This window comes from Azospirillum picis (assembly GCF_017876115.1).
Lineage (GTDB): Bacteria > Pseudomonadota > Alphaproteobacteria > Azospirillales > Azospirillaceae > Azospirillum > Azospirillum picis.
The window spans coordinates 1-55859 of the sequence record NZ_JAGINO010000025.1 but is presented as its reverse complement, the minus strand read 5'-3'; the positions used below and the strand labels follow the sequence as shown (position 1 = coordinate 55859).

General features: G+C 66.8%; 63 protein-coding genes (1 of these 63 running past the window's edge). 53 read left to right on the top strand and 10 right to left on the bottom strand.

Annotated elements, in window-relative coordinates:
* The 50 genes from J2850_RS26215 to J2850_RS25970 form a co-directional block, all read left to right on the top strand.
* Positions 1-1965, top strand: the 3' portion of a protein-coding gene (locus J2850_RS26215; protein WP_246513570.1) for a DNA cytosine methyltransferase. It extends 117 nt beyond the left edge of the window; 1965 of the gene's 2082 nt are visible here — the last part of the coding sequence; the start codon falls outside the window, past its left edge; it ends in the stop codon at positions 1963-1965.
* Positions 1962-2234 (top strand): hypothetical protein, encoded by a 273-nt coding sequence (locus J2850_RS26210; RefSeq protein WP_209988698.1) that lies wholly within the window; start codon positions 1962-1964, stop codon positions 2232-2234. The genes J2850_RS26215 and J2850_RS26210 overlap by 4 nt, the downstream gene beginning before the upstream one ends.
* The gene (locus J2850_RS26205) at positions 2231-3322 is read left to right on the top strand and encodes a phosphoadenosine phosphosulfate reductase domain-containing protein (RefSeq protein ID WP_209988696.1); all 1092 of its coding nucleotides are present in this window, start codon (positions 2231-2233) and stop codon (positions 3320-3322) included. Before J2850_RS26210 ends, J2850_RS26205 begins: the two co-directional genes overlap by 4 nt.
* 14 nt (positions 3323-3336) lie before the next feature.
* A complete protein-coding gene (locus tag J2850_RS26200) occupies positions 3337-4767 on the top strand; it encodes a DEAD/DEAH box helicase (RefSeq protein ID WP_209988691.1) in 1431 nt (476 codons plus the stop codon).
* A gap of 20 nt (positions 4768-4787) precedes the next feature.
* Positions 4788-5486 carry a hypothetical protein gene (locus tag J2850_RS26195; RefSeq protein WP_209988688.1) on the top strand — a complete coding sequence of 233 codons (699 nt, stop codon included), beginning with the start codon at positions 4788-4790 and terminating at the stop codon, positions 5484-5486.
* A gap of 1 nt (position 5487) precedes the next feature.
* The gene (locus tag J2850_RS26190) at positions 5488-6093 is read left to right on the top strand and encodes a hypothetical protein (protein WP_209988685.1); all 606 of its coding nucleotides are present in this window, start codon (positions 5488-5490) and stop codon (positions 6091-6093) included.
* Positions 6086-6388, top strand: coding sequence for a hypothetical protein (locus J2850_RS26185; RefSeq protein ID WP_209988682.1), 303 nt, complete (start codon positions 6086-6088; stop codon positions 6386-6388). Before J2850_RS26190 ends, J2850_RS26185 begins: the two co-directional genes overlap by 8 nt.
* The gene (locus tag J2850_RS26180) at positions 6381-6965 is read left to right on the top strand and encodes a DUF1643 domain-containing protein (RefSeq protein ID WP_209988680.1); all 585 of its coding nucleotides are present in this window, start codon (positions 6381-6383) and stop codon (positions 6963-6965) included. The genes J2850_RS26185 and J2850_RS26180 overlap by 8 nt, the downstream gene beginning before the upstream one ends.
* The gene (locus J2850_RS26175) at positions 6955-7170 is read left to right on the top strand and encodes a hypothetical protein (protein WP_209988677.1); all 216 of its coding nucleotides are present in this window, start codon (positions 6955-6957) and stop codon (positions 7168-7170) included. Before J2850_RS26180 ends, J2850_RS26175 begins: the two co-directional genes overlap by 11 nt.
* Entirely contained in the window at positions 7163-8125 is a 963-nt protein-coding gene (locus tag J2850_RS26170) for a radical SAM protein (RefSeq protein WP_209988672.1), read from the top strand. The genes J2850_RS26175 and J2850_RS26170 overlap by 8 nt, the downstream gene beginning before the upstream one ends.
* On the top strand, positions 8115-8912 hold the full coding sequence (locus tag J2850_RS26165) for a phage antirepressor (protein ID WP_209988669.1): 798 nt from the start codon (positions 8115-8117) through the stop codon (positions 8910-8912). The genes J2850_RS26170 and J2850_RS26165 overlap by 11 nt, the downstream gene beginning before the upstream one ends.
* Positions 8905-10191 carry a DNA methyltransferase gene (locus J2850_RS26160; protein ID WP_209988668.1) on the top strand — a complete coding sequence of 429 codons (1287 nt, stop codon included), beginning with the start codon at positions 8905-8907 and terminating at the stop codon, positions 10189-10191. The genes J2850_RS26165 and J2850_RS26160 overlap by 8 nt, the downstream gene beginning before the upstream one ends.
* Positions 10185-11066 (top strand): hypothetical protein, encoded by an 882-nt coding sequence (locus J2850_RS26155; protein ID WP_209988665.1) that lies wholly within the window; start codon positions 10185-10187, stop codon positions 11064-11066. Before J2850_RS26160 ends, J2850_RS26155 begins: the two co-directional genes overlap by 7 nt.
* Positions 11063-11569, top strand: coding sequence for a hypothetical protein (locus J2850_RS26150; protein WP_209988662.1), 507 nt, complete (start codon positions 11063-11065; stop codon positions 11567-11569). The genes J2850_RS26155 and J2850_RS26150 overlap by 4 nt, the downstream gene beginning before the upstream one ends.
* Positions 11566-11847 (top strand): DUF2312 domain-containing protein, encoded by a 282-nt coding sequence (locus tag J2850_RS26145; protein WP_246513568.1) that lies wholly within the window; start codon positions 11566-11568, stop codon positions 11845-11847. Before J2850_RS26150 ends, J2850_RS26145 begins: the two co-directional genes overlap by 4 nt.
* Position 11848: 1 nt before the next feature.
* Complete coding sequence (locus J2850_RS26140; RefSeq protein WP_209988659.1) at positions 11849-12127, top strand: helix-turn-helix domain-containing protein; 279 nt, start codon at positions 11849-11851, stop codon at positions 12125-12127.
* A 1-nt stretch (position 12128) separates the two neighbouring features.
* A complete protein-coding gene (locus J2850_RS26135) occupies positions 12129-13484 on the top strand; it encodes a hypothetical protein (protein WP_209988656.1) in 1356 nt (451 codons plus the stop codon).
* On the top strand, positions 13481-14101 hold the full coding sequence (locus J2850_RS26130; RefSeq protein ID WP_209988653.1) for a transcription termination/antitermination NusG family protein: 621 nt from the start codon (positions 13481-13483) through the stop codon (positions 14099-14101). Before J2850_RS26135 ends, J2850_RS26130 begins: the two co-directional genes overlap by 4 nt.
* 122 nt (positions 14102-14223) lie before the next feature.
* Positions 14224-14544 carry a hypothetical protein gene (locus J2850_RS26125; RefSeq protein ID WP_209988652.1) on the top strand — a complete coding sequence of 107 codons (321 nt, stop codon included), beginning with the start codon at positions 14224-14226 and terminating at the stop codon, positions 14542-14544.
* A gap of 94 nt (positions 14545-14638) precedes the next feature.
* Positions 14639-14824, top strand: a complete 186-nt coding sequence (locus tag J2850_RS26120; protein ID WP_209988649.1) for a hypothetical protein — start codon at positions 14639-14641, stop codon at positions 14822-14824.
* Positions 14824-15126, top strand: a complete 303-nt coding sequence (locus tag J2850_RS26115; protein WP_209988646.1) for an HNH endonuclease — start codon at positions 14824-14826, stop codon at positions 15124-15126. The genes J2850_RS26120 and J2850_RS26115 overlap by 1 nt, the downstream gene beginning before the upstream one ends.
* A 97-nt stretch (positions 15127-15223) precedes the next feature.
* A complete protein-coding gene (locus tag J2850_RS26110) occupies positions 15224-15745 on the top strand; it encodes a P27 family phage terminase small subunit (protein WP_209988643.1) in 522 nt (173 codons plus the stop codon).
* A 71-nt stretch (positions 15746-15816) separates the two neighbouring features.
* Positions 15817-17532, top strand: a complete 1716-nt coding sequence (locus J2850_RS26105; RefSeq protein WP_209988640.1) for a terminase large subunit — start codon at positions 15817-15819, stop codon at positions 17530-17532.
* Between the two features lie 50 nt (positions 17533-17582).
* The gene (locus tag J2850_RS26100) at positions 17583-17729 is read left to right on the top strand and encodes a hypothetical protein (protein ID WP_209988637.1); all 147 of its coding nucleotides are present in this window, start codon (positions 17583-17585) and stop codon (positions 17727-17729) included.
* 35 nt (positions 17730-17764) lie between these two features.
* Positions 17765-19132, top strand: a complete 1368-nt coding sequence (locus J2850_RS26095) for a phage portal protein (protein ID WP_209988634.1) — start codon at positions 17765-17767, stop codon at positions 19130-19132.
* A 52-nt stretch (positions 19133-19184) separates the two neighbouring features.
* Entirely contained in the window at positions 19185-20030 is an 846-nt protein-coding gene (locus tag J2850_RS26090; protein ID WP_209988631.1) for a S49 family peptidase, read from the top strand.
* Between the two features lie 40 nt (positions 20031-20070).
* On the top strand, positions 20071-21399 hold the full coding sequence (locus J2850_RS26085; RefSeq protein WP_209988627.1) for a phage major capsid protein: 1329 nt from the start codon (positions 20071-20073) through the stop codon (positions 21397-21399).
* Positions 21400-21457: 58 nt separating this feature from the next.
* On the top strand, positions 21458-21922 hold the full coding sequence (locus J2850_RS26080) for a hypothetical protein (RefSeq protein WP_209988624.1): 465 nt from the start codon (positions 21458-21460) through the stop codon (positions 21920-21922).
* A gap of 325 nt (positions 21923-22247) precedes the next feature.
* Entirely contained in the window at positions 22248-22472 is a 225-nt protein-coding gene (locus J2850_RS26075) for a hypothetical protein (RefSeq protein ID WP_209988622.1), read from the top strand.
* Between the two features lie 2 nt (positions 22473-22474).
* Positions 22475-23137, top strand: a complete 663-nt coding sequence (locus J2850_RS26070) for a hypothetical protein (RefSeq protein WP_209988619.1) — start codon at positions 22475-22477, stop codon at positions 23135-23137.
* The gene (locus J2850_RS26065) at positions 23137-23490 is read left to right on the top strand and encodes a hypothetical protein (RefSeq protein ID WP_209988616.1); all 354 of its coding nucleotides are present in this window, start codon (positions 23137-23139) and stop codon (positions 23488-23490) included. The genes J2850_RS26070 and J2850_RS26065 overlap by 1 nt, the downstream gene beginning before the upstream one ends.
* A 4-nt stretch (positions 23491-23494) precedes the next feature.
* Entirely contained in the window at positions 23495-23953 is a 459-nt protein-coding gene (locus J2850_RS26060) for a hypothetical protein (RefSeq protein WP_209988613.1), read from the top strand.
* Positions 23954-23958: 5 nt separating this feature from the next.
* Complete coding sequence (locus J2850_RS26055) at positions 23959-24159, top strand: hypothetical protein (protein WP_209988610.1); 201 nt, start codon at positions 23959-23961, stop codon at positions 24157-24159.
* 15 nt (positions 24160-24174) lie between these two features.
* Positions 24175-24399: an Acb2/Tad1 domain-containing protein gene (locus J2850_RS26050; RefSeq protein WP_209988607.1), complete on the top strand. Its 225-nt coding sequence runs from the start codon at positions 24175-24177 to the stop codon at positions 24397-24399.
* An 85-nt stretch (positions 24400-24484) separates the two neighbouring features.
* Positions 24485-25978: a phage tail tube protein gene (locus J2850_RS26045; protein ID WP_209988604.1), complete on the top strand. Its 1494-nt coding sequence runs from the start codon at positions 24485-24487 to the stop codon at positions 25976-25978.
* A 151-nt stretch (positions 25979-26129) separates the two neighbouring features.
* Complete coding sequence (locus J2850_RS26040; protein ID WP_209988602.1) at positions 26130-26534, top strand: hypothetical protein; 405 nt, start codon at positions 26130-26132, stop codon at positions 26532-26534.
* Positions 26535-26623: 89 nt separating this feature from the next.
* The gene (locus tag J2850_RS26035) at positions 26624-26914 is read left to right on the top strand and encodes a hypothetical protein (RefSeq protein WP_209988599.1); all 291 of its coding nucleotides are present in this window, start codon (positions 26624-26626) and stop codon (positions 26912-26914) included.
* A gap of 3 nt (positions 26915-26917) precedes the next feature.
* A complete protein-coding gene (locus J2850_RS26030) occupies positions 26918-27673 on the top strand; it encodes a hypothetical protein (protein WP_209988597.1) in 756 nt (251 codons plus the stop codon).
* A gap of 9 nt (positions 27674-27682) precedes the next feature.
* Positions 27683-35287 (top strand): transglycosylase SLT domain-containing protein, encoded by a 7605-nt coding sequence (locus J2850_RS32135; RefSeq protein ID WP_209988593.1) that lies wholly within the window; start codon positions 27683-27685, stop codon positions 35285-35287.
* Positions 35284-37101, top strand: a complete 1818-nt coding sequence (locus tag J2850_RS26020; RefSeq protein WP_209988591.1) for a hypothetical protein — start codon at positions 35284-35286, stop codon at positions 37099-37101. The genes J2850_RS32135 and J2850_RS26020 overlap by 4 nt, the downstream gene beginning before the upstream one ends.
* Positions 37098-37988 (top strand): hypothetical protein, encoded by an 891-nt coding sequence (locus tag J2850_RS26015; RefSeq protein ID WP_209988588.1) that lies wholly within the window; start codon positions 37098-37100, stop codon positions 37986-37988. Before J2850_RS26020 ends, J2850_RS26015 begins: the two co-directional genes overlap by 4 nt.
* Positions 37989-41246 carry a LamG-like jellyroll fold domain-containing protein gene (locus J2850_RS26010; protein ID WP_209988585.1) on the top strand — a complete coding sequence of 1086 codons (3258 nt, stop codon included), beginning with the start codon at positions 37989-37991 and terminating at the stop codon, positions 41244-41246.
* 83 nt (positions 41247-41329) lie between these two features.
* On the top strand, positions 41330-41686 hold the full coding sequence (locus J2850_RS26005) for a hypothetical protein (protein ID WP_209985259.1): 357 nt from the start codon (positions 41330-41332) through the stop codon (positions 41684-41686).
* Positions 41687-42329: 643 nt separating this feature from the next.
* Complete coding sequence (locus J2850_RS26000; RefSeq protein ID WP_209988582.1) at positions 42330-42908, top strand: hypothetical protein; 579 nt, start codon at positions 42330-42332, stop codon at positions 42906-42908.
* A complete protein-coding gene (locus J2850_RS25995) occupies positions 42908-43588 on the top strand; it encodes a DUF4376 domain-containing protein (RefSeq protein ID WP_209988581.1) in 681 nt (226 codons plus the stop codon). Before J2850_RS26000 ends, J2850_RS25995 begins: the two co-directional genes overlap by 1 nt.
* 3 nt (positions 43589-43591) lie before the next feature.
* Positions 43592-43837, top strand: a complete 246-nt coding sequence (locus J2850_RS25990; protein ID WP_209988578.1) for a hypothetical protein — start codon at positions 43592-43594, stop codon at positions 43835-43837.
* A gap of 72 nt (positions 43838-43909) precedes the next feature.
* Positions 43910-44494 (top strand): hypothetical protein, encoded by a 585-nt coding sequence (locus J2850_RS25985; RefSeq protein WP_209988575.1) that lies wholly within the window; start codon positions 43910-43912, stop codon positions 44492-44494.
* A gap of 5 nt (positions 44495-44499) precedes the next feature.
* Positions 44500-44673, top strand: coding sequence for a hypothetical protein (locus J2850_RS25980; protein WP_209988571.1), 174 nt, complete (start codon positions 44500-44502; stop codon positions 44671-44673).
* A 124-nt stretch (positions 44674-44797) separates the two neighbouring features.
* A complete protein-coding gene (locus tag J2850_RS25975; protein ID WP_209988568.1) occupies positions 44798-45385 on the top strand; it encodes a glycoside hydrolase family 108 protein in 588 nt (195 codons plus the stop codon).
* Positions 45386-45491: 106 nt separating this feature from the next.
* Positions 45492-46067 carry a hypothetical protein gene (locus J2850_RS25970; protein WP_209988564.1) on the top strand — a complete coding sequence of 192 codons (576 nt, stop codon included), beginning with the start codon at positions 45492-45494 and terminating at the stop codon, positions 46065-46067.
* 173 nt (positions 46068-46240) lie between these two features.
* Here the strand turns inward: J2850_RS25970 and J2850_RS25965 are convergent, their stop codons facing one another.
* Positions 46241-46480: a hypothetical protein gene (locus J2850_RS25965; RefSeq protein ID WP_209988562.1), complete on the bottom strand. Its 240-nt coding sequence runs from the start codon at positions 46478-46480 to the stop codon at positions 46241-46243.
* A gap of 108 nt (positions 46481-46588) precedes the next feature.
* Between J2850_RS25965 and J2850_RS25960 the strand changes: the two genes are divergently transcribed.
* Positions 46589-47137: a hypothetical protein gene (locus J2850_RS25960; RefSeq protein ID WP_209988558.1), complete on the top strand. Its 549-nt coding sequence runs from the start codon at positions 46589-46591 to the stop codon at positions 47135-47137.
* A 4-nt stretch (positions 47138-47141) separates the two neighbouring features.
* On the opposite strand, the gene J2850_RS25955 is transcribed toward J2850_RS25960, so the two are convergent.
* From J2850_RS25955 to J2850_RS25920, 8 genes are all read right to left on the bottom strand, one after another.
* On the bottom strand, positions 47142-47366 hold the full coding sequence (locus J2850_RS25955) for a hypothetical protein (RefSeq protein ID WP_209988555.1): 225 nt from the start codon (positions 47364-47366) through the stop codon (positions 47142-47144).
* Positions 47366-47869, bottom strand: coding sequence for a hypothetical protein (locus J2850_RS25950; RefSeq protein WP_209988552.1), 504 nt, complete (start codon positions 47867-47869; stop codon positions 47366-47368). Before J2850_RS25950 ends, J2850_RS25955 begins: the two co-directional genes overlap by 1 nt.
* Positions 47866-48180, bottom strand: coding sequence for a hypothetical protein (locus tag J2850_RS25945; RefSeq protein ID WP_209988549.1), 315 nt, complete (start codon positions 48178-48180; stop codon positions 47866-47868). Before J2850_RS25945 ends, J2850_RS25950 begins: the two co-directional genes overlap by 4 nt.
* Positions 48180-48971, bottom strand: coding sequence for a hypothetical protein (locus J2850_RS25940; protein ID WP_209988546.1), 792 nt, complete (start codon positions 48969-48971; stop codon positions 48180-48182). The genes J2850_RS25945 and J2850_RS25940 overlap by 1 nt, the downstream gene beginning before the upstream one ends.
* Positions 48972-49053: 82 nt before the next feature.
* Entirely contained in the window at positions 49054-49266 is a 213-nt protein-coding gene (locus J2850_RS25935) for a hypothetical protein (RefSeq protein WP_209988542.1), read from the bottom strand.
* 1092 nt (positions 49267-50358) lie between these two features.
* Positions 50359-50907 carry a hypothetical protein gene (locus J2850_RS32265; RefSeq protein ID WP_209988539.1) on the bottom strand — a complete coding sequence of 183 codons (549 nt, stop codon included), beginning with the start codon at positions 50905-50907 and terminating at the stop codon, positions 50359-50361.
* On the bottom strand, positions 50904-51443 hold the full coding sequence (locus J2850_RS25925) for a hypothetical protein (RefSeq protein ID WP_209988537.1): 540 nt from the start codon (positions 51441-51443) through the stop codon (positions 50904-50906). The genes J2850_RS32265 and J2850_RS25925 overlap by 4 nt, the downstream gene beginning before the upstream one ends.
* Positions 51444-51546: 103 nt before the next feature.
* Complete coding sequence (locus J2850_RS25920) at positions 51547-52377, bottom strand: transporter substrate-binding domain-containing protein (RefSeq protein ID WP_209988532.1); 831 nt, start codon at positions 52375-52377, stop codon at positions 51547-51549.
* A 61-nt stretch (positions 52378-52438) separates the two neighbouring features.
* Between J2850_RS25920 and J2850_RS25915 the strand changes: the two genes are divergently transcribed.
* Positions 52439-52750 (top strand): helix-turn-helix domain-containing protein, encoded by a 312-nt coding sequence (locus J2850_RS25915; RefSeq protein WP_211114028.1) that lies wholly within the window; start codon positions 52439-52441, stop codon positions 52748-52750.
* Between the two features lie 379 nt (positions 52751-53129).
* On the opposite strand, the gene J2850_RS25910 is transcribed toward J2850_RS25915, so the two are convergent.
* The gene (locus J2850_RS25910) at positions 53130-54437 is read right to left on the bottom strand and encodes a tyrosine-type recombinase/integrase (protein WP_209988529.1); all 1308 of its coding nucleotides are present in this window, start codon (positions 54435-54437) and stop codon (positions 53130-53132) included.
* Between the two features lie 603 nt (positions 54438-55040).
* Here J2850_RS25910 and J2850_RS25905 point away from each other — a divergent pair.
* On the top strand, positions 55041-55859 hold an 819-nt coding region (locus J2850_RS25905), incomplete at its 3' end, for an MCP four helix bundle domain-containing protein (protein ID WP_209988526.1).

Genomic DNA, 55859 nt, shown 5'->3' with positions numbered 1-55859 from the left:
TTCATCGGCGGCGTCGATGTCGATCCGACCGCCTTGGCCAGCTTGGAGAAGGTGGCGGGCGCCAAGGGCACGCTGCTCGACCTGTTCGATCGTCAGCAGTACGCCGCCTTCCATGGCCACGAGCCGCCGTCCGGCTGGCGCGAGGCGACCGGCGAGGACTTCCGCCGGGCTGCCGGCGGCGAGCGCCCGCATGTCGTCTTCATGTCGACGCCCTGCAAGGGCAACTCAGGCCTCATCAGCACGAAGACCAGCGAGGCGCCGAAGTACATCGCACTCAATGAGCTGGCCCTCCGCGCAGTCTTCCTGACCATGGAGGCTTGGGCGGACGATCCGCCCGAAATCCTGCTTTTCGAAAATGTCCCCAGGATTGCGACGCGCTCCCGCCGGCTGCTTGATCGCATCGGCGGCATGCTCCGGCACTATGGCTATGCCGTCGCCGAGACCGCCCACGACTGTGGGGAGATCGGCGGGCTGGCACAGAGCCGCAAGCGTTTCCTCCTGGTCGCGCGGCACATGGCAAAGGTGCCGCCCTTCCTCTACGAGCCGCCCAAGCGGAAGCTGCTTTCCGTCGGCGAGGTACTGGAACGGCTGCCGCTCCCGGGCGATCCGCTGGGCGGACCGATGCATCGCGTCCCGCGCCTCCAGTGGAAGACCTGGGTCCGGCTGGCCTTTGTCGAAGCTGGATCGGACTGGCGCAGCCTCAATCGGCTGAATGTCGCTGACGGCGTGCTGACCGATTACGGGATCATCCCGGAAGGTCGCTGGCAGGACGGCGTTTTGGGTGTGCTCCCCTGGGAGGTGCCGGCCGGTACCATCACTGGATCTGCAGAGGCGACCACCGGCCGATTCAGCGTGGCGGACCCGCGCGAGTTCGGCGCCCGCCACAACGGCATCCTCGGCGTAAACGCCTGGGATGAGGCCTCGGGCACCGTCACCGGCAATGCCCGCCCGATGACCGGCTCCTTCTCCGTCGCTGATCCCCGCATGCGGGAAGGTCACGCCGACTACCAGCAGTATGGCGTCCGTCGCTGGGGCGAGTCGACCGGCTCCGTCATCAACGTGAAGGCACCCGGTCAAGGTGGGTTCTCGGTCGCTGATCCTCGCTATGGTGAGAAGCCCCGATTCAACAACGTCTATCGGGTGGTGGACCTCCGGGAACCTGCCCCGACGGTCACGGCCGGGCAAGGCCCGACCTCTGGCGGCATGGCCGTGGCCGATCCGCGCGCACCGGCCGGCTCCCACGCGAGCAAGTACCGGGTCACCAGCTACGGCGAGGCGGCCGGCACGGTGATCGGCGCCTCCACCACAGGCCAGGGCGCTTTCGCGCTGGCGGACCCGCGCACCGGGTTCGGCCCGAACTCGCACCGGAACAAGATGAAGGTCTGCGGCTGGGATGACTCATCCCCGGTGGTGACCGGCTCCGACCGAGTGGGAAGTGGCGCCCTGTCCGTTGCCGACCCCCGCCCGGATGCATTCCGCGACGGCCGTGAGAGCTACGTCACCGGCGGTCACTTCGGTGTGCTGGGTTGGGGCGAAACCAGCGGCGCCGTGATCGGTCACCCGAAAAACAACAACGGGTGCTGGTCGGTCGCCGATCCCCGGCCGGCCATGGGTGACGAGGCGGAGGAGCTTCCTGCCGCAAACCAGCAACTCGTCGCCGTGATCCGCGCCATGGATGGGACGTGGCATCGCCCTTTCACGACGCTCGAATTGGCGGCCCTACAGTCCCTGGTGGACTTCGATCAGCCAGCCCTCGAGCTGGCCGGCAGTTCCGACAGCCTGTGGCGCGAGCACATCGGCAACATGGTTCCGCCCGATGCCGCCACGGCGATGATGGGCGTGATCGCCCGGACGCTGCTGCTTGCCTGGTCCGGAGAGAGCTTCGTCATGAGCTGCGACCCAGTCTGGGTTCAGCCGATCACAATTGCGCTGGCCGTCGACACCTCGTCGCAGGTGCTCGAATGACCCGCTACACCCACCCCAATCCCCTCCGCAGCGACAAGGAGGCCCGGCAGCACCACGGCGCCCAGGACCTCTCCGCCCTCGTCGCCCAAGCGCTGGCCGCCGGTGAGGCTACGGTCAAGCCGGTCACCGCCCAGGACCTGCGAGACAGCGCCGAGCGCAACGCCGCAGCGCTCTCGAAGAAGCGCCGCGCCGCAGCTCGTCGCGGAGCCGAAGTGCGCGCCGCCCAGAAGCGTGAGGCCGCCCGTCGGAAGGAGGCTGCCAAGTCATGAACACCACCGCCCCCATCGCCGTCGTCTCGATGTCCGGCGGCAAGGACAGCCTCGCTACGGCCTTGAAGGCAATCGACGAGTATGGGCACGACCGCTGCCGCTTCGTGACCGCCGATACCGGCCATGAGCACGAGCTGACCATCGCCCACCTGTCCGACTATCTCCCGCGCCGGCTGAACATCCAGATCGACGTCGTGAAGGCCGACTTCAGCGCCGACATTGCCCGGAAGCGGGTCTATGTGGCTGAGAAGTGGCCGGCGAAGCTGGTCAACGGGAAGCCCGGGAAGTGGGTGCGCCTTGGCTCCGTCGAAGAGGAGGCCGAGCCGCCGACCCCAGGTAACCCCTATCTCGGCGCCGTGATCGGTGGATGGGTCTGGTCCCCGGCTGTCCGCCCCATGTCGGCCGACGAAGCTGCTGAGGTGGTGGCTCGCGCCCTGAGCGTGCTTCATCCCACCGGCATCGCGTTCCTCGATCTGTGCCTGTGGAAAGGCCGCTTCCCCAGTCGCAAGGCGCAATTCTGCACCCAGATGCTGAAGCGGTTCCCGCTGGACCGCTACATGATCGATCTCGCCAGCCAGGGCCGCCGGTTGGAGAGTTGGCAGGGTGTCCGCCGGGACGAAAGCCACGCCCGCCGGAACGCGGCTGAACGAGAGATGACCCCCGAGGGGTGGGAGATCGTCCGGCCCATCGTCACCTGGACCGCACGGGAGGTGGTGGACTTCGTCCGCTCACACGGCGTCGACCTGAACCCCCTCTATTCCCAGGGCTGCGACCGCGTCGGCTGCATGCTCTGCATCAACGCCGGCAAGGACGAGATCGTCAATGCCGCCCGGCGCTGGCCGGAGCATATCGAGCGCATTCGCGAATGGGAGCGGCTGGTGGGCATGGCCTGCAAGCGGGGCTTCTCGACGCTTCTCCACCACGCCGATGGCGAAGGCGGCGATGCCGAGCACGCTTATCGCCATAGCAACATCGACTCCATGGTCGCTTGGTCCCGCACCACCCGCGGGGGGGCGTGTCTACGACCTGATGGCGCTGGCCGCGGACACGGAGGGCGCGGTCTGCAGCTCCTCCTACGGCCTCTGTGAGTGAGGGCGGCATCATGACCCACACCCCCTCATACGCCGACGTCCTGGCCCGAAAGCTGGTCTCCGCCCCCATGCGGGGCCTGGAAAGCGTTCCGGCCCTGTCCTCCAGTCTGTTTGGCTATCAGCGCGACGTGACCGAATTCCTCCTGCAGGCCGGCTGCGGCGCCGGCTTCCTGGATACCGGGCTGGGCAAGACGCGGATCGAGCTGGAATACGGGCGCGTCCTGGCCGAGCACACCGGCAAGCCCGTGCTGCTGTTCGCCCCATTGGCCGTCGGCCCCCAGCATGTCGCCGAGGCGCGGGACATGGGGCTGGACGACGTCCGCGAAGTCCGATCCCAGGACGATGTCCGGCCAGGCATCAACATCACCAACTACGAGCGCCTCCACCACTTCCAGCCCGAGGTTTTCGGCGCCCTGATCCTGGACGAATCGTCGATCCTCAAGAGCTTCAGCGGCGTCACCACGCGCAAGCTGATGGCCTTCGGATCGGCGATCCCCTTCCGGACCTGCTTCTCCGCCACGCCCGCCCCGAACGACCACACCGAGCTGGGGCAGCACGCGCAGTTCCTGGGGGTGATGGACTCGGTGGAGATGCTGACCCGCTGGTTCATCAACGACCAGAAGCATATGGGCCGGTACCGGCTCAAGCGCTTCGCGGTGGAGGATTACTGGTCCTGGGTTGGCACCTGGGCGCGTTGCATCTCCAAGCCGTCGGACCTGGGATACAGCGATGCCGGCTTCGAAATGCCGGAGCTGCTGACCTTCAACCACACCGTCCGCGCCGACCTGACCAAGGGGGCCGGCGAGGACCGAGAGGGCCAGCTTCAGCTCCTGCGCATGCCGGGCACCTCGGCGACCGAGCTGCACCGGGAGAAGCGCCACACGGTCGATGCGCGAGCCCGGCTGATCGCCGACGTCGTCATGGGCGAACCAGACGAGCCGTGGGTGATCTGGTGCGATACCGATTACGAGGAGGAGGCCCTCACCGCCCTCATCCCCGACGCGGTGGCGGTGCGCGGCACTATGCACCCCGACATGAAGAAGGAGCGCCTTCTCCAGTTCGGTCGGGGACAGGTCCTCCGCCTCGTCACTAAGCCGTCGATCGCCGGCTACGGCCTCAACTGGCAGCACTGCGCCCGCACAGCCTTCGTCGGCCGGTCCTACAGCTACGAGGACTATTACCAAGCGATCCGCCGTTTCTGGCGGTTCGGCCAGAAGCGCCCGGTCCACGTCCACACGGCGGAGGCTGATACCGAGTCCCACGCCGCCGCGGCGATCGCCCGCAAGGAAGCCGACCACATCGCCATGAAGCGCGAGATGGCGGCCGCCATGTCCCGCGTCGGCGAGCGCCGCGGCGTCAAGCTCAACTACGCCCCCACCATCGCGCCCGCCCTGCCGTCCTGGCTGGCCGGCTCCGCGCCCACCCACACCGCGGCGCGCTGAGCGCCAGGAGACCATCCCCCATGACCACCATCGACCTGACCAAGCTCGCCACCGACGCCGTCGCCAAGATCGCGGAAGGCGACACCATCCAGAACGCCATCGAAACCAACATCCGGAAGACGCTGGAGTCCGTGATCCGCGATGCGACGAGTGAGTACAGCCCGTTCGGCAAGCAGTTGAAGGAGGTGGTCGCCTCCACCCTGCAGATTGACGCCGGTGGTCTGGGCCTGCCCGGCTACAACGCCGCTGTGCTGGCCATCATCAAGGCCAAGCTGGAGAACATCGTGGACGAGCAACTCCGCGAGCAGTTGTCCAAGCACATGGACGCCCTGCTTGCGAATGCGCCAAAGGAAATCAGCATCACCAAGCTGGTGACCGACTTCAAGAAGTGGGTGCGTGAGGATCGGATCGAAGTGTCCGGGAACTGCACCGTGATCATTGAGAATTCCCACGGGTTTCATTGGGTCCACCTCGACGCGAAGTCCTATCAGGAAAAGTACCGGTGCCGGTTCCAGATTGGCATCAACTCAGACGGAAAAGTCTTCAGCTTGAACGATAGCAGCCGCGACATGAAGAACACCATCATGTCCAAGTCCCTATACGGTTTCCCCCGCGACCTGTTCCAGATGATGGCCGCCGGCACGAAGGTCGTGATCGACACCATGGACATCAACGACTCCATGGAAGCCTACGAGGACGACGAAGAGGAGGACATCTGAGATGACCTCCCTTAACACCCGTATCCCCGTCGAGTGGGCGCAGCAGCGGATCGAGATCGAGCGCCTGAACCGGCGCGTGATCGAGCTGCTGGAAGCCAACAACCGGGAGGTGGAGCGTCGCCGCTCTGCCGAGACCCGGCTCCGCGAAATCCAGGCGACTGAGGGCTGGTTGACCGGCGCCTTCTCGGCCATCCGTGCCGCCGCCTCCAAGGCACTGAGCAATCAGCCTCTGGTGGAGCCGCATGAGAAAGCTGCAGGAGAGGTCCTGGTCGCAGTCGGCCTCGCCCGGTCGCGGGCTCGGTCCGAAGCCCAGTCTGGCCGGTACATCGACCCGGAGAAGGTGCTCGGCCCCGCCTTCGACGCCGAGCCCCTGGTGTTCGGCTACACCAACTGGCGCGGAGAATACGCCATCCGTCGCGCGATCCCGAAGTTCGTCTACTTCGGCGCGTCCGATTATCACCCGGAGCGCCAGTGGCTGATGTTCGGGATCGACTGCGACAAGGGCGCCTATCGGGATTTCGCCGTAAAGGACATGATCCCGCTCCGCGCCCTGGAGCAGGCGGCGAGCGCGCCCTCCTGCCCGACGGCGGAGGTGAGCCATGGCTAACCTCCTCGCCCAGGCTGCCCGCCTTGCCTCCTTCCAGGCCCGCGTGACCGCCATCGAGTCCCTGTTCGTGGCCGGCCGGATCGGACCCGCTCTGCGCCGGGACCTGCTGATCAAAGCCCGGGACCTGACCGAAATCCCCAAGATCACAGCCCTTAGCCGGGAGAAGCCCGTCGGCTCCACCCGACTGGCCCAGATGACGGAGGAGGAATACCGGGAGCACCGCGCCGCCCAACGGCTCCGGCGGGAGCAGCGACGCGCCTCCTCTCAGGGCGGGGAGGCCGCGATCCATGGCTAACCCCCACGCCATCACCGCCTGGAACATCGAGGCCTCGGCCGCGATCTCCCCCAGCGGCTCCTACCGCTACTGGCTCCGCCGGGACCTTGGCATGCTCAACCTGGGCAAGCCGCCCGTCGTGTTCTGCATGCTGAACCCCAGCACGGCCGACGCGACGGAGGACGATCCCACCATCCGCCGGTGCGCCGACTTCGCCGAGCGCTGGTCTGCGCCCTGGTTTGGGGTGGTCAACCTGTTCGCCTACCGCTCGACGGATCCGGGCGTCTTGTTCGATTGCACGGCCTGCCCGGACCCGATCGGTCCCAGCAATCGGCCGGTGATCCACTACGCGGCGCAAGCGATGGCCGCGCAGGGTGGCCGGATGGTGTGCGGCTGGGGTTCGGCCGGCCAGAGCAAGGCCAGCAGCCGCAAGTACATTTCCCAGGTGGTGGAGGAGGTAGTCACGATCATCCGCGCCGCCGGCTTGGAGCCCCAGGCCCTGCGCCAGTCAGAGAAGACCAGCCAACCCTGGCACCCCCTCTATCTGCCGGCAACGCTCGTCCCACAGCCGTGGAAGGGGTTGCCGCATGTCCGCTGACCACCTGCCCGGACACACCGTCGTCGATTCGTATGGCGACCAGGTCCTGCTGTGCTACCGCCGCCCGCGCTCACACGCCCCGGGTCCATCGGGGGAGTTCGTGCGCCTCCTCTACACGCCCGCGGCTGCGCTGGCTCTGGCTGAAGAGCTGACCCGCGTCGCCCGCGCCCTTTCCCCCGAGGGATCGGAGGCGCCTCATGGCTAAAGCCCCCAAGTGGAGCAAGGGCCTCGCTGAATGGGTGGATGGGGATACCGCCTACCTCTCGATCGCCTTCACGTGGCTGCTCGACGAGGCCTATCGGCTCGCCATCTGGCACCGCGCCTGCGGTCGCCGGGTGGTGGCTGGCGGACCCGCGCTGTTTCAGGAAAAGGTGAGCCACATTCTGCACGGCGTGGCCGAAATCCCGGTGAAGCGAGTGACGGTCGACGGCCGGGAGGTGGTTCGGGGAGCCGATTTCCCGGACGCCGTCGCGCGCCACAACCCATTGGCGACCTTCGCGAGCCGGGGATGCCCGGTCGGCTGCTACTTCTGCATCGTGCCCAAGATGGAGGGGAGAAGCTTCACGCTCCTGCCTGATTTCACGCCGCGCCCGATCCTCTGCGACAACAACCTCTCGGGCCTGCCTGCGGACTATCAGGACTTCATCGTCGACCGGTACCGCAAAGCCGAGGTCCCGCTGCTTGATGCCAATAGCGGCTTCGAGCCGAAGACCTTCGACGCGGATGTCTATGCGCGCTGGCGAGACATCAACAAGGGGCCTTGGCGCTTCGCGTACGACGAGCAGGGCGAGCGCTCTGATGTCGAGCGGGTCATGCAGATGCTTCGCAGCCTGCCGGCCAAGCGGAAGCGCGTCTACGTCCTGATCGGCAACGAGCCAATGGCGGCCTGCCTTGAGCGCATCAAGGAGGTGATCGCCTGGGGCGGCGAGCCGCACGTCCAGCCGTACATCAAGCTCAATGCCATGGAGAAGGTACCACACGTTCGGTTCGACTGGACGCGGCAAGCGCTGACCGACATGGCGCGCTGGGCCAACCGCCGGATCTGGCGGAAGTGCCCCGACTTCTCCGACTACCGGCGCTCCGAAAAGGCCTCACGCAAGCCGTTCGCGGACGACATCCGGATCGGCGACCTGATGGGAGGTTACGCTCATGGTTGGTGAGCATCCCGTTCCCGCCCGCTTCGAGTTCAGCTTCGAGGACACCACCGTCCGGGTGCTGGAGATCAACGGCACGCCCTGGTGGGTGCTGGTCGACGTCTGTGTCGTGCTGGGCATCGCCAACCCCCGCGACGCCGCCGGCCGGCTCGACGACGACGAGAAGGGTGTCGGCATTACCGACACCCTTGGCGGCCCCCAGGAGGTGACGGTCATCAACGAGTCGGGCCTCTACAGCCTGACCCTTACCAGCCGGAAGCCGTCGGCCAAGCGGTTCAAGAAGTGGATCACCTCCGAGGTGCTTCCGGCCATCCGGAAGACCGGCGGCTACGGCACGTCCCAGGTCGACCTCAACGACCCGGCGCAGCTCCGCGCCCTGCTGCTGAACTACTCGGCCGAAGTCGAAACGACCAAGAAGGCGCTGGCCGCCGCCCAGGTGGAGGCCTCGGCCGCCACGAGCGCGTTGGACCGGATCGCCGGCACCGAGGGCCTCCTCTGCCTGACCGACGCCGCCAAGGTGCTGGGTCAGCAACCCAAGGCCTTCATCAGGTGGCTGACCGCCGGCCGCTACATCTACCGCCGCGTCGGATCGTCCCGGCTCCTGGCCTACCAGGACGCCATCCAGTCCGGCCTCATCGAGCACAAGCTCCGCACCTTCAAGAAAGCCGACGGCACCGAGGGCAGCTCTGACCAGCCCATGGTGACGACGAAGGGGATCGCCCGCTTCGCCCGCCTGCTCGGCGTCACCGCCGACTGGTCCGCCGTCAGCAAGGAGACCCTCACCCATGCCTGACCTGAAGCCCCGGCACCAGAAGGTGCTGGACGCCCTCCCGGCCGGCGATCCCGCATCGGGCGCCCGGCCGGCCGACATCGCCCTGCAGCTTGGTCTGAAATCCGGCAATGTCTCCCGCGCCCTGTTCGACCTCCTCGAGGCGGGCCTCGTCGTCTATGCCGGCATGGACGGACACCGGCGCTACACCAAGGCTCCGAATGCCTCGGTGGAACCCGTCGCCCGGCCCGAGCCCCAGGTTCGCGCCCCGTCCGCCCCAGAGGTGCCACCCCTCGTCCTCGATCAGGCCGCCGGCGAAGCCTGGAGCCTCTACAACGCCGACTGCGTCAGCTTCGCCCGCAATCTGCCGGACAACAGCGTCGACCTGGCCGTCTACAGCCCGCCGTTCTCGAACCTCTACGTCTACAGCGAATCGGTCGCTGACCACGGCAACTGCGCCACCGACGCCGAGTTCTTCGACCACTACCGCCACCTCGTCCGGGAGAAGTTCCGGGTCCTGCGCCCCGGCCGACTGACCGCCATCCACGTCAAGGACCTGGTCTACTACCAGAACAGCTCTGACGACGGTTCCGCCGGCCTCCGCGCCTTCTCCGACGGCTGCACCCGCGTCCACCAGGAGGAGGGTTTCACCTTCCACTGCCGGATCACGATCCACCGCGACCCGGTCCTCGAGCGCGCCAAGACCAACGCCCACGGCCTGCTGTGGAAGACCTTCCAGACCGACGCCAGCTTCTGCCGTGTCGGCATGCCCGAGTACCTGATGGTCTACCGGAAATGGGCCAAGCCGGGGGAGGAGGACCTCGTCCGCCCGGTCACCCACCCGAAGGCCTCGGTCCCGCTCGCCCGGTGGCAGGACCTTGCGTCTCCGGTCTGGCGGACCGCCGACATTGACCTGTGGCTGCCCTACGGCGATCCCCGCGCAACCCCGAATTCCCAGGTCTGGAACCTCCAGGAGCCCGGCCGAGGTGATGGTGACCTGTCTACGACCGACGTGCTGAACGTGGCTGTGGCCAAGGACGACCGGGCCGAGCGCCACCTCTGCCCCATGCCCCTGAACATCACCAAGCGCGCCCTGGAGCTCTACACCAACAAGGGCGACGTCGTGTGGTCCCCCTATGCCGGTATTGGCTCCGAGGGCGTCTCCGCACTGTCCATGGGGCGCAAGTTCATCGGGACCGAGTTGAATCCGACCTACTTCCGCCAAGGGGCCAAGTTCCTGGCCGAGGAGGAGAAGGTCAGCGCTTACGGGTCGCTGTTCGACCTGGTGGAGGCGTCATGGTGACCGCTCCCACCACCGAATGGACCCACGACGCCCTTGCTGACGATCTGGCGGGCCATGTCGGCTACAGAAACCGCCTGACCTTCACGGACATGCAGCTTGGCCCCTCTGGCTCTCCCCGGCCGGACGTCTACTGTCTGCCCACGACCTACAGCCGGTTCTGCCCGGTTGCCTTCGAGTGCAAGGTGTCCGTCTCCGACTTCCGCGCCGACGTCACGCACGGCAAGTGGCAGACCTACCTGCCGTTCGCGGCGGCCGTCGTCTTCGCGACCCCGGCCGGGCTGATCGGCAAGCAGGACATCCCGGCCGGCTGTGGCCTCATGGCCCGCGGCCCGAATGGCTGGCGCACCGTGAAGGCGCCAACCCTCCGTCCGGTCGAAAACCTTCCCCTCCAGGTCTGGCAGAAGCTGCTGTTCGACGGGATCGAGAGGGCCGAGCGCTTCCGCCGGTGCGAGCCGCGCAAGGCCGACGACTGGCGTCTTCGTGACCGTCTGGCGAAGGAGCTGGGCGCCGACGTTGCTGCCGTCTTCACCAACCGGGAAGCGATCGCCAAGGCCGCCAGCGAGATCGCCGCGGCGCTGGGGATGGACACCGACGGTTTCACCTTCAACCGCTCCGATGTGTGGCAGGTTCGAAACTTGGCCTATTACGCCAAGCAGACGGCCGAGGTCTGGCAGAAGCTGGCCGGCTTGCTGGGCATGGAGTCGCGCTGGCCGGGCTTCCGGGACATCAAGGAGGCGGAGGCCCGCCTGTCCCGTCTGGACGCCAGCACCGCCACGGAGAGCGCCCTCGACGCGCTGGACGACGTGCAACGCGCTATCGACTGCGCCCGCAAGAAGCTGGCCGGCGACAATGCCAAGTCGGAGGCGCTGGCATGAACCTCCGGATCCTGAAGAAGCTCTCGAAGCGCGCCGCCCCGCTGCTGGCCCACTTCGACATCGGCCCGGACGACCTCTTCCTGGCCGAAAAGAGCGAGAGCTACACGGGGCTCCTGATCCTCGACCGCACCTGCTGGGACCGCGGCCGTTCGGTCCATGACGATTGCATCAGGCAGTGCGAGCGCAAGAAGCCCGCGGCCGACGGCAACGGGTGGGTCTACATGACCCCGCCCTCTCACCCCCTCAAGGGCACGCCGATGGTCGGACGCATGTCCGGCTACGAGGAGCCCGAATGGGAGGAACGGACGGCCCTGGAGGAGTTGGCGGAGTGCATCCGCTGGTCCGACAAGCCGGCGACCATGACAGAGGCCGAATGGGCGCTGGCGCAGCGGATCACCCGCACCAAGCCCGTCACCCAGGACGAGATCGACGAGATGCTCAACGACATGGACGAGGCGATGGAGGGTGACCTCTCGCCGATGGAAGCGGAGCTGTCGCTATGACCGGCATGGGGCACAACTCCGGAAGCGCTGGCGTGGACGTCGGCGGCATCGCGGCGGATCGCCTGAAATCCTTCGTCGAGCGCATCGAGCGTCTCGAAGAGGAAAAGCGCGGTCTGCAGGAAGACATCAAGGAAGTCTATGCCGAGGCCAAGGGCACCGGCTTCGACACCAAGATCATCCGGCAGATCATCCGTCTGCGGAAGATGGACAAGGAAGACCGCCAGGAACAGAAAGCCATCCTGGAACTCTACAAGGAAGCCCTGGGGATGGTGGACTGACATGGCTATCGACGGCCCCACCAACCCGCTCACTGCCTGGTGTGAGCTGCGCCGCCTGCTGCACCGCCGCCGCCTGGAGATGGGCTTGCGACAGGAAGATGTCGCCCGCATGGGCGCCTTCGCCCTGCGCACCCTGGAGCGTTGGGAGAACGGCGACTCGGAGCCGCCCGGCTTCGCGCTGTTCCGGTGGTGTTCTGTCCTCGGCGTCGTCCTCACCCCCTCCGTCGTCACCAACACCGCGCCGGCCAGGGAGCCGGCGCCCATCACCGTGGGAGGCTGATATGGCCGAAACGACCCTCCCGGAGCCCCTGGTCCCAACCGAAGTGGACCTGACCGACTTCAAATTCATGCCCCTGGAGGTCGCCCGCCTGCTGGATAGCGAGATCATGGCGCTTGAGGACGCGGAAGCGTTCCGGGCCGGCGTCGCGTCATGGTGCAAGGGATGGCACCAAATCCCCGCCGCGAGCCTGCCGAATGACGACGGCGCGCTGTGCAAGATGCTGGGTTACGGCCGGGACCTGAAAACCTGGGCAAAGCTGCGTAGGGCCGGCGCGCTGCGTGGCTGGATACTCTGCGCTGATGGGCGCCTCTATCATCCCATTGTTGCCGCGAAGGCTCTGGAGGCGTGGCTGGAGAAACTGGCGCAGCGCTTGAGCAGCGGTGCGGGCAACGCCAAGCGTTGGGGCATCGAGTTCGACGCAAGCCAGATAAATGAACAGGTTGCGACCGCGCGGCGCTTCCTGACGGCACTCGATCCGCAGTCCAAGGCACTGACCAAACGGAAGCCGCCGGCAATCCCGACGGGAAACCAGCAGGCAGTCCCGCAGGATATCCCGCCAGAACTCCCGAGCGAAGTCCCGCAAGATGATGATCAGCAATCCCGTCAGGACTCCCGACGGGATGTCGGTCAGGAGTCCCGTCAGGATCGCAAGAGACAGGGACAGGGACAGAGACAGGGAGATCTTAGCCTTGCCTCAGGAGATAAATCTCCTTCGGCGGCGGCTAAGGCGCGCGAGGCCGCGCTTTGCCAGCCGGCCGGAATTTCTGTCGATGACTTGACTGATTCCGTCGACGCCGTGTTTTCCGCTGTTGCCAAGGCTGCGGAAAACTGGTTCGATGTGACCGAGCGCGACCGCCACGACGGCGACGAGGTGGTCATCCGAGGCTGGCTGGGACTGGCCGGAAACGCTGGATTGTCGGACGCAGACGCCGTCCAGGCCATCGCCGAGGCCATCGACCGCCAGTTCGAGCGGCTGTCCAAGCGACCCCGTGTCGGCATGCCGGTCTCCCTGGAGCTGATCGACAAGGACGTTCGGACCGCCATCACCGCCGCCCGGCGCAATCCGTCAAAAGTGGCGGATGAGGTCCGCGCTCCCGAACCCTACGCCTCCCGCTTCACCGCGACGCAGTGGACCACCTGGCTGAAACCCTGCTCGGTTGCCGTCGAGGATCGGGTCGCCACCATCACCGCGCCCACCCTCGTCATCGCTGACCGCCTGCGCCAGCACCACGACCAGGACCTGCGCGACTGCCTCGATGTGGACGCGGTCGAAGTCGTGGTCTCCGCCCGGCGCAAGAGGGCGTCCGCCGCCATCATCCCCCATCCAGCGACCGTCGTCGCGGAGGCCTCGAAATGAGCGAAGGCAAGGCCCCCGAGGTGGCGCGCGTCGATAGTGGCGACGCGCCTGCCGAAATCCCGACCTTCGGGGGGAAGGTCTGGTACATCGCGGTGGTGAAGCCACTGGCCCAGTACCGCGAGATGGCGAAGAAGGCCCTTCGTGCCCGTGGATACGCGGTGTTCCTGCCGATGTGCCGGGAGATCGTCATCCAGTCCGGCCAGCAGGAGATCGTCGAGCGGCCGATGTACGGGCGCTACCTGTTCGTCGGCGTCGACCCCGGCGGCGATAGCTGGGCGATTCGGTGGGTGCCGGGTATCCAGCACATGACGCTCGATGCTCGCCGCCGGCCGGTCACCATCGCGGTGTCTGTGCTGTCGGCTATCGCGGACCGCATGGGTCGGGATGGCGGCGTGATTAATCTGGTTCCGCCACCCAAGGCCGTCGGCTCTGGCTTCATTCCTGGGCAACTCGTCCGCATCACGGACGGCACCCTGACTGGCTGGGAGGGCCTCTTCCAGGCGGACCAAGGGGCGCGGTGTCGAGTGCTGTTGACCGTCGCCGGTCCTGAATCAGCGCTCACGATCCCGGCCACCAGCCTGGAGGCGGTACAACCAGTTGACGGGCGAAAACGATAGGGTTACAACGGTCGGACAGGTGGACCCGATTTCCGGGTCCACTGCGGACGCCGTGTAGCGATCCGCCTTGCGCCCGCCCGGCCCTCGCCGTGGCGGGTTTTCTGCGTTTGGAGAACCCGCCAATGGCCGATCCTGCCGCTCACGACCTCGTCCAGATGGCGAAGTCCCTCTCCCCCACCGCCCTCGGCGTCGCTGCCGGCATGGTCGCCCGCTGGTCCCGTGAGGCTCGCAACAGCGGCTGGAAGGCCCTGCTGCGCATGATCATCCTGGACCTGCCGACCATGGGCGCGCTGACCATCGCCGCCGGCTCGGTCGCCCAGCAGATGAACGCCGACACGCTGACGGCCACCGGCATCGGCACCTGCGCCGGCTACGCCGGGTCGGAGATCCTCAAGACGCTTCTGGCGTGGCGGGCCGGCAAGCTGCCCGGTGGGCAGGGCTGACCATGACGGCCGCGTTCTTTGCCGAGGGGCTGTGGTGGGCCGGGGCAGTCGTTGCTGCCCTGAGCCTCGCCGTTCTGATCGGAGGGGGTTGGCGATGATCGACCACGAATCCTATCCGCAGGCCAGCCCCGCCGTGGCGGACCTGATCGACTGCCCCGCCCAGCGGGAGGCTTACCGCCGCGCCACCGAGCTGATCGGGCCGGCCCTCGCGCTTGTCGGCGGCCGCATGTCGGCCGGTGCGGTGGATGGCATCGGCGTGCCGCAGGTGGCGGAGGGCTGATGCCGTCCCGTCCGCCGGTCTTCCGCGCTCCCGGCTGGCGGCCTGCGCCACGCAAGCGCCCACAGGTCCAGGACAGCTACTACGGCTCCGCCGAATGGAAGCGTCTCCGCGAGGCGTGCTGGAAGCGGGACGGCTACCGCTGCACGGCCGAGCACTGCACCACCCCCGACCGCGGGTTCGGTGGCCGGGTGATCGCAGACCACATCATCCCGCGCCGAGAGGGTGGCGAGGACGCCCTGACGAACCTGCGAACCCTTTGCCCCACCTGCGATAATCGCCGGCACGGCAAGCGTGGTGGGTAGGGGGATGTCAATCCCTACAGGGGCTTAGGGTGTCCACCGGTGGGTGGTCAAATTCACGCGCGTGCAAAACGAAAACAAAAGGGTTCGGAGGCTGAAAATGGCAGGACGCCCCCCCAAGCCGACGCACCTGAAGCTGGTCACCGGCACGGCGCAGAAATGTCGCACCAACAAGCGGGAACCGAAGCCCGAACGCTCGATCCCGTCGCCGCCGGCTCACCTGACCGACAAGGCCAAGACCACTTGGGGCGCTGTCTCGGTGATCCTGGACAAGATGGGCGTGCTGACCGAAGCCGACGGCATGGCAATGGTCGGGCTGTGCGAGGCCTACGCGGACCTGCTGGCCGCGCGCGAGTCGCTGTCCCGGCCCCTGACGATGGTGTCGGAGGGTGCCGACGGCGAGAAGGCCAGCACCATCATCTTTGCCGAGGCAGGCGAGCGGTATTACTGGACCATAGGCAAGGGCGGCCCCATGCGCCGCGCCCGCCCGGAGGTCGCCGACATCGCCGATGCTGACCGGCGGTTCGCCGCTTGGCTGGCGAAGTTCGGCCTCACGCCGGCGGATCGGACCCGCGTGGCCGGCCAGCTACCCGGCGACAGCAACCCGTTCGCGGACCTGTAATGCCCCGCGCGCCTCGTCAGCACCAGCCGGGCGTCCGTCGAACCCGCGGCGCGGCCAGTGGCGGCAAGACCTTGGGCCCTGTCGCGCACCCGCATGTGGAGCTGGCCGAGCGCTACGTCGACGATGTGCTGTCCGGGACGGTGCCTGCCTGCAAATGGGTCAGGCTGGCGTGCCAGCGGCACCGGAACGACCTACGCGCCGACAACGTCGCGGACTGGCCGTACCGCTTCGATCCGGTGAAGGCCGAGAAAGCGTGCAAGTTCATCGAGCTGATGCCCCATACCAAGGGCAAGTGGGCGCGTCCGGATCCGCTGAACCCGAAAGGCCACCTGATCCGGCTGGAGCCCTGGCAATGCTTCATCGTCTGCATGGTCTTCGGGTGGGTGCGCAAGGCCGACGGGTTCCGCCGGTTCCGGCAGGTCTATATCGAGGTGCCGCGCAAGAACGGGAAGTCGGCCCTGGTGGCGGCCATCGGCCTCTACATGCTGTGCGCCGACGGCGAACAGGGCGCCGAGGTCTACTCGGGCGCCACGACGGAAAAGCAGGCCTGGGAGGTGTTCGGCCCGGCCCGGCAGATGGCGAACGGCCGGCCGGACCTGAAGCGGCATTTCGGGGTGGAGGTGAACGCCTCGAACATCTCGATCCTGGGCAACAGCAGCAAGTTCGAGCCCGTCATCGGCAAGCCCGGCGACGGCGCCTCGCCCTCCTGTTCGATCACGGACGAGTATCACGAGCACGCCACGTCCGATCAGTACGACACCATGGTCACCGGCATGGGCGCCCGCGAGCAGCCGCTGGCGATCGTCATCACCACGGCAGGCGATAACATCGCCGGCCCCTGTTACGACATGCGCGACGTCGTGCGGAAGGTGCTGGAGAAGGTCGCGAACGACGACGAGCTGTTCGGGATCATCTACACCGTCGACGACGCCGACGACTGGACCGCCGCCGAGGCATTGCGGAAGGCCAACCCCAACATGGGGGTGTCGGTCAGCGAGGAATTCCTGCTGGCCCGCCAGCGGGAGGCGATCAACAACACCCGCAACCGCGGGCGCTTCCTGACGAAGCACCTGAACAAGTGGGTGAACGCCCGGTCGGCCTACTTCGACATGGCGGCCTGGGATCGGTGCGAGGTGCGTGGACTATCGCTGGACGACTTCGTTGGCCGGCGGGTGGCTCTGGGGCTCGACCTGTCGAGCAAGATCGATGTCGCAGCGCTGGAGGTTCTGGTCCTGCCGGAGAGTGAAGATGAGCCCTACCGGGTCTTCACCTTCCATTATCTGCCGGAGGAAACCGTCCTGCAGCCCGAGAACGAGCACTATCAGGCGTGGGACGCGGACGGCTGGCTGATCGTCACCGAGGGCAACATCATCGATTATGGGGTGATCGAGGAGGACATCCTCGACCTCTGCGCCCGGTTCCAGGTCGAGAACATTGCCTACGACCCGCACCAGGCGACGATGCTGGTAACGCGGCTACAGGCACGGAACGCTCCGGTGACGGAGTACCGGCCGTTGGTGTTGACCTTCAGCGAGCCGATGAAGGAATTGGACGCCCTGATCCGGGCCGGGAAATTGCAGCATGCCGGCGACCCCGGCATGAAGTGGATGATGTCCAACGTCGTGGCCCGGCCTGACAAGAAGGACAACGTCTACCCGACCAAGGAAAAGGACTCGAAGAAGATCGACGGGCCGGTGGCCCTCATCTCCGCCCTCGGCGTCTCGATGGCTCCAGCCAACGACGACGAGGACATTCCCGAGGATTTCGACGTCAAGGTTTGGGGGTAGGCATGGCCGACCAGAAACAACAGCCCGCGGCGCCCGTTCGGGATGCCGCGTTGGATCGGGTGCGCCTGCTTCTCGCCGCGAGCGGAGTCGGGCTGATCGGGTACGGGGCTTGGCTCCACTACCCGCCGGCCGGCTTCGTCACCTCCGGCGTCCTGCTGTTCGCTGTCGCCATGGTCGGCGCGTTGAGGGCGCGCTGATGGGCGGGTGGCTAACCGCCATTCTTGGCGGATCTGTGGGATCGCCGTCCGCCTCGGCTCCCTCGCTGCCCGGCACGACCAGCGGCTCTGCCGACCCGGCTGGCTGGCTGGTGGACTTGTTCGGCGGCATGGTCACGGCGACCGGCCTGCGGGTCGGTGTGCAGGACGCACTACGCCTGCCGGGCGTTGCCGCCTGCATCCAGGTGCTGTCCGAAGACCTCGCCAAGGTGCCGCTCGTCGTCTACCGGAAGCAGCACGGAGGCGAGAAGGTGGAGGCAACCGACCACCCGCTCTATCGGTTGCTGAACGGGCATCCAGCTCCTTGGCTGCCGGCGTTTCATTGGCGCCGTACGATGATCCACAACGCCATGGCACTGGGGAACCAGTTCAATCGGGTCCAACGCCGTGGCGGAGAGGTCGGCCGGATTTCCCCGCTCCAGCCCGGCCGGACACTGGTCCGCTGGACGACGGAGGGGGAGCCCTTCTACGACGTGATGGACGGTGCTCGCACCGTGACGGGGCTGCCCTTCCACGAGGTGCTCCACATCCCCTACCGAGCGAGCAACGACGGTGCCGATTACGGTGGGTTGTGGGGGAGATCGCCGCTGGAGATGCACCGGGAGTCGTTGGCGCTCGCCATTGCTGCCGAACGCTTCGCCGCGCGCTTCTTCGCCAACGGCGCCCGCCCGTCGGTGGTGGTCGAGATGTCGGGCAAGATGCCCAACGATCAGGTCGCGAACCGTGTCCGGGCCGGGCTGGAGAGGGCGATGGGTGGGCTGGACAACGCTTTCAAGATCGCCGTTCTCGAAATGGGCATGAAGCTCAAGGAGCTGACGGCCAAGAACAGCGACAGCCAATTGATCGAGGTGCGCAAGCAGGCCGCCCTGGAGCAGGCGACCATGTTCAACATGCCGCCGCACAAGATCGGTATCCTGGACCGGGCCACCTTCTCCAACATCGAGCACCAGGCCATCGAGTACGTGACCGGGCCGGTGACGGCGCTCGCTCGCGGCATCGAGGCGGCACTGGAGACCTCCTGCCTGTCCGAGGCCGAGCGGGAGGATTACGAGATCCGCCACGATCTCGACGACCTTCTGCGCGGCGACATCGCCAGCCGGTACCGGGCTTACGCCATCGGCCGGCAATGGGGCTGGTTGTCGGCTGACGACGTGCGTGGGTGGGAGGACATGAACCCGCTTCCGCACGGCCAGGGAAAGACCTACCTGACGCCGCTCAACATGGTGCCGGCCGGGACCGAGCAGCGGCCGGACGGCTCCGGAGCCGATGTGCTGTTCGCCCCGACGCGCTACGCGGCCGCCCACGATGCGCGCCAGCAGGCGCTGACCTCCTCCCTGGTCGGGCCGCACGGCGAAACCCTCTTCCTGCCGCCACCGTCGAACTGAGGAACCATCCATGACACTGGCTTATCTGGGCCTCGCGGCGGAGCCGTGGGCAATGACTAAGCACGCCCTGCGCGAACTCGCCCGCACCCCGGACCTCGCGCAGAAGCTGCCGATCGAGAACGACGCTGCGGCCCGCAACAAGGCGCTGATGCCCATCGCCGGCCCGGCCACCCGCAGCCTGGATGGCGGATCGGGGCGAGCGATGGTGGTCGATGGCGTCGCCTGCATCCCGGTCATCGGCCCGATCTTCCCGCGCGACAACTTCCTGACCCGCTACGGCTATGCGACCTCCATCACCGGGGTGCAGCGCGACCTGTTCGCCGCATTGGCGGCCGACGACGTGAATGCCTGCCTGCTCGTGATCGACAGTCCGGGCGGGGCGGTATCCGGGGTCAACGGGCTGGCAGACCAGCTTTTCGCCGCCCGCTCGGTCAAGCCGCTGGCAGCCCACGCCACCGGCACCGCGGCGAGCGGTGCCTACTGGCTCGGCTCACAGGCGGAGCGCTTCACCATCGAGCGCACCGGCATCGTCGGCTCGATTGGCGTGGTGGTCTGCATGCCCAAGCAGACGGAGGCAGATGTCGACGGGAACGTCTGGTTCGACATCGTCTCGACGAATGCCCCGAACAAGCGCCCCGATCCCAGCACAGACGACGGCATGGCCGAGATCGTGGCAACCCTGGACGCCCTGGAGGGGCAGTTCATCGCCGATGTCTCCCGCGGCCGCAACGTGGCTGCCGACAAGGTGACGTCCGACTTCGGGCGGGGCGGCACCAGGGTCGGCGCCGACGCCCAGGCGGCCGGCATGGTTGACGGGATTTCCTCCATCGACGCTGCGCTTACCCGGATGGCGCGGGTCGGCAAGAGCTTCCGCAAGGGCCAGCAGGCTGCGCGGTAACTGGGGCTCCGCCCCATCCTTCCTCACACGGAGCATCAACATGTTCGACATCCCCAGCCTGCGGCAGGAGCAGGCCCGCATCGAGGGTGAGCTGAAGGCGCTCAACCTCGGCGTCAACAGCTCGGACGAAGTCCTGGCGAAGGCCGAGAAGCTGACGGCCGATCTGGAGCGCGTCGCCCAGCACCTCGCGCTGGCCGAGCGCCAACAGAAGGCGCGCGGCGCCACCGCCACCGGCACGGAGGAATCCCTCGGCGGCGAGTCGGGCGGCAACTCGGCCGCGACCGTCCCGGCGCAGGTCGCCGAGAAAGAGGATCCCGGCATCAACTTCGCGCGCGCCGTTCGTGCCATCACCATCGGCGTCGACGCCAAGGACCATTCCGTCGCGACGAAATGGGCGGGCAAGACCTTCGGTGAGCGTCATCCGGTTGCGCAGGAGATCGGCGCGGCCATGCAGAGCAACGACATGACCGGCGGCGGCGTGTTCATCCCCGAACGCCTGTCGGAAGCGTTGATCCCGCTGCTGCTGCCGCGCACGGCGATGCGCCGCATTTCCACTGCAGTTCCGCTGGTCGGTGGCTCCGACAACGTCCCGACGGTCGAGAAGGGCATCAACGCCCATTACATCGGCGAGGGGCAGGACCTGCTGTCGGAGGAGCCCGAGTTCGGCCTGTTCTCCGCCAAGGAGCGCGAGATCGGCGCCCTGGTGCCGATCTCCAACAAGCTGCTGCGGCTCGCCTCCCGTCCGATCGACATGTACGTCCGCAACATGATCCTGGACGGCTTCGCGCAAACGGAGGACCTGTTCTTCTACCGCGGTCCCGGCACCGACGCGACGCCGAAGGGGCTCCGCTTCCAGGTCGATCCGAGGCACGTCATCGCGGCGCCGGCTGGCAGCACCGTTGCCGATATCGACAAGGCCGCGGCGCAGATGGTGCTGAAGCTATCGCTGGCCAACATCCCCATGATCCGTCCGGCGTGGCTGATGCATGACCGCGTGTTCCTCTGGCTCCAGAACCTGCGGGACGCCAATGGCAACAAGGTCTATCCGTCGCTCGATGCGCTCCAGCCGACCTGGAAGGGCTATCCGGTCGAGCGCTACAACCGCATCCCGGCCAACCTCGGCGCTGGGCACAATGAGACGGAAATCACGCTGGGCGACTTTTCCTTCTCCATGGTGATGGACAGCTACAAGGTGTCCATCGACATTAGCAAGGAGGCCAGCTACTCGGTCGGCGGGACGCAGAAGTCAGCGTTCTCTCTGAACCAGACGGTGATCCGCGCCATGTCGGCGCACGAATACGGCCTCAGCCGCAAGAATGCCTTCGTGGTGATGACGGGCATCACCTGGGGCGCCGACTATCTGGTCTGAAGACGGAGCGCCCCAAGGCGCCCTCTCCACTTCCACCCGATTCATCATGGAGACCCTGATGTTCTCTCTCGGCCGCGACATCGTGGCAGAGCTAGGGCCGTGCGCCTTTGCTCTGCCCGCCACTTCCGCCACTGCCGGCGGGGCTGGCGACGGCACCGCCGCCAACGGCGTCACCATCGACCTGACCGCGCTGCCTGGCGGCGTGCGAGCCGAATCGATCGCCTTCCTGATCGGCGCCAAGGCGACGCTCGCCGCCACCAAGACGCTGACGGTTGCCGCGCGCATCCTGACCAGCCCCGACGGCTCGGTCTGGACGGAAGCGGTGGCGTCCGCCTCCATCCTGGTGCTGACCGGCGGCGCGGGCGGCACCACCGAAGCTGGAACTGGCCGGATCGGCATCTCGCTCGAATACTGCAAGCAGTTCGTCCGGATGGAGGTGACGCCGGACCTGTCCGCCACCGCCACCGACACCGCCAGCCTGTTCGGTCTGGCTGTCTTCGGCGGTGCGGATCGGCTCCCATGATCACCGTCCGGTTCCGCCGGCACGCTCCCCCGTATGCTGCGGGGGAGGTGGCGGGCTTCCCGGAGAAGGAAGCAATCCGGCTTCGCAATGCTGGCGCCGTCGTTTTTCTCAACAGCGACGAGGGCCGGCCGCACATCGCAGAGGAAGAAGGGCAGAGCGACCCTGCCACGGAACCCACCGAGGCCGCAGACCCGGTGGCGGAGGTGGGTGGCCCGGTTTCAGACGCCGACCCTGCCACGGAACCCACCGAGGCCGCCCGCGCTTCTGGCCCCCATGGGAATAGGGCTCGGTCGGCCCGGGTCGCCCGATAACCACGGAGGGCTAGATGGTTGATCAGGGTTCGCAGATTGCTGCGGTGACCGGCTATTCCTACAGGGGGATTGTGGGAAATAGGCAGCGCTTCCAGCGTCGCCAAAGTGATGGCGGCCGGTTCGTAGCTCTTGTTCCATTGGGCGTCGGCTTCGCCGAAGCCGTTGAGGAACTCAGGGCGCCTCGCTGCTTTTATGTGGTGTACCCGGCCCGCTGGGTCGGCGAGCGGTGTGAGGGCTGAAGATGGCCATCACCACCGTCACCGCCCCGGCCGCCGACCGGCGACTCTGCTCCATCGCCGACCTGAAGGCAGAGCTTGGCATTGACGCGAACGACACTCTGTTTGATGTCTGGCTGTCGACTGAATGCCTGTCCGCCTCCGACCGGGTGGCCGAGGCCTGCGGCGTGGCCGCCGACGATGACGGCGAGGCGCCCGCGACCTTCGTGCAGGAGATCGCGGCCATCACCTTCGGCGCCGCCGATATCCCGAACGGGAATGTGCTGGAGCTTCCCTGGCGCTTCCCGGCCCGCGTGACGAGCGTCACCGTGGCTGGGCAGATGCTGGCCCCTGCGCTTTACCGGCCGCAGCCGAAGGCCGGGCTGATTTCCAGAGTGGACGCCTGTGGGCGGCCCGCTTGCTGGGCTCGTGCCGAGACCTCGGTGGCGGTGGTATCCGGGTGGGAGCCCGGCAAGGTGCCAACCGTTCTTCAGGATGCCGTTAAGCGGCTGGTGCGCCTGCGCTGGGAGGCCAAGGACCGGGACCAGTTGGTGAAGGCCGAAGAAACCGATGGCGTCGGGCGCACCGAATATTGGGTGGGCGGCACGTCGGCCAACGGCTCCGCACTGCCGGCCGACGTGCTGGCGTCGCTTCAGGCGGCCGGCTACGTCAACGTGGTGATCGCCTGATGGCCCGCTCCCGCGAAGCCCGCATGATCGACCGCCGCGGCGCCCTAGTGGTGTTGCGCCGGCCGTCCGGCACCATCCCCCCCACCTTCACCGACGTGGTCCTGAAGGCGTTCTGGCGGGAGACCGGCAGCGACACCCTGACCGGCTCCGCGGCGCAGAGGACCTTTTCCATCATCGTCGCCGCCGACGCCCTGGCGGAGACCGCCTTCCCGCCGGACGGCCCGGCAAAGGGCGATCACGTCATCATCAAGCCCACCATCGTGGGTGGCGCCTGGACCGGTGGTGGTCAGACCCTGACCGTCTCCTCCCCCGGCGAGCGCCCCAGCGGCTGGTGGATGGAAGCGAAGGGCTGAACCCATGGCGACAATCCAAGCCTTCGACGCAATCCGGAGCTTCATCGAGGCCGGCTGGCCGGATGCCGCCCCGCAGGCCTGCCCGCTGGCCTGGGACAACGAGCCGATCGCGCTGCCGCAGCCATTTGGTCCGACCGGCCTCGACGGTGCAGCCGTCATCAACGCATGGGGCAAGGTGCTGGTGGATGGCGACCTGTGGTCGCAGCAGTCCATTGGCAGCGGCGACCCGGCCGAAGAGCGCTGGGACGAGACCGGTACGCTGATGGTGTTCGCCTTTAGCCCCGTCGGCTCCGGCTCCCGGCTGAACCGCGAGCTGCTGACCGCCTTCGCCGAGATGTGCCGCGGGCAGGACATCGGCAGCGTCGAGTTTCAGGACACCCGTTTCGACCCCATCGGCGCCAAGGACGACACCGGCAACTGGTGGGGCATGCACATCGTCATCGACTGGATCAGGAAAGGATAGCCACCATGGCCGAATACACCGTCCTCACCCCCTTCAACACCCCGACCCGCCGGTTCGCCGCCGGCCAGAAGGTCGACGGCTCCGAACTGGAGGGTCCGCTGACCCTGGATGACCGCATCCGCCTCGGCCAGATCGCCGCGCCGAAGCCGGCGAAGGCCGCGAAGGCGGCGCCCGCCGCTGACCAGGCCGAGACGCCGGCCGGCTGACCAACGGAGACCGCAATGGACAACCAGCACAAGCACATCAAGGGCTACCGGGACCTGTCGGCCGAAGAGATCGCGCTGATGAACGAGGCGAAGGCCAAGGCTGAGGAGGTCGGCGCTCTGGTCGAGAAGATCGCCGCCACGCCCGGCATCGACGGCCGCTGGGTCTCCATCGGCAAGACGGACCTGCAGACGGGCTTCATGAGCCTGATCCGCGGCATTGCCCAGCCCACGACCTTCTGACCTTCAGCGCCTCCGCTGAAGACCACCCCGCCGCCGGCACCGCCCGAGCGGCTTTTTTCATGCCCGGCTGAAAGGAGCCGCCACCATGTCCAGTTCCAACCGTGTTCGCCTGACGGGCGTCGCCGAGACGACCTACGGCACCACCCCCACCACCCCGCGCATGCGCAAGCAGCGCGTCGCCTCGATCAGCCTGTCCAACAAGCCGGTGACCGTCGACTCCGACGAGATCCGCGACGATCGCATGAACAACGACTCGATCCTGGTCGGCCAGACCAACGACGGCTCCATCGGCATCGAATGGCACTACCCGGTCGACGGTTCGCTGCTGTCCAGCGAGATGGAGTCGGCCTTCTGCAACCCCTGGATCAACACCCCGTCGCGCGACAACGACGGCAGCGCCGGCAGCGTCATCCAGTCCGTCACCGCCGCCACCCAGGTGGTCGCCGTGGCGAGTGCCGCCGCCTTTGTCGCCGGCCATCTGGTCTACTTCAGCGGGTTCGGTGCCGCCGGCAACAAGGGCAAGCTGGCGAAGGTCACGGCCGGCAGCCCCACCGCCCCGGCCTTCGTCGGCGCCGGGCTGGTGGACGAGCCGAGCCCGGCCGCTGGTGCCCGCATGAAGGTGGTTGGCTTCGAAGGGGCGGCCGACGACATCAAGGCCGTGGCCGATGGCCTGACCTCTGAGACGGGCGGGCTGGACTTCACTACGCTCGGCCTGCGGATCGGCCAGTGGGTGAAGCCCGGCGACATCGGCGCGGGCAACCGTTTCGCCACCGCCGGCACCAACGGCTTTGCACGCGTCGTCGGCATCGCCGCCCGCAAGCTGACGCTGGACAACCTGCCGGGCGCCTGGGCGGCCGACACCGGAGCCGGGAAATCGATCCGGGTGTTTTTCGGCGATGTGCTGGTCAACGGGGTGGCCAAGCTGGGCTTGACCCTGGAGCGTGGCTTCATGGACCACACGCCGCCGACCTACATTGCCCAGACCAGCATGCGGGTGGGGAGTATCGAGTTCGGCGGCGGGGCCAAGGAGAAGGCCACAGGCTCCATCACCTTCGTCGGCATGAAGGCCGGCACCCCCGGCCCCACCACGCTGGACGCGCTGCCCGACGAGGCGCCGGACACCAATCTCTATCCGGTGATGGCGTTTTCGGCCAACTGCGGCCGCATCGGTGAGGGGGGCTTGGCCCTCGGTAAGCCCAACTGGGCCAAGAGTGTGAAGTTCACCGTCGGCAACAACCTGCGCGCCATCGACGCGGCGTCCGACGGTGACGATACCGCCCCGGCGCCGGTGGATGTGGTGGACGGCTCCTGTGATGTGTCGGTGGACTTGGACACCTATTTCGGCAACGCGGACCTGCTCGCCAAGGTGGGGGCGGCCACGCCGACCGCCATCAATACCCGCCTGCAGAAGGGCACCCAGGCGATGGTCTGGGAGGCGCCCCGCCTGATCCCGAAGGAAGGCGATCCGGCCGTCAGCGGCAAGAACCAGGACGTCATGCTGCCGGTCAAGCTGACCGGCTCGAAGGACAGCCTAACCGGGGCGCAGATCATCGTGAACCGGCTCGAGTTCGTCCGCTGACCCCCTGACGAGACCCCGACGACCACGGGAAAGAGGCTGCCGGCCCCGTCGGCGGCATGACGGCGCGCGCGAGCCGCGGGCGGGCGTTTGGTCGGCGCCCGCCCATCCATCGCGCACTTCCGACCAATCGACCAATCAAGGATTTACGACCATGGCGAACCTCGCCTCCCGCAAGCGCAGCTCCACCGCCTACACCGCCGGCGTCTGGAAGCGCCCCGATCCCGACATGGATCTGCAGATCCTCACCCTCGGCATGGGTGATGATTACCTCGACATGCAGGCTGCCAAACAGCGCAAGGCGGCCAAGGGCTTCGGCGGCGACACCGAGAAGCTGCCGGCCGCGATGAAGCGCAAGATCAACATCGAGTGCCTGATCGCCTGCTGCATCCGCGACGTCAAGTTCAAGGACGACGACGGCAACGATGTCTCGTTCGAGGAGTTCCTGGAGTTCCTCCGCGACCCTGAGTATCCGGACATCTCCAACGCGGCCTTCACCGCCGCCACCATGGCGACCGCCGATCGCGAGGCCGACGCGGAGGAAGCCGAGGGAAACTGACCGCGGCCCTTCGGGACCACCTCACCCGCAAGGCGGACAGCAACGACCTGCTGGCCGACCTTGCAGAGGATGATCCCGACGCGGCCGAGATGGTGGCCTCCCGCCTGGAGGACGAGGGCGAGGCGGTCGAGCCGCTGCCGTGGTGCCGGTGGGCGTGGCGTGCTTGGCACGCGCTCTCCGACGATCGGCAGTGGCGCAGCGGCGGCATGGGGCCAGCCACCCCCTGCGGCATCCCCTGGTCGGTGGCCCGCACCTATGCCGCCGACCATGGCCACGACCTCCACCTCCTGCTCCGCCTGCTGCGCGCCATGGACGGCGTCTATGCCGAGTGGTGGGCGGAGAAGGTGAAGGAGGGGCAGAGAAAGACCGAGACGGAGTGACCCATGGCCAAAGCGGCAGCATTCAACGCCCGGCTTCGGGTCTTCGCCGACCGGGCGTTGTCTCCGGAGGCGCAGTCCCGCCGGCTGGCGGAAATCGCCATCACCGAGCGGGACCGGCTCATAGCTGCCGGCCGGGCCACCCGTCGGTACCGTCGCTGGGTCGACGGGGTGGAGGGTGCGCCGGAGACGGCGGTCCGGCCGGCCGACGGCGGCCGGATCGTCTACCGGTTCTCGATCCTGGGCGCGGTCTGCACCTTCGCCCTCAGCTTCCTCATCAACCGCAGCCCGCCCCGGTCCTCCGCCCCGCTGAACCCGGCCACGGGCAAGACGGCGCATTACCGGGATGGCTTCTATTTCGGCATCAAGGACAGCTCGTCCGCCCACGCGGGCAAGGGTGACTCCGCAGGCCGGTTCGTCCCGGCGGCGCAGTTCAACGCCGCCGCGCTGTCCCCCACCGTCACCGAAATCATCATCGGCAACAACTTGCCCTACAGCCGCAAGGTGGACGTGCAGTTGATCGGCGGCGAGGCGCTGTCCTTCAGCGTGCCGCCCGGCCTGTTCGATGACGCCGTGAAGGCGATCCGCTCCCGCTGGGGTGACGTGGTCGAGGTGCGCCGGGTCTACACGATGGATTTCCCCAACCAGTACCGGCTGAAGCAGCGGCAGGTCTGGACCACCGGCAAGCGCAAGGGGCTCTCCCGCGGCCGGGTAGGCACGCGCGTCGAGTCCCCCGCCATCATCATCAAGCCCCGTCGCTGAGGTTCCGCCATGACCGATCAAGTCGAAAGCCTCGACGTAGGCTTCCAGGATGGCGTATCGGCCGGTGCCAAAAAGGCAACCGATGCAGTCACGGGCCTGGGCGACGCCTTCACCGCCACGGAGGCGAAGGCCGCCCGCGCCGGCAAGGGCACGAAGAAGGCGACCGACGAAGTCGCCGCCGGTGCCGCCGCCGCCGGCGAGGCCATCGACGCCTATGCCGGCCAGGTCGAGCGTGCCGACGCGCGGGTGAAGCGCCACAGCCAGACGGCCGAGCAGCTCGCCAACAAGTTCGACCGGACCAAGCGGGAGGCTGCCGCCGTCGCCAAGGCCATCGCGCCCTATCAGCGCGCCCTGGACGACTTGGAGGCGAGCAGCGCGGGCGCGGCGGAGAAGGAGGAGCTTCGCGCCACCATCACGGCCAAGATGGAGGCCGCCACCGGGAAAGCCCGCGCCGCAGTGGCGCGCTACTTCAAGGACGTGGAGGCTGGGGCTGCGGCAGCGACCGCGGCGGCCGGCGGCCTGTCGGCGGGCATGGCTGCCGCCACCGCCTCGGCCGGCACGTGGGCCGGCGCGCTGGGCAAGGTCTACGAGACGGCCGGCAGCGCGAGCGGTGGCCTGACCCAGGCCGCCCGTGCCTTGCAGGCGCTGAACGCTGATTTCCGGTCCGGCCACGCCAGCATGGCCGATTGGGCGGCCGGGGCGAAGGGGTTGGAGGCCAGCCTGCGCGGCGTGTCAGCGGCGCAGAAGGCCATCAACGACTCGGTCGGCCTGTCGCGCCAGACGGCGAACACCGCGGTGATCGGCCCGACGCGCTACGCCACCACCGGACGGGGATCGAGCGGGACCGGCTCCATCACCTTCGGGGATGACGGCTCGGCCCAGCGCCTGGACGACATCACGGCAGCTTTCGCCGAGGCCGACGCCAAGCTGGACGCCTACCGCGCCTCGCTCGGGCTGACCGATGCCGCCCAGCAGAAATACGACGCCGGGCTGGCGGAGCTGCAGGCGACCATCCGCCGGGCCGGCATGGAGGAGGCCGAGGCGACGCGGCTGTTGACCGCCTTCGCCGCCGCCCACGATCCCGCCATCAAGAAGGCGAAGGATCTCGCGGAGGCCGAGGCCGTCGCCGCCCGGAAGATGGCGCAGGAGGAACGGGACGCGCTCGCCCGCATGTCGGCCGATTGGGACGCGGCGGTGCGCGAGCGCGAAGCGGACGCGGCCATGATCATCGCCGCCGAGAAGGAGGCCGCCGCCGCAGTGAAGCAGGAGGAGACTGCCCTCCGCTCGCTGGTGGGCACCTTGGACCGCACCTTCGGGGCCGAAGAGAAGCTGGTCGCGGAGCAGCGGCTGCTGGACAAAGCCATGACCGATGGTGTGGGCGGGATCAAGCTGACGAAGGAGCAGCACGAGGCCCTGTCGCGCGCGCTGAAGGACCAGCACGAGATCGCCACCCGGAGCGCCACCAGCACCAAGCTGGCCGCCCACGAGTCGCTGAACTTGGGCTATCAGATCCAGGACTTTGCGGTGCAGGTGGGCAGCGGGCAAGGCTTTCTGACCCCTCTCCTGCAGCAGGCTCCCCAGGCTGTCGGAGCCGTGGGTGGTGTTGGCCGAGCGGTGGCGTTGCTGACCTCGCCCTTTGCCCTGGCGGCCGGCGGGGCGCTGACGGTCGTCGGAGGCTTGGCCCTGATCGGCTCGCGCGCCCTGGAGATCAACCGCCAAACGCGCGAGCTCACCAGCACCATGCGGACCTATGGCACTGAGGCGCAGACCACAGCGGCCGGGCTGCGCGAGGTCGCCAAGGCGCTGTACGAGGGCGGTGCGGATCGCGGCGACGCCTATGGCACCGCCCGCATGCTGGCCTCCACGCGCGGACTATCGGCGGCGATGGGCCGCGAGGCAGCGACGCTCGGCTCGGACATGGCTGCCGGGCTGGGCAAGTCCGTGGAGGATGCCTCTGCACAGGTCGTGACCCTCATGACCGAGGGCTATCCGGCCATCATGAAGCTGCAGGAGGCGATCGGCTTCCTGACGCCGACGGAGGTCGAGGCAATCCGCACGATGGCCGAGCACGGCAGGCAGGCCGATGCCCTGGCTGTGGCGCTGGGCGCCCTGCATCGCCGCTTCGACGGGCTGCGCAAGGACAGCATGACGCCGGCCGGCGAGGCGATGCACGAGCTGGGCGTCCAGTTCAACCGGATGGTGGACGCGGTGGCCTCGTCGTCGCTGGTCATCAGCGTGGAGATTGCGCTCTCCGACCGGTTCAAGCTGCTGGCAGATTTCTTCGAAGATCCCGGGATCGTCACGTTCGGCAAGCTGGCCGGTGCCGGTCTGGGCGCTATGAGCCTCACCCCGAACCGGATCGAGATCGCCGCGCCGACGCCCGCTGACGTTCAGGCTGACCTGCAGAAGAAGATCGAGGGCGCGAAGGCCCGGCTGCACGGGCTGGAAACTGACCGATTGGCCGACCCGGCTGCGACCGCCCTGGAGATCGACCGGGCGCGCAACGACATCGCCGAGCTGGAAAGGCGGCTGGACGGGATCAACAAACGGGCTGCCGCAGCTCAAACGGCGACGGCTGCCGCATCGGCCAATGTGCCGGCGCACCGAGCCGCGAACGACCTGTCGGCCGATGCCATCGCCTTCAATGCGCAGACCCAGAAGGCGACGGAATATGTGAAGGCGCAGACCCATGAGGTGGACCGCCTGTCAGAGTCCCTGCGCGGGAATGCGGTGGACCGCGCTCTTGCGACGGCCGCGATGCGTGCGCAGAGCGAAATTCGCGATCAGCACCTGGATGGGATCCCGGCAGAGAACCTCCTCCTGCTCCGACAGCGGGAGGCGATGCTGCAGCTTCAGGTGGCCGTCAACGACAACAACCGGGCATCGGCGGCCGAGGTGGCGGGCAATCATCTGTTGGCCCAAGCCTACGGCGCCTCGTCGGCGGCCGTCCGCGAGGCGCAGATCCAAGCGAAGGCCCTCGCCGAGGCGGCCCGCGGCACGATCGAGCCCTATGACGCCATCGTTGGTCGCCTGCGCGCCCTGGATGATGCTCAGCGGGAGGTGGCGACGGCGCAGTTCGACCAGACCCTCCGGCAGCAGACGGAGGACGCCGAGCGGCTGGCCGAAGCCTGGGGCAAGGGCGCCGGCGCGGCGCGGGAGGCGGCCCTCGCCGCCGAGGCGCTGGCAGAGGCGCGCAAGCGCGGGCTCGACCCCAGCCGGGATGCCGGCGAGATCGAGAACCTCAGCGCCGGCATCCTGGCGCGCGATGTGGCGCAGCGCTCGCAGCAGTTCGCGCAGATCGCCGCCGAGCAGCGGCAGGCGGTGGACCTCGCCAATGCCGAGTGGAGCATGCTCGGCCAGTCCAATGCCGAGCGCGCGCGGTCGGTGGCGATGCTCCAGGCCGCCAACGACCTGCGCGCGAAGGGCGCGGACATGACCGACGCCGGCACCCAGGCTTACATCCGGCAGGCCGGCGAGCTGGCGCGCGTGAACAGCGAGTTGCAGGAGGCGGCGCAGAACGCCGCCAATGTGGTGCAGCCGATCGGTACCGCCTTCGAGGACGTGCTTGTAGGCGCCTCGAAAGCTGGCGATGCGGTGAAGGCGCTGGGCGAGGACATGAAGCGCATCGCCGCCCGCCAGTTGGTCACGAAGCCCTTCGAGACTTGGCTGTCCGGCAGCCTGACCAAGCTGATGTCCGGGCCGATCCAGGTGGCGAACGACAACACGCCGAAACCGGCCAACGACCCCGGCGCGCTGGATCGCATCGTCAGCAGCGTGAACGGTGGACTCGGCTCGTCGCCGTCCAACGCCATGTGGGTGCAGGTCACCGGCGGCGCTGCGGCGCTGGACCTGGGTGCTGTGGCCAGCAGCGGCCCCTTGCCGGTGGCCATCAAGGACGGCGGTCAGGTCGTCGACATGCTCCGGTCGGAGGCCCGCGCGCAGGGCGTGCCGGAGGAGGTGGCGCTCGCCATCGGGAAGATCGAGAGCGGCTTCCGTCAGTATCGTGATGATGGGCGGGTACTGACCTCCAGTGCCGGGGCCATGGGCGTCATGCAGCTCATGCCCGACACGGCGAAGTGGCTTGGCGTCGACGCGACCGACACGCGCGAGAACGTCCGTGGCGGCATCAAGTATCTGGCGATGCTCGGCCGCCAGTTCGGCGGCGACTGGACGAGGGCGGCAGCCGCATACAATGCCGGCCCTGGCCGTGTGCAGGACTACCTGTCCAGCGGCCGGGCACTGCCGACGGAGACGGTGACCTACGTCGAGCGTTTCGGAAAGACCGTCCAGACGGTCAGCACCGATGTCGCGACCATGGGCACCCGCGTCGGGGGTGTGACCCAGGCGCAGGAGGATGCCCTCCAAGTCCAGCTTGACGCCGTCGCCGCCCAGAAGGTCGCCGCCGGCAGCGCGCAAGACCTCACCGCGGCGCAGTCGGCGCTGGTGGCCTCCGTGCTGGGCACCGCGACCGCCAACGACAACGCGGCCGACACCATCGCCGGCACCATCACCGTGCAGTCCCAGGCGATCAGCAGCATCGGCGCCAATGCCATCAGCGCCGCCGAGCAGATGGGCGACGCGGCCGACGGCGCCAAGGCCCTGGCGGATGCCTCGGACTCGGCGGGCGGCACGTTGATGGCCGGCGCGCAGGCCGTCTACAGCGGCTTCAGCACGGTCATCAGCGGCGTCTGGAATGCCGTGACCAGCCTGTTCAGCGCCGGCTCTTCGGCTGGCGGCGGTGCGATGGCGGGCAACCACCAAGTCGGCACAGCCGCCGGGGCGATTTCGAGCGGTCGCAGCCTCGTCAGTGCGGCCCAAAGCGCCTATCAGGTCGCCACCGGCACCAACGCGCTGGGAACCGCAGCCACCAACTTCGCGATGTCCGCCACCGGGCAGTCGCTCGGGCTGGCCACCAGTGCTGTCGGCGAGATGGGGCCGGTGATCCCCACGCTGACCGAGACTGGCACGGCTCTGACTGGTGCCGCCAGCACCATCGGCGGCGCCATGCCATACGGGATGATCGGCGGCTTGGGAGGCTCGCTGATCGGTAACGCGACCGGTAGCAAGACGCTAGGCGCAATCTCGGGCGCCGGGCTTGGGGCGGGCTCCGCCGCTCTGGGCTCCTACCTCGCCACCGGTGCCATGATGGGGCCATGGGGACTGGCCGCCGCGGCTGTCATTGGCGGCATCATGGCGGCCCTGGGCACTCAGAAGCCGACAGTTGGCCCGACAGTGTCGAGCGGCCTCATCCGGTCGGCCGACGGCAAGTCGGTCACCAGTGGCGGCTATCTGACCGACAACAAGGGCGATCCGGCGGAAGCACAGCGGCTCGGCGATACCTTGGCGACCGTCGTCAATGCTGCCCTGATCGGCGGCGGCACGCTGACCCGCGATCTCGGCATCGGCAGGACCGAGCGGAAAGGGCTCTACGCCTCCGGAAGCCTGCCGTACCGTGACTTCGGCGACGACGTTGCCGGCCTGATGCGCTACGTCCTGCTGGAGCAGGGCAGCCTGCAGGGTGCCGGCCCGGCCGTCACCAAGGCCATTCAACGCTCGACCGCCAAGGACTTCGAGGAGTCCGCCAAAGATCTCGCCCTCGGCGCGAACATTGATGCCGGCGTGACCGCGCTGAAGGAGCTGGACACATCCCTGGCCGGCATCACCCGCTCGGCCAAGGAGACGACCGCCGACGCACTGAAGCCAATGCTGGAGGAGCTGGCGCGCGCGAAGTCGCTGGACCTCGGCGGCGAATACGTGTCGCTCGCCAGGGGGCAACTGGAAGCCTACCTGCAGCAGCTCAAGAACCCGATCGACTGGACGCAGGGCGAGCAGGACATGGCCACCCTCGCCGGTCGCTTCGACGCGATCCGGGAAGCGGCGATGCAACTCGACCCGGCGCTCGTCACCACGGTCAACGCCATCGAGACCGAGACCCGCGCCAGGATCCAGCGCGATACCGCCACCTCCTACGACAAGCAGATCAATGAGGCGCAGGGCCGGGGCTACGTCGACCAGATCACGGACCTGACGAAGAAGCGGACGGTCGCGGAGCGCGAATTGGCGGCGGTGGGGCTGGACAGCAGCCGGGCAACAACACTTTTCAACTCGTCGCTGGATGGCGTCCTCAAGACGCTGACCATCAAGCAGCTCGCCGACGTCACCAAAACGTTCGGCGGGGCTATTGGCGATCTGGCCGACACGATGCGACAGGCCACTCAAGCGGCGAACTCGTCGTCCGGCTGGCTGACCATCGAGCAGGCGATCGACCCGACCCGGAAGGCGAAGGCATCCGATGTTCTGCGCCAAGCCGGGGTGGATGCCGGCACCACCTTCCTGAACAGCGACTTCCCGGCGGTCCTGCAGCGCTTCCTCGACACCGCCAATGCTGGGACGGCCACTGCAAACGACCTTCGTACCGCCTTCTACTTCGTGAATACGGAGATGGCGGCAGGCACAGTCTCGGCCGACCAGTTCAACAGCGTCGTCGGCACCATTGCCCAGACCTACAAGGACGGCCAGGAGAAGATCAAGACGGCCAACGACAACGCGAGGCAGTCCTGGGCCTCTGTGGTGTCGTCCTCCTTGCAGACGACGCAGTCGCTGGTGACGCAGTGGCAGAGCCTCTACGACACCCTGCACAACAAGCGCATGGCGAACATCGTCGGCGACTACAGCCCGCTCGGCCCCGAGGCCAAGCTGGCGGAGGCGGCGCAGCAGTTCCGCGACGCCCTGGCCGTGGCGAACGACAACGACCCGACGGACAAGGAGTCTTTGGCGGCGGCCGAGAAGCTGCCGGCGCTCGGTGATGCCTATCTGAAGGCAAACAACGACTTCTGGGCCAACGCCAACCCGAAGGCTTTCGAGGAGGTTCAGGCCGGCCTGGGAACCGTCGAGAGCGTGGCGAGCCGGCAGTTGTCGACTGCCCAACAGCAACTCTCCTACCTGTCCAGCCTCGATGCGACGCTGAAGAGCCTCGACAGCACCGTCGCCGACCAAGCGAAGATGGAGAAGATCCTCTCCACTCCTCGCAATTGGGGAGCGACGGAGTCTGTCACCGCCAACATGCAATTGGCCCTCAAGACAGGGTACGAAGGCGACTTCGGGGCCGGCGGGTGGCAGGCGTGGATCACCCAGCAGCCGGAGAGCACTAAGGCGATCGCCCGCCAAGTCCTAACTCAGATGGGACAGGCGTGGCGCATCAACGGGTTCGCATCGGGGACGCCTGCGGCACCGCCGGGCTGGGCCTGGGTCGGTGAGCAAGGCCCCGAACTCATGATGATGCGGGGCGGCGAACCCGTTGTTCCCAACGGCGCGGCGGTGGCCATGGCCAAGTCGTGGGAAGCCGCGTGGCAGCCGGCCAACGACCGGTGGTCCGGCAGCAACGTCATGACCTTCCAGGCCGCCCCGGCGGATGGCGGAAATGCTTTGCTGGCATCGCTGGTCGCCCAGAACGCCGCGCTCATCCGTGAGGTGAGCCAGCTCCGCCAGGAAGCGGCCCGCAACGCCCGCATCCTGGCGAAGCTCACGGAAGCCGGGATCGAGGAGAACGCCCGCGGGCACGGGCGCACCGCGTCGGCCTTGAACGTGCAGCGCGATAAGGAGAGAGCGGCATGATCCACCTCGTCGAAATCGGCTGCTACGTCGGCGGCCTGTCGACCAGCACGCACGCCGTTGGGGGCGGCGTGCGGTCCTTCCTGATGGCGTCGGGTCCGCGCGCGACGGCCGACATGACCCTGCGCGTGGAGGCGGCGGGCGATCCGTCGAAGTGGATGGAGGGGCTGGTGGTCGAGGCATCGTCCGCCGGCTTCACCCTCTCCGTAAAATCGTGGTCCGGGACCGGCGCCGTCTCGTCCTGGCGGCTCGCCGCCGGCCAACTGCGCTTCAGCACGGCGGAATACGGGGGAGCCGGCGCGCCCGGCCCCTACGAGCCCGTCATCGCGCCGGAGGGCTATGCGCGCGGCAAGGTCAGCCTGCACGGCGATGGCCGCAGCTTCGGTGCCGGTGATGTCGAGAAGGGGTTGATCAAGGTCATCAACAAGGGGGAACGCGACCACCTCCGGCGCTATGCATATTTCGGCCGCGTGGCGCGGGAGTTGGTGGTCGACGGCCCCGCCACGCCCTATGCCGAGGCTGTCGTCCTGCGCACCGGCACCGTGGAACAGCCGGTGGTGGGGGATGAGGACGTGCTGTTCCGGTGGCGGGGGCGGTTGGCGGATCTCGACAGCCGCTGGCAGGGCAGTACCTTCCCGGGTGGTACCGGCGCCGGCATGAGCACGGACGGTGCCGAGGGGCTGAAGGACTTGCCCCGCCCCCGGCTGCGCGGCTATCGGGCGCAGATCGAGCCGGTACCGACCAACGTCAGCGGGACCTTGCGGCAGATCTCCGACCGCCGGATCCATGGTGTGGCAGACGGACGCTGCCGTGGTGTTCCGAACCCGGTCGGTACCCGATACGCCAGCCTTGCGGCGCTGAAGGCGGCTACGCCGGCTGCCGGCACCTTCAACTGGTATGCGGGCGAAGCCGGTGACGGTGCCTGGTGCGTGACCACTGTCGGGTCGCAGGCCGGGGTGTTCACCCTGGCGGCGTGGGAGGGCGAGACAGCGGCCGACCGGACGCTGGCGCAGGTCTGGCGCCGCGTCCTGATCGAGGATTGCGGATACGCCGCCACGGAAATCGCGGACGCTGATGTGGCGGCCTTGGACGATACTTGCCCATGGGAGGCCGGGGTTTGGGCGGGCACGCAGGAAAAGACCAAGCGTGATGCCCTGAACGAGCTCGTCGACGGCGTCGCCGGCTACTACGACGACGACCTCGGCCGCTGGCGCATCCGATACGACGGCGCTGCCGGCGGCGATCCTGTCATCGTGTTTCGGCATTTCCTTGAAAATGACGATTATGCGATGGGCGGCGAGGTCCCGTATGTGGCGCTCGAACTGGTCGCGAGCGCCGACGATACCAAGGGTCTGCCGGTCTGCGCCGTCGACGTGCAGTTCGCGCCGCGTGACCGGGTGCTGAGCGACGGCGACATGGCGGGAGACGCCACCTCGACCACGGACTCGGTCGGTGGTGCCGATGCGCGCAAGCAGCTTGGCAGCGAGGCTCTGACGGCCACTTGGCCAGCCAGCGGCAAGGATGAAACCGTCATCGCCCTGTGGGGCGAGCGGCGCCTGCCGGTCAAAACCAGCCTGCGCTACCGCGAGCATGCCCTGACGCACGCCCAGCGGCTGCACGCCGTCCATTCCGTGCTGCGCGACCGATACGTCGCGACGGGCTTCCTCACCACCGAAACCGCCGTCGCTCGGCCGGGCGCGGTGGTCGGGCTGCAGTCCCGGCGGTACGGACTGGACGCCGGCCAAACCCTCCGCGTGAACGGTCGCACCCTGGAAGGCAAGACCCTGAAGCTCGACCTGCTGGAGACGCCCGAGTGACCACCAACACGACCCTCATCCGCGGCATCGTTGGCCTCGATAGCTGGACCTCCCAGTTCACCTTCGCCCCGGCCGTCGGCGCAAACTGGTCACCTGACCGCCCGGTGACCAACCTGGGGGGCATGCCGCTGTATCGGGTCGGCGAGACGCTCACCGGCTCCCAGGCGGACACGGTGTTCGTGGCAACCAGCCCGACTCCTCGTCCGGTCGGCTTGCTGGCCTTCATCGGCCACAACAGCGTGCATGACGACGACACCTTCGATGTCGAGTTCTTCGGTGACGAGGACTTGGAGGTGCCGGTCCACCAGATCATGGGCGAAGAGTTCTGGCCCACCGTCTATGACCGCGCCAGCTTGCCGATTGAGCACGAGAGCTTCTGGACCGGCAAATACACGCTGCGGCAGAAGCAACGCAAGCGCGTGCCGATCCGGCCGGTGTGGATCCCGCAGCCGGTGATGTGCAAGGGCATCAGGGTCACGGTCCACAAGTTCGACCCCACCACCGGGCCGTTCCGGTGCCGGATGTTCGAGATCGCGCTCGGCTATCAGTTCTCGATCAACCCCGAATTCGGCATGCAGTACGGCCTGCGGTTCCGCACCACCAGCGTGGAAGCAGTGTCCGGGCACAAAGAGTTCGATCGGCTGCCCGCGCCGCAGACGTGGAAGGGCACCCTGAAATACCTGCCGCAGGATGAAGCCCGGCAGCGAATGTATGACGCGCTCGAAGACAACGACCTGAATACGCCTTTCCTTTTCTTCCCGTTTCCGAGCCGGAAAATCGACTGGCTGCGCATGGTGTCTTTCGTGCGCAACACCGATCCCGGCCTCTATTCGATTGTCGCGGCTCGTCACGACGAGGTGCCGTTCGCCTATGAAGGAGTCCTCTAAATGGTGATGCTGAAGGGTCAGCCATACACGGCCGAGAACATGGGGTCGAACTTCGGCCACAAAGAAAAGACGAAGGCCGGCGCAGATGGCGTCACCCGCGACCGCTGGGAGAACATGTGGGTCGACGGCGTGGCCGAGCTGGACGACCGGGTAACCGACATCACGGAAGCCAACGAGCAAGCCCAGCAGGCACGGGACGAGAGCCAGGCGGCAGCCGGCGCGGCGGCTACCAGTGCCTCTGCCACAGCGACAGCGAAGGGCGCTGCACAACAAGCGCAGGCCGCCTCCGAGACGGCGCGCGACAAGGCCAAGGACTGGGCCGAGGGTGACGGCGAGCCGGGCGGCGCCGGCAGCAAGTCGGCGAAGGGCTGGGCCTACTACGGCCTTGCGCAGGCACAGACCCAGGTGGGCCTCGCACAGGCGCAGGTGAGCCTTGCGCAGGGATTTGCGGTTCAGGCGCAGCAGTGGATCGGCGCCGCCAGCTCCGTCATCATCCCGGCCCTGTCCAAGCAGGTTGTGGCCACGTGGTCGCTGGTGGACTGCTACATCTACGATACCAGGGCGGACACCGATGGCGGTGCCTGGATCGACCGCTGCGGCGCGACCTCTTGGGAAAATGAGCCGTTGAACACTGCGACCAGAGGGCCGCGCGCGAAGTTCCCGGTGGTGGCACTGCTAGTCCTTGAGACGGCCAAGTTGACCATCTATGACGCCTTGGACCTGGATGCCAGCGGCGCGCCGCGGCTCTGGATGGCGTTCCCCAGCGGCGGAATGTTTCCCGGTTTCGGTTCCGCCAAAGCGGTGACGGCTATGAATGGCCGCGTGTGGGTTTGTGACCGGAATGGCGGCACTGACGGCCGCCTCCTTGAAGTGGCGTTCTCGCTTGATGCGGCAAAGCTCTATGCGTCTGGCGGGGTGGCTGTCCATCAGCGCAACATTGCGCTGCGCTCGTCCGGGGCTTGGGGCGCTTGGGGGGGTATCGGCATTGTCTCCAATGTCGCAAACGCCGTCACCGCCCGCGTCCTCCCCGGCGCCCCTCTCGACGCTGCCGGGCTCGCTGTTCCGACTGTCGCGGTGGCGACGGCTGGTGGCGTGAGCGTTATCCGGCATGATGGGAATGTGTGGGACATCACCATCAGTTCTCCCGGCGCCTCTCGCGTGTCGTTCACCGATACCACCCTGCGCGCTGTCATGGCCGGCGATGCCAACGCCGTGCGCGTAGGGCCGATACCGTCTGCGGACGTTGGTGTGCTGGCGTGGCAAACGCACCTGTACTATCCCGGAAAGGCCGGCGGCGTGCTGCCCACCCTGTCCGCAAACGCTGGCGCGACCGACAAGTATATTGGCGGCGTGTCTGGTCTGTGCCTGTTGGCCGAAGACACCAACACGCCGGCCAACGGCATGGTCGCCTACCTGACCTCCACGTACTGCACGGGCTGGATGCCGGGGGCAACGGTCGGCGCGTGGCTCTGTGATGGGACGCCGGGCGCGATCACTGGCAGTGGTGAGCTTGTCGCCAATGGTGGGTTCGATACCGACACGGCTTGGACCAAAGGCACCGGCTGGGCGATTGGCGGGGGTGTAGCGGCCAAAACGCCCGGCGGAACGGCGGGCTTGGAGCAGGCCGGCAGCGTTTCCGCAGGACTTGTTGCGAACCAGACATATGCGGTGACCTACACGCTGTCCGGTGTATCTGCGGGCGCTGTGAACGTCTGGCTCGGCGGCAAGGTCGGCAACGCGCCCCGCACCGCAAGCGGGACATACACCGACTACATCACCACAACGAACACATCGGGCGTAGCGTTCACGCCGGACGCAGCCTTCGGCGGCTCCATCGACAATGTGTCGGTCAAGCTCGCCACCCCCGATCGCAGCTACAAGGGCAAGGGGCTGATCGTCAACGGGACGCTACAGCGCACTGCGGCCAATGGTGGCGATGTGGTGGCGTGGTCGGGGTTCTCGGCCAGCAATTACCTGGAGCAGCCCGCAGGGAATACGGATCTGGATTTCACGGGCGATTGCTGCGCCATCTTCTGGTTTCGCAACTCGAACACAGGAGCTTCTAACCGCTTTATCTTTGACAGGGCGGACACCGCAGGCGCGGGCGACCGATACCGGGCGTTCCTGACCACAACGGGCGCGCTCAGTTGGAACGTCCGGGATGGGGCTACCGACAGGTTTGCGACGACGCCATCGACTTATACCGACGGCAGTTGGCACATGGGCGTGCTAGTGCAGCGTGGCGGCGTGTCCGAGGTTTGGGTTGACGCCGCTACGCAAGTCACACTGGCAACTGGCACGGTAGGGGACCTGACCAACGCATCTGCGGTCCTGCGCATAGGTTGCTCGTACGGTGGGGGAAATGCTTGGGCCGGCGACTTGGCTATGCTGCGCCTGGGCGCCTACGCCCCCTCTGCTGCGCAAATCGCCAAGATATACGCCGACGAACGCCCCTTGTTTGACAGCGGCGCCAAGGCTTTCCTGGGCGGCACGTCATCGTCTGTGCAGTCTCTCAGCTATGACGATGCCACGGGCAAGCTTGGCGTGGGCACTGGCGACGGGGTGTCGGTGTTCGCCGGGCTGCGGCGGGTCGATTACAAAGACGCGGCTGGGGTGGCTGTCGGCGCCAACCTCGTCACCGATGGCGACCCCTTTACCAGCACTACCGGGTGGACCCCCTCGAACGGCGGCGCGCTGTCCGTCGTCAATGGGCGACTGCGCGTCACTGGAACCGGCGCAATCGACCCCGCTGCAACGCGGACATTCACCGGGCTGACGGTCGGCAAGTCGTACTTGGTCAGTGTGATCGGTAACAAGGGCTCGCGCGCCAATGCGCAGTCGGGGGTTGTCGCGTCCGTTGTCGGCACTGGCGTCTCGGTAGACAGCCAAGCGGCTGGGGACGTGGAGCTATTGCTGCGTTTTACCGCTACTGCCACTAGCCACTCTGTGGTCCTGCGATCTGGCTGGAACATCGCGTCCGGTGAATATGCGGAGTTCGGAAAGCTGGCAATCCGCGAGGCGGGCGCCATCAGCAACGATAACGTCAAGTCCGTCTGCCTGCGCGGCGACACGCTGCTTATCGGCACGTCGGCCGAGGCCGGCATCATCACGCCGCAGATCAACGGGCGCGAACAGATCGTTGCGCCACGTGGACAAGCCGTGGCTGTGCAACCAGTTGCAGCGAGCGGCGGCAACTTTGACTTCGCAATGCTGATGGCAATCGGCGGCGGCATCAACATCCCCTATCTCGGCGAGTAAAGGATCAGATAATGGCTACGAACACTTCCCCTGTTTTTGCGGGTGCGCCGCGGAGCTTCACGATTACGCTACCCCCTGGAGTAATGGCAAACACCGCCGGCAATACTCCAACGGGCGTGACCACGCTCGGGACCATCGGCGCGGCCGGTGGTCAGGGCGGGTGGTGTCGGATCACTCCGCTCGCCACAAATACGGCCGCCGTCGTTTGCGTCCTCAAACGCAAGGCCGGCGAAGCCGCGAACATCTGGCACCTGATCGCTGCTCAGTATGTCGGTGCAACCACGATCAACGCCACCACCGCCCCGGTTCCCCAAAGCATCGCCAGCATCGCTGGAATGGACTTCGAGGCGGGTGACGTGCTCGGCATCGGCTCGTGGGCCACGCTGACCGCCTCTTGTGAGGTGGACCTCGGCTGGTACGACCTGACCAAGCCCGCGTGAGGTGAGCCATGAGTATTCGTGATCCTCTCGGAAGAGGACGGAATTCGCGCCGACGCTTTGTCGGCAGCACCTTCTTTTGCAGTCCCTCGCTTTCGGGCGTAATTAGTTGCATCGTGCCCGCTGGCGTTGATAGCTGCGATATCATTGCCGCCGGCCCTGGCGGAACGGGCGGCTTCGATTATGGAGCGCCCAATGCAACCTACGGCGGCGGCGGCGCACTGGCAATCAGACGCAATAAGGCAGTGCAGCCCGGCCAAGCTATCCCTGGAACCGTGGGGTCCGGTGCAACCGGCAGCGCCACCACAGTAGACGGCATGGTCGCTGGGGCTGGCGGGCGCACGGACTCGGCCAGTGTGCCTGCACCCGGAGGAACAGCATCAGGGGGTGACGTAAACCTAAGCGGAGGGCTTGGATCATACCCCAGTGGAATACTGCCAAGCCCTGCATGGCCGACATCTAAAGTATTCTCTGGAGATCATGGCGGGCCATACATCCACCCGAACTTCAAAGGGCTGGGTATAACCTTGGGGGGTACTGTCGGCAACACTCCCGGTGGAGGCGGCTCTGGCACCACAAGCAACAACAATATTGCTGGAGGCAATGGCGGCATCTTCTTTTTCTGGTACGTTACGGAGGTGGTGTGATGGGTTTCCTCGGACAAGGGCTTCAGCGCACACGGCGCAATGCGCCCGGCACGCTACAATTCGCCGGCATGGACTACATCACGGCGGCAGGCGCATTTAACTGGCCTGTCCCTCCCGGTATCGACACCATCGACATTATAGCGGTTTCCGCAGGGGTCACCGTAACAGCCGGTGCCGCAACGTCTGGCTCCTCTGGAGCGGTATCCGTGAGGGTGGGCAAAGCGGTTACCCCCGCAGAGGTGATCCAAGGCTCCATCGGGGCCACGGTAACTGTGGACGGGATGACGCTTACGGACGCCAATGCAACATGGTGGGCGGCGGCATCCGCAGGCGTGGGAGGGGACTTGAACTTCCCCGGAATTCTGGCGGCGACCGGCGGCCCCTCCGACATCTATTCCCTAACCGGCAATGTCGTGGGTCCAAGTATTGACGGGAGTCCACGTCTGACCGGTAGCTTCAACTCCCGCACAAACTATCCGGGGACCTTTCCCGGCGGCGGAGCCTACCGGGAGGGCACCGGGCAACAGCTCGGAGGCGCTGCTGCTGTCTTTTTCATAATGTTCCGGAGTATCGGCTAATGGCTTACTGCAAGATCAACCTCGAAACCCTCGTCGTTATCGGCGGTCCGGAAGATCTGCCGGCGGCGCTCGTGGGCCTGCTTCCGGAGTCCTTGGTCGATCTCGGCTGGACCGACCCCACGCTAGAGCTTATCGGCTACGGATACTGGCCGGTGACGGAAGAGGCGGTCGCGCTCCCGTCGGCGCTCACCCATCAGATCGTCGCCGATCCTGATCGGGCGCCGCTGGTGGACACAGAGGCCAAGCTCGTCACTCTGCCGCGCAAGGTGGTGCCCCTGCCGGACGAGGTGCTGGCCGCCAATCTGGACGCACGCCGGGCGGCCAAAGTGGACGCGATCAACGCCGAGCGAGACCGGCGCTTGGCGCTTGGTGTCGAGCACGGTGGCAAGACCTTTGGGACCGACGTCCAGACCCGCACGGACCTTGGGGGTATGGCCACCACCGCGGCCCTTGTGCTGGCCGGCGCGCTGACGTGGCCCGACAGCTACGCCCAAGGCTGGATCGCCAGCGACAACAGCCGCTTGCCACTGCCGACGCCGCAGGACGGTGTTGCTCTGGCTGCTGCGGTGGCAGGGACGTACAGCGCGATTGTGCAGCATGCGCGAGACGTGAAAGATGCCGCCCTGGCGTCTGACGATCCAGAGAGTATCGACCATCTGTCCGGCTGGCCGGAGGGCTGACCCATGAAGCGCTACCTGCTGAACCTGTTGGTGGCGCTTGATCAACTGGGTAGCGCCATCGCCTTCGGTGATCCGGACGAAACCATATCGTCCCGGCTCGGCAAAGCCCGCCGCGGCGACTATGGCCCCCGCTGGCAGGCCGTGACAGCGCCCTTGCGCTGGGCCGTCGACGCTTTCTTCCGCGTGGTGTGCCGGCAGCCCGATCACTGCGCGACCCACATCGAAGAGGACGAAGGCGTTCGGCGCTGACGTCGCGACAACACTCCAAGCTTGATCGATCCGGCGCCCGCGAGGCGCCTTTCTCATATCTGGAGTTCCACCATGTTCGACCACATCCTGCCGGCGCTCGCCGGCTGGCTGGCCGCGCACGCCCTCGACCAGGCGGTCATCATCATCTTGGCAGCGCTCTGTCACCGCGAGCGCGGCGCCACCCATAGCTGGCTCGGCACCCAGGGCGCCCGCGCTCTCTTCTGGGCCACCCCCATGACCCTCTGCGTCTGGTACCTGCGCCAGGACGTGCCGTGGGAGGCCCTGGCGCGCGTGTGGCTGGCGTGGTTGCTGGGGATGGTCCTACTGCCCCACGGCGCGGGCCAGGGCCTCGCCGGCATCCCCTGGAAAGCACCGGAGAGCGCGACCGGCATGGACAGGATCGCCCGGCCCGAGCGGCTCGGGTACCTGTGGCTGGCCGGGCTCGGCCGCCTGCTGGCGGTAGCCTGGGCGTTGGAGCCGTGGGTGCCGCTCTCCGCCGGCTGGTCGGTGCTGGGCGGGTTGGCGATGCCGGCCGGCTACCTGCTCGGGCTGCTGCCCCCGGCACTGCCTTGGCGGCTGCGCACCGAACAGGAGTGGGGCGAGGTGCTGGCCGGCGGCGGGATCGGCGTTGTCGTCGTGCTCGGTCTGGCGGCCTGACCGCCATGACCGAAGCCCCATCCCCCGCCGAGCAAGAGGTGCAGCAGGCCCTGGATGCCTGCGGCGGCGATCGAGACGCCGCCATGCTCTTGCTCGGCCAGCTCCTGACCAACGCTCGCCGCGCCATGTGCGGCGGCTTCCTCCGTCTCGGCCAGCCCGATCTGAAGCCCGACCGCTGAAAAGAAAAAGGGCGCCAGCAGGCGCCCCGAGTCGAGGGAGGAATGTCCGAGGAATCCGTCAGACAGCCTCAGCATCCACCGCCCGCCTTTCCATTTCCTCTTCATCCCGATGGGAGAAACCCCCATGTCCACCACGCCCACCGGCGCGGCGATCCCGCGCGACCCCACCGAAGCCGTCATCGACAACATCCTCCGCCGGGAGGGCTGGCCGCGCTACACCGACAGGTCCAGCGACCGCGGCGGCCCGACGAAGGGCGGCATCACCCTTGAGACGCTGACGAGCTGGCGGAAGCGCCCGGTCACGGCGACCGACGTTGCCGCGCTGGACGAGGCCGAGGTGCGGGCCATCTACCGCGCCAACTACATCGAGAAGCCGGGCTTCGCCGGCATCGCCGACGACAAGCTGCGCGCCCTGGTGATCGACTCGGGCGTCAACCATGGCCCGGCCCGGGCGAGCACCTGGCTGCAGGATGCCGTCAACGACCTCGCCGGCCGGTCGATCCTGCAGATCGACGGCGCCGTCGGGCCGAAGACGCTCGCCGCGGTCAATGCCGGCGACGCGGCTGCGCTGTGGCGCTCCGTCTTCGCGAGCCGCATGCGGTTCTACGGGCAGATCATCACCGGCGACGCCCGCAAGCGCGGCCGGGTCGAGGATGACGCCCTCAATGCCGCCGGCTGGCTCAACCGGTTGGCTGAGTTCATGGAGGCATGAGTCCTCGGATGGGAGGGTTTTTGCGAGACCTTACCCAATCCAAATGAACTTGAGGACGCAGCCACCCGACTGCGATACACTCCATTTGCGAAGCGAGGGTTAAGCCATGTCTGAACAAGACGCAAATGAACCGGATTGGGCAGGCGTTCCCGAAGTAATTGCGAAAGAAATTTCTCGGCAAGGAGAGGTTAGAACCGCAGCTCTTATGACGATCTCGTTGGCAGCCGTTCAGCGGGCAATGACGTTCGCCAGCATCACGGCGACCGCCACTACTGCCACCGTTGGTGCCGGAATTGCCTCCGCGTCTGGATCCCCACTGTTCGCTGGCTTAACCGTACCTGCCTTCACCGCAGCGCTCTTTTTCTGGCTCAGTTGCATCTTGAGCGTGACGCAGGCTCGACCTATTCCTCTTCACGCTCCTGGCAAACATCCCCGATTGCTTTATAGCGATGCCGAATACATGGCTGGTCCGGCGCCTCGCTCATTCGGTTGGGATGCAGAGGCCTATCAGCACTCCATTGACTTCAATGAGGAGTGCCTCGCCCGAAATGGCCGTCACATGATGACGGCCATCCGACTAGCCGTGCTAGCTCCAGCCGCCGCCCTTATTTCTTGGGTGGCTGAGGTGGCGGGGGCGGGGGCATGGGTGGCCGGGGTGGGCCAGCACCTGGGTTTCCTCTAGTTATTGGCGGTGGTGGGGGAGGCTTAGAAAAGCGCATGGTTACTCCATCAGGCTAATGACGCACCTGATGGTAGTGAAGGGATGCTGAGGTGTCGACCCCAGCTTCTCCTGCATCAAGGCCGCCCCTCACCGGGCGGCCTTCCTTTTGCCGACTCCGAGACCGGCTGACTAGCTCAGTCGGACAACAGCGCATCCCGTGCGTCCCGCCCATCGTCGGTGAGCCGCCTAACACCCGGACAATGCCCTGGCATCATAAGCCCCAGGTCCTGACACTCGCCGATCAGCCATCCCGGAATATCGGCAGCGTCGGGGTAGACGTCACCCTCTGCATCCGCCGTCAGAAGACAGAGGATCTGATCCTGCGACAAGGTCTCCTGCACATGGACGCGGGCGCTGAACTGCGGCTTGGGCATGCTGGCCTCCCTACGACACGCCAGCATGCTCTCGCTCCATCCACCTGACAATCCACCCGCCCGCGCCATCCCGGCCGCGGGCTTTTTCATGCCCGAAAGGAGGCCCCCATGCTCCCACTGCTCATCGCTGCCGCCGCCCCGCTCGCTGAGTTAGCCGGCGAGGAAATCGCCAAGCTGATCGCCGGCGACGACCCGGCCACCACCGCGAAGGGCGCAGCCGTCGCCCAGGCGCTGGTCACCGCAGCCGGCACCGTTGCCGGGGTGTCCATCACCCGCCCGGAGGACATCGCGCCGCTCGCCGCCTCCATCGCTGCCGATCCCGCCACGCTGGCCGAGTTCCGCAAGGCCGTCGGCGACCAGATGCTCGCCCTCCTGACCCTCGACAACGGCGACCGCGCGTCGGCCAGGTCGCAGACGGTAGAGCTGGCCAAGGCCGGCAGCCGGATCGGCTGGGGAGCGCCGCTGGTTTCCCTGGTGGTGCTGATCACCTTCGGCGTCGTGCTGTACCGGGTGCTGTCGGTGCCGGCCGGGCAGGCGGACCCGAACGCCTCGCTGATGCTGGGGGCGCTGACCACGATGGCCACCGCCGTGGTGTCCTATTGGGTCGGGTCAAGCGCCGGCAGTGCGGCCAAGGACAAGCTGCTGCGGGGGAAGTGACCGCCTAGGCCCGCGCCAAGCGCTCGCGCTCCGCCAGCAGTAACCGCTCGATCACCTCGCGGTCCGACCGCTCCGCCGTCGCTTGCCGGATCGCCGCCAGAGCCGCCACCGCCTCGCCCGATAGGTCGATTACCTTGCGCGTCCCGCCGGCCTCGCGCAGGCGCGCCAGAGCCTCCCGATTGCGGTCGGCGGCCGTCGTCCCTTCCGGGTGCTTGCGAGGGCGCGCCATTACCCGGCTACCCGCTCGATCCACGCCCAGGCGACGCACCGCTCGAAATCCCCCAGCCACCCAACAGCATCCGGGAAGATTGGTTCGGTCGGATGCTCCACCACAGCCACCCACGGTGTGCGGGGCATCACCGGCGGCGCCACACCTGGCGCGGCCTGCAGCAGGGTGTCCCACAGCTTATCGGCGCCGCGCGACCGGCGGGCCACGGCGAAGGTCACGAGCGGGATCGGCTCCGGTGCTGCCGGCGGTACCGTCAGGATATCCGGCCCGTACACGGTCACGATCAAACCACCGGCCAGAGTGAAGACGTGGCTGGTGAAATCCTGCAACTCGGGCACCGGGAGCGGCACCGGTGGCGCTTTGAGCGGGTCATCAGGCAGCAGCGCCCGATCCAGCCATGCGGCGAGCAACGACACCACCTCTTCGCTAACCTCCGATCGCGGCGAGCGGCGGCTGTGACCGGTGGTCAGTGTGACGTGGTCGAGATAGGTGGCGGCAGTCATCGGCGCTCCATCAGCCGGGAAATGGGCGGCAACAGGGCGCGCACAGCATCGAGGTGGCGGCACGGGATGTGCCAATGGGTAGCGGTATGGCTCCAGATGCAGCGGCGCGGGTCATAGGGCAGCTTGTAAGGCGTAGCGCCGTCCAGCGGCGCCAGGAGCCTGTCCACAGCGGCATTGGGCGGTTGCACCACGATGACGATCCGCCGACCACCGTCGAAGCACCAGGGATAGGTCGCGGTGGGCAGCGGCTCGAAGGCGAGGGCGTCACGCCCCCGCGCATCGTCGTGGCGCGGATCGAGCCCGCGCCCCATTACAGACCCCGAGCCCGCAGATCGCGGATACTGGCGGCGATGTCGGGGGCATGTTGATCCAGCAGGGCTAGGGAAGCAGGGCCGGTCCAGCCGTCGTATGGGTCATAGCCCTCCCCGCCTTCGAGCTGCCCGCGGACATAAGTGGCGCGCATGCGGTCGCGCTCGGCGGCCAGGTCGGCCGGGATGGTTTTCACCACCGCCGCATATTCGGCGATCAGATCCAGCCCGGCGGCGTCTGCGGCGGCCTTGGCCTCGGTCACCCCAGCGTTGCGGGCACGCAGTGCGTCGGCCTGCGCCGGGGTCAGCTCGATCAGCTCACCCCCCTGCGTGGTCTGCCCGAAGGCCACGCCGCCGACGATGTCGCTGCGGCACAGGCCGGACAGGGTGTCGGTGGTGAAGAAGTAGTAGATGCCGGCACGGCGATCCTCGGCCGGATAGGCGATTCCGATGGTAGCCGGCTGGCTATCCGCGACATTGACAGCAAGACGGGCGCCGGGTTGAGCCCAGGCGGAGGTTAATTGGGCGGAGCGGGTGGCGTCCTGGGCGGTCGCGATGTCAGCGGCAAGACGGTCGGCGGTGGCGGTGTCGAGGAGGAGGATGGCGCGGTCTGTCCCGGAGCGGATGAGGTGGGAGGCGCCATTGGCGCGCAGCTCAGCGCTGAAGTGCCCAGCGTCCTCAATCTCGCAGAAGGTCACGCGCCGGTCTGCGATGACGGCGATGAATCGGTCGCCGAGGGTTTCGACGGAAAATGGGGTGCCCTTGACGGTGGCGTAGGTGCCGATCTGCGTCATGATGGTTTCCTGCCCGCTGAAGCCCGAGGCGCGGCGTCAGCGCCTGCTGACCCGAGTTTTGTACCAATACACAAAACGCAGATCAAGCCTTTTTGTTTAGCCAGGGCCATGGCCCCTCATACATAACGCCTTCAATCGACAGGGCGCCACCGATCTCGATCGCCTCCAGGCGCAAGCCGGCGGCCATCTCCCGCTCGCTGGCCAGGGCGATCGCGCGCTCCGGTCCCGGCGCACGCACCTTCAGGACGACTGAGGGCACCTCGGCAGCGCCCGCATAACCCTTGACCCCGTACATCCGCATCACGGTACCGCCCTATGGCTCTGCATCCGGGCATCGTAGCCGACCAAGATGTGGCGTCCACAGGCCCCGCAGCGTGAGCAGCGCCAGGGTAGCGCGGCCGGGTGCTGACCCCAGGTGCGCGGACGCAGGATCAGTGTTGCCGGGTCGACCTCGGCATACCGCCAGCAGATTTTACACAGCAGGGCGATGGCCACATCGTGCCGGCAGAAATCTCCGACGCAGTCGAATCGCTTTGTGCCCACGCCTGTTCTCGTTTCGTTCTCATACAGGGAAGCGGAAACGGGTGGCGGGGTCAATCCGCCATTTGTGGCGGAAGGCGTTAGCAACGCACCCAGCCCGCTCGCGGAGAAGAGTCGCGGATCGCTGCTCCACGGGTGGCTGATGAGCGTCGCGAGACTGCATACTCCTGAATGGCGATCCGGCCGCGCTCACACCTTTGAGAGGATATCAAAATGCGTGTTGCACAAATTACGTCCGCTGAAGTGCCGCAGAGCACGAAATGCGACGGGATATCATCGATGCGCGCAAGCTTAACCGCCGTCGCCGCCAAGCACCAACTGCGGCCGGTGATATCTGACGACTGGTACGCGCTGAAAAATCTGAACGCCAGGCACAGAGACGCTTGGTTTGAGTTACTTCCCAAGCCGGCAGAAGCGCCGTGCTTTTGGGTCGGACTCGTCACCGCTGCCGGGCAGGTGGTGGCCGTCCAGGCTTCCATCCTGCTGGACTGCCGAACTCGGACCTACGCCGCACGCCTGACCGATCTGACGGCCTTCTACGACGCCGGCACCGCACCGGCCGATGCCTATTGCTTCGCCGCTTCTCCGGAGGCTCGCGAAACCTGCGGCGCGGTGGCGATGATGTCCAGCGGGTGGGTGCATCCCGACTGGCGCGGCGGCAACCGCGACCTATTCCACCTGTCGGGCCGCTTCAACCGCTTGGAGGCGATTGATCGCTGGCAGCCCGATCATCTAGCGGCCCTGGTCGAAACCAATGTCTCGCGCATCTGGACGGAGCGGGCAGTCGGGGAGCGCCACCTCGATCGCCACCCGACCATCATGTTCCACCAGCCCGGCGCCGGCCGACTCACGCTGCATCTGATGCGGTTTCAACCGGCCGCAGTGATCGCGGACCTGCAACGTCGTGCATCTTCACAGCCGACAGGATCGCTCGATGCTGACCCTGTCGCCAGCCGACCAGCGCATGGCTGAACGAGAATGGGCGGCCGATCCCGGTCACCGACACCTCGTTGACCACTGCTTCCCCGCTCTCAATGGCTTCAGCGTATTCCCGTGCGATGGCGGCGCTGAAGTCGCAATGGGGATCCTCCACCTCCGGCTTGCCCAGCACCATCCGGCCCCAGGCTTCGCCCAGCGTGTCCAGCGCTGGGCGACCGATGAACCGGAAAAGCAGCGGACCGCCGTTCTGTTCGGACGAGAGAAAGCTACAGCGAGGCAGCAGCCCGGAGTCCTTGAGATAGCGGACAAGGTCCGGGCTGCCGTGTGGGTAGCGCCGGGCCTCACCAACTATGGCCTGCTGCCAGTCCAGCGCCTGTCGCACTGTGCGGCGCTGGACGACCACCTCGCAAGCCGGCGGCTGGATCACCGCCGGCCGGAACTGGAGGATCTTGGTCACGCGGCCCTCCCGACAAACGGCTGCAGCATCGAGGCGTAGACGATGCGGGCTTGGTCGGTGGTGATCCCGGCGGCGGCGGCGGAAGCTTCAAGGAGCTTGTCCCCCGGCACCGCTGGCACGGCGAGCATGGCAGGCGCTTCGGCACCGAACGCCGTGACCATGTCCTGCAGGTCGGCCTGTCGAGAGCCGACCTGCTCCCCATATCTGCGCAAGAAGTCGCGCGCCTCCTCCAGGATCGTCAAGCGCGTGAGATGGATGCCATCCGGAGCGTCACCCTCGAACTCGCGGAACAGCTTGACCTCCAGTTCTATCAACGCCGCGGCCTCTGCGGCGTCCGTGATCGGGAGAGCTGCGGTCAAAGCGGCGTCCAGGTCGGCGTGCAACTGGTCGATCTTCGCCGTACTAACGGAGTCGTAGGGCCGGCCCACATAGGCGGCGTGCAGCTCATCGCTCTGCTGCACATACACAGCAATGGCGGCCCTGATGTCAGGCTTGCGCTCGGTATCGCGTGGCGTATGGTCGGACACGATCAACATGGCTTCTCCAAAGGCGTGTGGATCAAATGCACCAGAGCGGTGGGCCGCTCTGGTGCCGGGCGCCCAGCCTTTGGCGAGGCTGGGCGCCCTCCCCGTCCGGTGGCTACCGGGCGGAAACGTCAAACCCAAACCAGCGGCGGGATAGATCGGCGGTCACCCCATCCTCCGCTGCCGCGTCGATAGCGTGTGAAAAGCGCGCCGAAAGCTCTTCGCCCTTCCTGGTGGCGACACCTATGCCGGATCCCAGCACGCCGCCCGTAAGCGTCGGCCCAGCGGCTGTGATATCAGCGCCTGCTTTCACCATCGCCTCAACGACCGTGCGGGCGCCGAGCAGCGCATCGACCCGGCCGGCAGCAAGGTCCAGGGCGGCGTGGTCCAACGTGTCGTAGGTCCGCACCTCGACGCCAGGCCAAGTCTCAGACATGAGGCGAGCGTGGATGGTCGATGTCTGGACCGCCACCGTCTTGCCTTCCAACGCCTTTCTGATGCTGCCGAGCGCATCGGTTGCAGCCCGTGACGGCGCCGACAGGTCGATCCCACCCAGAGACGGCAATAACGATGGCAGGGGCGTGCCGGCCCTCACCGCAAATGTCGCGGGATCGGCAGCGTAGGGCGCCGAGAAGTCGACTGCCTGCGCCCGGTCGGCCGTCACCGTCACACCGGCCATCACCGCGTCATAGCGCCCCTGCTGCAGGCCCGGCAGGATCCCGTCCCAATCGACTGCGACGAACTCGCAGGACGCTTCCATGCGCCGGCACAGCTCGCGCCCAAGGTCAATCTCGAAGCCCACAAGCGCGCCATCGGAGGCGATACTGTTCCACGGGGCGAAGGCCCCCTCAGTAGCGATGACGAGCTTGGCGGGCTGGGCAGGGCTGGCGACTGCCGACAGGATCGCGCTGGCAACGCTGGCGGCAAGGACGAGGCGTCTCAACATCGGCTTCCCCACGTTCGCTAATCAGTGGATGTATTAGCTGTTTAGCTAATACGAAGTGTGCTTGACGGTCAACCCCTACGGTGGGAGTTTTAGCCAAACAGCTAAGTTAGAGGGTGCGGTGATTATCGAGCTTCAGGGGGAACAGCTTCGCGCGGCACGAGCGCTGCTGCGCTGGTCGCAGCGGCGGCTGTCCGACGAAACATCACAGCTCCACCCGGTGTCAGCCGACACGATCAAACGTTGGGAGGGCATAGACGGCGCCATCAACGCAACCAGCGCTGGAATTGCCGCCGTGATCCGCACTCTGCAGGCGCAGGGGGTCGAGTTGCTGAATGACGGTGCGCCTGGGGCGCGGATTCGTCGCGACAAGTAGGGAAAACCTGACAAAAACCGGACACACGTAGGCACTCCAATTGCTACACATCGGCGTCGGCCGACAGTGGGCGGCGTCCAGCCCTCGCGTACGAGGGGGATGGATAATGGTTGGTGCGCCGGGTCCAGACCGGTGTGCTCGCGAGCCGGGGGAACTCCCACTCCCCCGGCCCCACTCTTACGAGAGAGGCCGAACTCGCGAACACACCATAGCGCGATCAAAAACGTCCTCAAAGAGGGTATTTTATTTTCTGCCAGTAACAGTTGCATATTCGCTTATGCAAAATGCAAAGCGATCCGCGAAATCCGCTTAAATATCCATCGCTTTGTGACAATCCGTGCGACCGCTTGACGCACTCCAGAAGGAATTGCTTGGAGGTTCAAGCTTTCTGCAGTTGCACCACATTATCCGGCGTCGGCGACACCATGGATCTGACCTTCGCCCCCCACCGATCCAGCGCATCACGCTTCTCTGCCTCATAGGCATAGCGGTCATACAGCTTCGTCACGCCGCCCTCGGCGTGGTTCTCGATCTTCGAGATGACCAGGCGCGGCACGCCCAGCCGGGCCATTCCGGTGGCGGCGGTCCGTCGCAGATCATGGATCGTCCATGTGTCCATCGGTTGCACCTCGTCCGGATCGTCGCCGCGCTTCTTCGCCGCGGTCTGCAGTTCCTTCAGAACCTGTGCGTCCAGGCGGGCTTTTGCGCTGGTGAATCCGTTGATGGGCTTGCCCTCCACCTTGGGCTTTGCCTTCGGCTCGCTCTCCTTTGCCTTCGCCTCGCGACCGGGGAACACATAATCGCCGATGCGCGGTAGCGCGATCAGCACCTCCAGCGCCAAGCTTGACAGCGGCACCTCATGGGCGCGATCACCCTTGGTCACCTCGCGCGGGATCGTCCATAGGCCTTTATCCAAGTCCAGATCCTGCCACCGCATCGCGGCAGTTTCGCTGCGGCGCTGGGCGGTCAACATGCAGATCCGAACGAACCCACCGAAGGCGCCTTTCACCGCGCCGGATGCCCGCCAGATGATCCGCAGCTCTTCGTCGGTCAGCACGCGCTGGCGCTCTGTCTCGTTCCCCGGCGGCTTCACCCGGTCACAGGGCGAGGCCTGGATGATGTCGCGCTCGATCGCCCAGTTGAACAGCTTGCGGGCGGCTGCGAGCGTGCGGTTCGCCATCACTGGCCGGCCACTGTCTACGATGGCATCCAACAGCTCGATTACGTCACGACGGGTGATTGACTGCACCGGTCGCTTCCCCCACGGCTTGATGAGTTCCACCATGATAGTTCGCTCAACCGCCTTCGCCGTGGTCGGACGGTTCTTGACCTTGACGTGCCGGCTGATGAACGACTCGGCCACTTGCTGGAAGGTGTCCGCCTCTTGCGCTGGCTCCGCCTGCTTTTCGGCCGCCGGATCAGTGCCGGCAGCGATCAGCTTGAAAACCTCGCGGGCCGCCTTGTGGGCGTCCGAAAGCTGCAGTGCTGGGTAGAGCCCCAGCTTCAACCGCCGCTGAGCGCCCTGAAAGCGGTAGCGCACGAACCATGTCTTGACGCCCGGCCCTTGCGCGCTGTCAGGCGCGATGCGGAGCCCGAGCCCAGGCATGTTCAAATCCCACAGCTCCAGGCGCTCGCCTTCTGCTCGTGCCGTCTTGATGCGTCTGTCGGTTAGTTTCTCGCTAGGCATGGGAGTCCTCGTTCAATTGTGCCCCAGACCAGGGGTGGCTACGTGGGGCACACAGGGGGCACAGAGAGCAGTGTGCTTCCGGTATATGTTGGGTTATGGCAGGTATTATCAAAAACCAGATACCCCATACCTATCAAGGCTTTAATGTGATGTCTGGTTATGGTAAGTATCACCAGCGTATATGACTTTTAATCATGTGGCCGTGGGTTCGAATCCCACCCGGATCACCATTTCCCTTTAAGTCCCGAAATGAATGAACTGGTTCAGTTCTCGCAATTTCCGGCATGTCGGGAATTTGCGGACCAGTCATGCTGCCGACGAAAGCCGCGCCCCCCGCCAATTGCAGAATGCATCGCATGATCGGAACTGCGCTGCACCGCGGCTGTCCATGCTGCTGCACTTCTTCCTAAATCATTGAAAAACAAAAGGAACAAGTTTCTTGCGCCACCTCGTTGCGCGCGCTTCCTTTGGTACGCTTGTTGCTTAAATTTGACAAAGCGGCCGGCCATGGCCACTGCCCTTTCGAATAAGGGTAATCCCCTACTTCACCCCACCTTCGCACTATGAAAATTCGTATCCGAACGGATACACGAGGGTGTGGTGATGGCTTCTTTGATGAACGCGTCTGTACGGCTGAAAGTGATTGCGGCTTTCGCAATCCTCCTGATTTGCACTGTTCTTTTGGGTGCTTTTTCAATCAGCCGTCTTTCTTCCATGAACGAGGAAACGATGGAGTTGCGGAACAACCGTCTACCCTCCGTGGTGGCGGTGTCCGACCTCTTCACGGCCTTTTCCTCCTATCGCAACATCGAGGGGGCCTTGATCGCCGTCCAGGATGACGCGCGCATCCGCAAGGAAGAGGAAAGCCTCGACACCACCATCGCTGACCTGGACAAGCGCCGTGCGGCCTATGAGAGGCTGCTGGATACCGGGTGGGAAGCCGACACCTATCGGAAATTCCGTGAGACGTTCGATCGTTACATGGTCATCAGCCGTGAGAAGCTGCGCCCGCTTGCCCGGCGGAACGAGACGGTGGCGCTGTCCGATCTGTTCGTCGGTGAGTCCCGCAGCGAATTCCAGGCTGCCAAGGCGCTGCTGGAAGAACTGGTGCGTTACAACCGCGACGAAGGTGTGAAGGCCGCCGACCGCGGCGGCGAGATCTACGCCGCCTCCTGGAACTGGATCGCCGCCGCCATCCTGGTTGCCACGGCCATCGGCTCCGCTGCGGCCCTGCTGATCCTGCGGGCGGTGGTCCGCCCCGTCCATACCCTCACCGGCATCATGGGGCGCCTTGCCGCCCGCGAGCTTTCGGTCGCGGTCGAGGGCGCCGAGCGCAAGGACGAACTGGGCGCCATGGCGCGGGCGGTGCAGGTGTTCAAGGACGGGCTGATCGAAGCCGACCGCCTGGCGATGGCCGAAGCG

Excerpts from the sequence above, each read along its gene's own strand:
- J2850_RS25950 (WP_209988552.1), bottom strand. The coding sequence starts at position 47,869 with ATGACTGCCGCCACCTATCTCGACCACGTCACACTGACCACCGGTCAC.
- J2850_RS26000 (WP_209988582.1), top strand. The coding sequence starts at position 42,330 with ATGGGTTTCCTCGGACAAGGGCTTCAGCGCACACGGCGCAATGCGCCC.
- J2850_RS26090 (WP_209988631.1), top strand. The coding sequence starts at position 19,185 with ATGACTAAGCACGCCCTGCGCGAACTCGCCCGCACCCCGGACCTCGCG.
- J2850_RS25940 (WP_209988546.1), bottom strand. The coding sequence starts at position 48,971 with ATGACGCAGATCGGCACCTACGCCACCGTCAAGGGCACCCCATTTTCC.
- J2850_RS25970 (WP_209988564.1), top strand. The coding sequence starts at position 45,492 with ATGTCTGAACAAGACGCAAATGAACCGGATTGGGCAGGCGTTCCCGAA.
- J2850_RS25910 (WP_209988529.1), bottom strand. The coding sequence starts at position 54,437 with ATGCCTAGCGAGAAACTAACCGACAGACGCATCAAGACGGCACGAGCA.
- J2850_RS25985 (WP_209988575.1), top strand. The coding sequence starts at position 43,910 with ATGTTCGACCACATCCTGCCGGCGCTCGCCGGCTGGCTGGCCGCGCAC.
- J2850_RS25945 (WP_209988549.1), bottom strand. The coding sequence starts at position 48,180 with ATGGGGCGCGGGCTCGATCCGCGCCACGACGATGCGCGGGGGCGTGAC.
- J2850_RS26035 (WP_209988599.1), top strand. The coding sequence starts at position 26,624 with ATGGTGGCCTCCCGCCTGGAGGACGAGGGCGAGGCGGTCGAGCCGCTG.
- J2850_RS26070 (WP_209988619.1), top strand. The coding sequence starts at position 22,475 with ATGGCCATCACCACCGTCACCGCCCCGGCCGCCGACCGGCGACTCTGC.
- J2850_RS26210 (WP_209988698.1), top strand. The coding sequence starts at position 1,962 with ATGACCCGCTACACCCACCCCAATCCCCTCCGCAGCGACAAGGAGGCC.
- J2850_RS25980 (WP_209988571.1), top strand. The coding sequence starts at position 44,500 with ATGACCGAAGCCCCATCCCCCGCCGAGCAAGAGGTGCAGCAGGCCCTG.
- J2850_RS26195 (WP_209988688.1), top strand. The coding sequence starts at position 4,788 with ATGACCACCATCGACCTGACCAAGCTCGCCACCGACGCCGTCGCCAAG.
- J2850_RS25960 (WP_209988558.1), top strand. The coding sequence starts at position 46,589 with ATGCTCCCACTGCTCATCGCTGCCGCCGCCCCGCTCGCTGAGTTAGCC.
- J2850_RS26200 (WP_209988691.1), top strand. The coding sequence starts at position 3,337 with ATGACCCACACCCCCTCATACGCCGACGTCCTGGCCCGAAAGCTGGTC.
- J2850_RS26030 (WP_209988597.1), top strand. The coding sequence starts at position 26,918 with ATGGCCAAAGCGGCAGCATTCAACGCCCGGCTTCGGGTCTTCGCCGAC.
- J2850_RS25995 (WP_209988581.1), top strand. The coding sequence starts at position 42,908 with ATGGCTTACTGCAAGATCAACCTCGAAACCCTCGTCGTTATCGGCGGT.
- J2850_RS26065 (WP_209988616.1), top strand. The coding sequence starts at position 23,137 with ATGGCCCGCTCCCGCGAAGCCCGCATGATCGACCGCCGCGGCGCCCTA.
- J2850_RS25935 (WP_209988542.1), bottom strand. The coding sequence starts at position 49,266 with ATGTACGGGGTCAAGGGTTATGCGGGCGCTGCCGAGGTGCCCTCAGTC.
- J2850_RS26185 (WP_209988682.1), top strand. The coding sequence starts at position 6,086 with ATGGCTAACCTCCTCGCCCAGGCTGCCCGCCTTGCCTCCTTCCAGGCC.
- J2850_RS26140 (WP_209988659.1), top strand. The coding sequence starts at position 11,849 with ATGGCTATCGACGGCCCCACCAACCCGCTCACTGCCTGGTGTGAGCTG.
- J2850_RS32135 (WP_209988593.1), top strand. The coding sequence starts at position 27,683 with ATGACCGATCAAGTCGAAAGCCTCGACGTAGGCTTCCAGGATGGCGTA.
- J2850_RS26180 (WP_209988680.1), top strand. The coding sequence starts at position 6,381 with ATGGCTAACCCCCACGCCATCACCGCCTGGAACATCGAGGCCTCGGCC.
- J2850_RS25925 (WP_209988537.1), bottom strand. The coding sequence starts at position 51,443 with ATGTTGATCGTGTCCGACCATACGCCACGCGATACCGAGCGCAAGCCT.
- J2850_RS26060 (WP_209988613.1), top strand. The coding sequence starts at position 23,495 with ATGGCGACAATCCAAGCCTTCGACGCAATCCGGAGCTTCATCGAGGCC.
- J2850_RS26170 (WP_209988672.1), top strand. The coding sequence starts at position 7,163 with ATGGCTAAAGCCCCCAAGTGGAGCAAGGGCCTCGCTGAATGGGTGGAT.
- J2850_RS26160 (WP_209988668.1), top strand. The coding sequence starts at position 8,905 with ATGCCTGACCTGAAGCCCCGGCACCAGAAGGTGCTGGACGCCCTCCCG.
- J2850_RS26005 (WP_209985259.1), top strand. The coding sequence starts at position 41,330 with ATGGCAAACACCGCCGGCAATACTCCAACGGGCGTGACCACGCTCGGG.
- J2850_RS25990 (WP_209988578.1), top strand. The coding sequence starts at position 43,592 with ATGAAGCGCTACCTGCTGAACCTGTTGGTGGCGCTTGATCAACTGGGT.
- J2850_RS26055 (WP_209988610.1), top strand. The coding sequence starts at position 23,959 with ATGGCCGAATACACCGTCCTCACCCCCTTCAACACCCCGACCCGCCGG.
- J2850_RS26190 (WP_209988685.1), top strand. The coding sequence starts at position 5,488 with ATGACCTCCCTTAACACCCGTATCCCCGTCGAGTGGGCGCAGCAGCGG.
- J2850_RS25965 (WP_209988562.1), bottom strand. The coding sequence starts at position 46,480 with ATGCCCAAGCCGCAGTTCAGCGCCCGCGTCCATGTGCAGGAGACCTTG.
- J2850_RS26150 (WP_209988662.1), top strand. The coding sequence starts at position 11,063 with ATGAACCTCCGGATCCTGAAGAAGCTCTCGAAGCGCGCCGCCCCGCTG.
- J2850_RS26020 (WP_209988591.1), top strand. The coding sequence starts at position 35,284 with ATGATCCACCTCGTCGAAATCGGCTGCTACGTCGGCGGCCTGTCGACC.
- J2850_RS26010 (WP_209988585.1), top strand. The coding sequence starts at position 37,989 with ATGGTGATGCTGAAGGGTCAGCCATACACGGCCGAGAACATGGGGTCG.
- J2850_RS26050 (WP_209988607.1), top strand. The coding sequence starts at position 24,175 with ATGGACAACCAGCACAAGCACATCAAGGGCTACCGGGACCTGTCGGCC.
- J2850_RS26155 (WP_209988665.1), top strand. The coding sequence starts at position 10,185 with ATGGTGACCGCTCCCACCACCGAATGGACCCACGACGCCCTTGCTGAC.
- J2850_RS26175 (WP_209988677.1), top strand. The coding sequence starts at position 6,955 with ATGTCCGCTGACCACCTGCCCGGACACACCGTCGTCGATTCGTATGGC.
- J2850_RS26080 (WP_209988624.1), top strand. The coding sequence starts at position 21,458 with ATGTTCTCTCTCGGCCGCGACATCGTGGCAGAGCTAGGGCCGTGCGCC.
- J2850_RS26115 (WP_209988646.1), top strand. The coding sequence starts at position 14,824 with ATGCCGTCCCGTCCGCCGGTCTTCCGCGCTCCCGGCTGGCGGCCTGCG.
- J2850_RS25975 (WP_209988568.1), top strand. The coding sequence starts at position 44,798 with ATGTCCACCACGCCCACCGGCGCGGCGATCCCGCGCGACCCCACCGAA.
- J2850_RS26130 (WP_209988653.1), top strand. The coding sequence starts at position 13,481 with ATGAGCGAAGGCAAGGCCCCCGAGGTGGCGCGCGTCGATAGTGGCGAC.
- J2850_RS26085 (WP_209988627.1), top strand. The coding sequence starts at position 20,071 with ATGTTCGACATCCCCAGCCTGCGGCAGGAGCAGGCCCGCATCGAGGGT.
- J2850_RS26110 (WP_209988643.1), top strand. The coding sequence starts at position 15,224 with ATGGCAGGACGCCCCCCCAAGCCGACGCACCTGAAGCTGGTCACCGGC.
- J2850_RS26120 (WP_209988649.1), top strand. The coding sequence starts at position 14,639 with ATGATCGACCACGAATCCTATCCGCAGGCCAGCCCCGCCGTGGCGGAC.
- J2850_RS26045 (WP_209988604.1), top strand. The coding sequence starts at position 24,485 with ATGTCCAGTTCCAACCGTGTTCGCCTGACGGGCGTCGCCGAGACGACC.
- J2850_RS25920 (WP_209988532.1), bottom strand. The coding sequence starts at position 52,377 with ATGTTGAGACGCCTCGTCCTTGCCGCCAGCGTTGCCAGCGCGATCCTG.
- J2850_RS26040 (WP_209988602.1), top strand. The coding sequence starts at position 26,130 with ATGGCGAACCTCGCCTCCCGCAAGCGCAGCTCCACCGCCTACACCGCC.
- J2850_RS26125 (WP_209988652.1), top strand. The coding sequence starts at position 14,224 with ATGGCCGATCCTGCCGCTCACGACCTCGTCCAGATGGCGAAGTCCCTC.
- J2850_RS26145 (WP_246513568.1), top strand. The coding sequence starts at position 11,566 with ATGACCGGCATGGGGCACAACTCCGGAAGCGCTGGCGTGGACGTCGGC.
- J2850_RS26075 (WP_209988622.1), top strand. The coding sequence starts at position 22,248 with ATGGTTGATCAGGGTTCGCAGATTGCTGCGGTGACCGGCTATTCCTAC.
- J2850_RS26205 (WP_209988696.1), top strand. The coding sequence starts at position 2,231 with ATGAACACCACCGCCCCCATCGCCGTCGTCTCGATGTCCGGCGGCAAG.
- J2850_RS26135 (WP_209988656.1), top strand. The coding sequence starts at position 12,129 with ATGGCCGAAACGACCCTCCCGGAGCCCCTGGTCCCAACCGAAGTGGAC.
- J2850_RS25955 (WP_209988555.1), bottom strand. The coding sequence starts at position 47,366 with ATGGCGCGCCCTCGCAAGCACCCGGAAGGGACGACGGCCGCCGACCGC.
- J2850_RS26165 (WP_209988669.1), top strand. The coding sequence starts at position 8,115 with ATGGTTGGTGAGCATCCCGTTCCCGCCCGCTTCGAGTTCAGCTTCGAG.